The organism is Novosphingobium sp. ST904 (assembly GCF_001298105.1).
Classification (GTDB): domain Bacteria; phylum Pseudomonadota; class Alphaproteobacteria; order Sphingomonadales; family Sphingomonadaceae; genus Novosphingobium.
In genome coordinates this window covers 1-56427 of record NZ_LGJH01000164.1, presented here as the reverse complement: position 1 = coordinate 56427, position 56427 = coordinate 1, and the positions used below count along the sequence as shown (strand labels likewise).

The following is a 56427-nucleotide window of genomic DNA, read 5'->3' as shown; positions in this document are numbered from 1 at the left end:
AGCCGCGCTCGAAGCCGCGCGCATCCGCCTGCGTCCGATCCTGATGACGAGCTTCGCGTTCATCTTCGGCGTGGTTCCGCTGGCCGTCGCAAGCGGTGCCGGCGCCAACAGCCGCATCGCCATCGGCACCGCCGTGGTCGGCGGGATGCTGACCGCCACGCTGCTTGCCATCTTCTTCATCCCGCTGTTCTTCGTCCTCGTGCGCCGCGGCGTGCGCGACGGCATTGCCGCCGTCCGCCAGCACCTCCAGCAGCGCCGCGAACGCAAGGGAGACACTGCATGAACCGCCGACTTCGCGCCCTGAAGCTGGCGGCTTGCGCCCTGCCCGCCATGGCCCTCGGCGCCTGTTCGATGGCGCGAAATACGTGGCGCCAACCCCGCCGGTCCCGGTTTCGTGGCCTGTGGGCGATGCCTATCTCTCGCAGAGCGAGGCCGCGCTGCCGCTGGTTTCCTATTCGGAGATCTTCCGCGACCGCCGCCTGCAGTCGCTCGTCGAACAGGCACTGATCAACAACCGCGACTTGCGCGTCGCCGCCGCGAACGTTGCCGCCGCCCGTGCTCAGGTTCGCGTCACCCGCGCCAACCAGTTCCCGGCGATCGGACTGTCGGGTTCCGCAGCCCGCACCGAGGCAGGCGGCGGTTCCTCGGGCGACGGTTCGAACTATTCCCTGCAAGGCGGCATTTCTAGCTTCGAGCTGGACCTGTTCGGCAAGCTCGCCAATGCCACGCAGGCCCAGCGCGACACGGCCCTGTCCACCGAAGCCGCGGCCCGCACCGTCCGCCTTGGCCTTGTCGCCGACCTCGCACAGGCCTGGGCCAACTATGCCGCCGACCGTGACCTGCTCCAGATCGCGCAGGCCACTGCGGCCAATGCCGAGCGCGGCGTCGCACTCACCGGTGCCCGCCTCAAGGGCGGCGTCGCCCCGCGCACGGACCTGCGGCAAGCGGAACAGGTGCTCGAAACCGCGCGCGGCGATGTCGCCTCGCAGACGACCGCCCTCGCGCAGGACGTGAACGCGATCCGCCTGCTTGTCGGCGCCGATTTCGACGAGAGCCTGCTTCCCGGCAACATCGGCGAAGTGAACCAGTCGCTGGCGGTCCTCCCCGCCGGCACCAGTTCGCAAGTTCTCCTGCGCCGCCCCGACGTGGTGGAAGCCGAATATTCGCTGCGCGCCGCCAATGCCGATATCGGCGTGGCCCGTGCCGAGCTGTTCCCCTCGATCTCGCTGACCGGCCTGCTCGGCTTCGCCAGCGACGCCCTGTCATCGCTGTTCGACAAGGGCGCCTTCGCCGCCACCGGCACGGCATCCGCCACCTGGTCGATCTTCAACGCCGGCGGCCGGACCGCCAACGTCGAAGTCGCCAAGGCGCAGCGCGACGCGGCCCTGGCAACTTACGAGAAGGCCATCCAGACGGCGTTCAGCGAAGTGGCCGATGCGCTGGCCGATCAAGGCACGCTGGCCGAGCGTGTACGCGCGGCCTCCAGCTACACCGAAGCCGCCGCCGATACCGCGCGACTGACCGAGGCCACCTACAGGCAGGGCATCGCCAGTTCGCTCGATAACCTCGATGCGCAGCGCAGTCTCTATACCGCACGGCAGCAGGAAATCGCGGTGCGACTGGCGTTCGCAAGCAACCGGATCACGCTCTACCGCGTGCTCGGCGGAGATCAGGCCACGCCGGTTCAGGACCGATAGGAACGGCAGGCAGGGGTTCGCCCTGCCCGTCGATTCCGTCTAGCTGTAGATCGGCAATATCTGCGGCAGGTCCGCGGTTGTCCGTATCCCCGCAGGGGCCGCGCAAACCGCCGGGATGGCGTTCACCGGCCGGTGTGCGGTCAGCCCCGGCGTATAGGCCGCATAGTCCTCTTCGGAGACCGGGAAGGTGATGTCGACCTTGACCGGCGTGTCGCCCTCGGTCGTGATCCTCCAGCCGGATTCCCGCAAGTCCCACGCATCGTCGATATCGGTGGTCACGTACCAGTTGGCCCGGAACCGCATGACCGGACGCCCCCCGCTCTTGCAGGTGATGGTCGTGCGCATGGCGCCCACCGTCCCCGCCGGTACGGTCCCGGCCGCGATCGTCAGGTCCTGCCGCGTGGGCGAGAGTTCGCCGACCGCCTCGATCTCGTCGACCTCCAACCCGACAGCATCGGCGATCTGCGAGAGCGAACTGCCGAAATCGCCCTTGAGGTGTTCGGCCCGCCGCTGGTCGAAGGGGGCCATCGGGGCGGCGAAACCCATGACCTGGAACAGCATTTCCGGTGAATTGCGGCTCGACACGTCGGCATATTCGTCGATCGTAAGAAGCCCGTGCGAACGCTGGAGCGACATCAGCGGAATGGCCAGCGCCTCCGTCACGAATCCGGGGCTGGAGCCGGTGCTGTAGATCGAGGCATTGCCCGCCCCGCAGGCCGCTTCAACCCGCGCCCGCAGTTCCGGGTCCATCCGGGCGGGATTGTGGAAGTCTCCGCGCGTGGTGACGACGTTCTTTCCCGAAGCCAGCAACGCACAGATATCGTCCCAGTCCGTGCCCTGCTGCATGTAGAGCACGCAGTCCGCATCCAGCGCCACGAGTTCGTCGCGCGAATGCGTCGCCCTGATGCCGGTCGGCGGCATTCCGCACAGTTCGCCCGCATCCTTGCCGACTTTGCCGGGAGAGCTGACCCAGAGGCCGACGAGTTCCATCCGCGGATGTTCGATCACGGTTCGCATCGCGCGGCTGCCCACGTTGCCCGTCGCCCACTGGATCACCCGCCAGGTCTTGTCGTGCTCCACCCCGGCCTGTCCGGCCCCGACCTGCGCCATCGATCTTCTCCCGTTGTCTTGTCCCGCGAGCAGGCCAGCGCCCCGTCCGCTCCGCAATCCCCGGATGGGAACAAGGCATGCTCCCCGTTCAGGGCGCCATCCAGCTCACCGTATCCTGTCGGGGGTCCAGCGAATCCGCCTTCCAGCGCACCGATCCGAACGGCCTTTCAAGACGTCTGCGGACACGGCTGGCATCGTGGGCGCGATGGTAGGAATCCGCTTCGGCCTGGATTTCGGAATCGGCCTGGGTGAAGCGGTCGCGCAGTCGCAGGTAATCGCCCCAGGTCGGGCAATGATAGCGTTCGGTCCAGAGCGCCGGATTCGCGATATCGCGCGCCAGCGACCAGTCGAACCCGCCGTTGCGTTTGCGCATCGACTGCATCTTCATCATGACCGCGTAGAAATCCCGCGCGCGCTCCGGATCGACGTCGTACTCGACCTCGATCACGACCGGCCCGGAACGCATGGTCAGCGCCATGCCCACGGCGGGCTCGTGGCCAAGCGGCACTTCCGAGATGTCCGCTTCCTGGTCCCTGCCGATCGGCAGGATCAGGCCCAGCAGCGCCGTGCGCCCACCGCGATCCCCGAGGCGATCAGGGCGAAGGCCACGTCATGCGCGGCCGCCACCATCCCCCAGGCCCAGGCGCCAAGCCCGATCCCGGCGGTGATCGCGGAGGAAAACAACGAAAGTGCCCGCGCGGTCACCCAGCGCGGTGCGGAAAGCTGCACGGTCACGTTGAGCATGGCGATGGTCAGGATGTTGCACGCCCCCACGATCAGGAACGCCCCGCAGGTCAGCACGATCTCGTTGCTGAACCCGATGGTGACAAGCGCAAGGCCCGTGCCGACTGCAAATATCCGCACCGCCAGTTCGGTGGAGATCGTCTCCCGGATCTTGCTGACGAACAGCGCGCCCGCCACCGCCCCAACGCCTTGCGCGCCGAGCAGGATGCCGAACGTGGAAGCGTCGCCGCGCAGCAGGTCACGCGCGATCAGCGGGGCCAGCGCCGAAGCGGTCGCGGTGCTGAGACCGAACACCAGCACGCGCACCAGCGCCGTGCGGATCGCGGGGGCATGAAGCGCATAGCGCGCGCCGCCGACGATGGCCCGGTCCATCCGCTCAGGCGGCAGACGCGAAGGGACGTGCTTTCGCCGCCACAGGAAGAAGGCGACGAGCAGCGGCAGGTAGAGCAGCGAGGTCATGCCGAACACGGCCTTCGCCCCGTAGAGCACGACGATCAGCCCGCCGAGCGCCGGTCCGAAACTGCGCGCGACGTTATAGCTGATCGTGCCCAGCGCCACCGCCGCCGGGAGATGCTGGCGCGAGACCTGTTCGGGGATCGATGCCTGCCAGGACGGGGAATAGAGCGCCACTCCTCCGCCTATCAGCGCACAGAACGCCAGCAGCAGCCACGGCGTGACAAGGCCTAGGAAGGCGATCACCGCCAGCACCGCGGCGCAGAGGGCACTGAAGGTCAGGCCGGTCATGGCGATGCGGCGACGGTCGAACATGTCGGCGATGGCACCGGCCGGAAGCGTCACCAGCACCAGCGGCAGCATCATCGCCGACTGCACCAGCGCCACCATGCTCGGCGAATTGCTGAGCCGCGTCATCTCCCACGCCGCGCCGACGCCGAGGAACAGCTGCCCGAAATTCGAGAACAGGCTGGCGGTCCAGATCCGCCGGAACGTCGGTTCGCGCAAGGGTGCGAATGCCCGCCGGAATTCTCGTCGCCCTCCATGCCCTCCCTTTCATATTGCCATCTGCTGCGATCTTGTCGCGGCTGCGGCGATCGTCAAGCAGGCGCGCGCAATAGACCTGCGGATTGACCCCGGCCCCGCCGCCGCGATATACTTTCACGTGAAAGCAATCGCCAAGGCGATAGGAAACGGACCTCCAATTGCAATTCCCCGAAGGCACCAGCATGACCGCCGGCAAAAGGCGCCGCGCGCGCCGAGACCGGGAATTCGAGGAGACGAGACCGTGACCGAAGCCTATATCATCGACGCCGTGCGTACGCCCCGAGGCATCGGCAAGATGGGCAAGGGCGCCCTTTCGAAGATGCATCCCGAGCATCTTTCCGCCACGGTCCTCGCCGCGCTCAAGGACCGCAACGGGTTCGATACCGCCGATGTCGACGACGTGATCTGGGGCGTGTCGGCAGCGATCGGCCTTCAGGGCGGCGACATCGGCCGCATGGCCGCGCTCGACGCCGGATACGATTTCCGGGCTGGCGGCGTCACGCTCAACCGCTTCTGCGGCTCCAGCATCACCGCCACCAACCTCGCCTCGGCGATGATCATGTCCGGCATGTCCGACCTGATGGTGGCAGGCGGGATGGACATGCTGTCCTACGCCAACGCACACGGCATGAAGATGCGCGAAGCCGGCGTCGGCAGCGCCGGCATGGGCGCCGGCAATCCCCGCCTCCAGGCCAAGCACCCGCAGACCAACCAGGGCATCGCGGCCGATGCGATCGCCGCCATGGAAGGCATCAGCCGCGCGGAACTCGAAGCCTTCGGCGTCGAAAGCCAGCGCCGCGCCGCCGCCGCGATCGCGGAAGGCCGTTTCGACAAGTCCACGATCGTCGTGAAGGACGACGAGGGCAACATCATCCTCGACCATGAGGAATACCCCCGCCCCGACACGACGGCCGAAGGCCTTGCCCAGCTCAAGCCCGCCTTCGAGATGTTCTACAACATGCCCTCGGCACCCGGCGGCAAGACCTATGTCGAACTGATAAATCAGGTCTATCCCGACCTCGAGGTCAAGCCGATCCACCACGTCGGCATCTCCTCCGGCGTTGTCGACGGTGCTTCGGCGATCCTTCTCGCCTCGAAGGACTATGCGCAAAAGCATGGCCTGAAGCCGCGTGCCCGCATCGTCGCCATGGCGGAAATCGGCGATTGTCCGACCCTGATGCTCAACGGCCCGGTACCGGCTGCGAAAAAGGTTCTCGCCAAGGCAGGTCTCACCAAGGACCAGATCGACGTATGGGAAGTGAACGAGGCTTTCGCCGTCGTCGTCGAGAAACTGATCCGCGACCTTGACCTTGACCGTGCGAAGGTCAATCCGAACGGCGGCTCGATCGCGCTCGGCCATCCCATCGCGGGAACCGGCGCAATCCTCATCGGCACCGCGCTCGACGAGCTCGAACGGACCGGTGGGCGCTACGGCCTCATCACCATGTGTGCGGCCGGCGGCATGGCGCCGGCCATCATCATCGAACGCGTCTGAAAGCGTCAGGCAAGGAGCATTGAGTGGCAACCGAGGCGGAAGAAAAGTTGACCGGCAAACTGGGCGAGGCCCTGAACGACCGCGACATCAGCACCCGGCGGCAGGTGGGGCTGCGCATGACGGTGATCTCCCGCCTCCAGCGCAACAATTTCGATCGCAAGGTGACGACGCTGAACGTCACCCGCTCGCAATGGGCGATGATCGCGGTGGTTTCGCGCTATCCCGGCTCCACCCAGCGGACCATCGCGGAATACCTGGAGATGTCGGAAGCCTCGGCCGGGCGCCTGATCGACCGGCTCTGCGCCGAAGGACTGCTGGAACGCCGGGACCGCGTGGACGACCGCCGCGCGCGCGCGGTGTACCTCACCGATGAAGCCCGCCCCTTGCTCGACCAGCTCGGCGAGATCGCGAACGAAAGCGAGGAACGCATGTTCCACGGCTTTTCCGACGCCGAGGTGGAGCAACTGCGCGACTATATGAACCGCATCTACGACAACGTCAGCCGGGGATGACAACAGGGGCGCTTCCGCCCCTTTCTCTCATCCCGGATACGATACGAAAAAGGGCGGCACCGAGGTGCCGCCCTTTTTCTGTTTGAAGCCCCGAAAGGCCTGCTTCGCGAAGCTTACTTCGCCGAAGCAATATCCTTCTTGGAGAGCGAGGTCGTGAGCTTGCCGTCAACGTTGGCGAGGCTCGAAGCCGGAACGGTCACGAGGCGGCCGTTGAGGATCACCTGCGGATTGCCGTCGGCAGCAACGCGGTAGATCGGGGCCAGGCGATAGCCATTGGCGGCATAGAGCATCTTGCCGGCGGTCAGGTCGACCGGAGCGGCAGCTTCCTCGGTAACGGCGCGGACCGATTGGGTGGTCTCCGCGAAAGCAGCCGGAACGATGGCGAAAGAGGCAACCGAGGCAGCAGCGGCAAGGGCAACGAACTTCTTCATGAGGTATCTCCGGAATTCTGTCGTTCTGTTGAGGTCCTCTCAACTTACTAACCTAGGTTAGGAGTTGCTGTACAAAGAGTCAATTGCGTTTTGCGCATGCAGCAGAGGATTTTTCGCAACCATCGCTCCGGCGCGGAATGCGGGGTGCAGGCATGCTTCGCAGTGCAGCATGGGGTCATCGCACCGGCGTACCGAGGCGGCGGCGCGCGGCATGATCGTGGGCACGATGGCGCGCGGGTTGCCAGTCTCCGGCTTTGCGCTCAAATCGGAACCAGCCTCGGCGGGGCGCGGTTTCCTGCCTTACGAGACCGAAAATACAGATCAGATCACAAGAGAAAAACGGGGACAGGCAGCAGATGTCGACAAAGGTCATGCAGGGGGTTCGCGTCCTCGAAGTAGCGCAGTTCACCTTCACGCCGGCTGCCGGCGCGATCCTCGCCGACTGGGGCGCGGACGTCATCAAGATCGAACATCCGGTGCGCGGCGACACCCAGCGCGGTTTTCTCAACATGGGCGGCGTGCAGCTCGATCCCCTTCGCCACACGCTGTTCGAACACCCCAATCGCGGCAAGCGCAGCGTCGGCATCGACCTTTCCACCACGGAAGGTCAGGAACTGCTCTACGAACTCGCCAAGCAGTGCGACGTGTTCCTCACCAACTACCTGCCGCAAGTGCGCCAGAAGAACCGCTTCGACATCAAGCACATCCGCGCGGCCAACCCGAAGATCATCTACGCCCGCGGCAGCGCCTGGGGCGACAAGGGCCCCGAACGCGAAAAGGGCGGTTTTGACGGCACGGCCTTCTGGTCGCGCAGCGGCATCGCCGACTGCATGACGCCGCCCGAATTGCCCGGCCCGCTTTCGCAAGGCATGCCTGCCTTTGGCGACTCCATCGGCGGCATGTTCATTGCCGGCGGCATTTCCGCCGCGCTGTTCCACCGGGAAAAGACGGGCGAAGCTGCGGAACTGGACGTCTCTCTGATGAGCACCGCGGCATGGGCCTCGGGCGCCAACATCGCGCAGGCCGTCGAAACCGGCGTCATCACCCGGAACTCGATGCCCAGCTCCGGCGGCAGCGCCAAGAACCCCTTCATGGGCAACTTCTGGACCTCCGATGGACGCACGATCAACTTGTGCATGGTCAGCCCGACCGGCCTGATCCGCGATACCTTCGAACACATCGGCCGCCCCGAAGCGGCAGATGACCCCCGCTTCCAGGATGTGCTCAGCCTGATCGAGAATTCGAAGGCCGCCAGCGAGATCCTCATCGAAGCTTTCGCCAGCAAGCCCTTCGCCTACTGGCGTGAACATCTCAAGACGCTGAAGGGCCAGTGGGCGCCGATCCTCAACCTGCTCGAACTCGCAGGCGACGAACAGGCGCTCGCCAATGACCTGCTGGTCGAAGTCGAGGCTGCTGACGGCGGCGAGCCGCTCAAGCTGGTGCGCGGCCCGGTGCAGTGGAACGGCGAGGCGCTGGAGACGACGCGTTCTCCGCAGGCCTCCGAACATACCGAAATCGTGCTCATGGAAATGGGCGTGGAGTGGGACAAGATCGAGGAGCTCAAGGCCAGAGGCGCGATCGCCTGATCGCCCCTCGCCCCGCCTCCAAGCATACAAAGACAAGGAACTGCGACAATGAAGCCTGGAACCCGTCTGAAAAGCGCCGCCTGCGACACCGAGGTCATGGTGATCCGCTGCGCCGACGGTACGATCGAATGCGGCGGCGCCCCGATGGGCGAGGCAAAGCCTGCCGAACCCGCCCCGCTCGCCGCCGATTTCTCCGCCGGCACCCTGATGGGCAAACGCTACGTCGACAGTGACGGCAAGTACGAACTGCTCTGCGTGAAGCCCGGCAAGGGATCGCTCTCGGTCGATGGCGTGGCCCTGGTCGTCAAGGACGCCAAGCCGCTGCCGGCCTCCGACTGACCCCGGCCAGCCTCCCGCAAGCGCTTCAAGGCACGAACGACCAGATGAACATCGCTCTCCTTCTCGAAATGGCGGCAGAAGCCGCGCCCGACCGCGTCGGCCTCGTCTGCGAGGGCAAGCGCTGGACTTATGGCGACCTGCTCGCCGCGGCCCGGGGCGCCTTCGAACTGATCCGGCAAAGCGAGGCCGAATACGTCGCCCTGCTCGACGAAAGCAGCGAAGCGGCGGTGATCGCGGTGTTCGGCGCAGCCCTCGCGGGCGTGCCCTATTGCCCCCTCAACTACCGCCTGCCCGACGCCGACCTCGCCGCCCTGCTCGGCCGCATCTCCCCCGCGCTCGTCATCGGCGATGAAGAGCGCATCACCCGTCTCGGCGGCGACCAGCAGCATATCGTGCTGTCACGCGAAGAGTTCGCGCTCAAGGCGCAGGAAACCGTTCCTGCCGACGATGCACGCGAATACGATCCCGGCGCCGACGAAGCGGGAAGCGGCGTGGCGATCCAGCTCTTCACCAGCGGTACGACTGCGGCGCCCAAGGCGGCGATCCTGCGCCACTCCAACCTGCTGGGCTACATCCTGGGGACCATCGAGTTCGGCTCCGCGGACGAAGCGGATGCCGCACTGGTCGTGGTGCCGCCTTACCATATCGCGGGCATCTCCGCCCTGCTCTCGTCGATCTATGCGCTGCGCACGATCGTCATGCTCCCCGCCTTCTCGCCCGAAGGCTGGCTGGAACTGGTCGCCAGCGAACGCGTATCCAATGCCTTCGTCGTGCCGACCATGCTCTCGCGCATCATCGAAGCCATGGAGCGCGCGGAAAAATCCGACGTATCCAGCCTGCGCGCAGTCGCCTATGGCGGTGGCAAGATGCCCATCGAAGTCATCCGCAAGGCTCTGGACCTGTTCCCCACGGCGGGCTTCACCAATGCCTATGGCCTTACCGAGACCAGTTCGACGGTCGCCCTGCTCGGCCCGGACGACCATCGGGAAGCGCTGGCTTCGCAGGATCCGAAAGTTCGCGCCCGGCTGACCTCGCTCGGCAAGCCGATCCCGACGGTGGAGATCGAGATCCGGGGTGAAAGCGGCGAAGTTCTTCCCGCCGGCGAACCGGGCGAGATCTACGTGCGCGGCGAACAGGTTTCGGGCGAATACAAGGAAAAGAGCGCGCTCGATGCGCAGGGCTGGTTCCCCACCCGCGACGCCGGCTACATGGACGAGGACGGCTACCTGTTCCTCTCCGGCCGCGCGGACGACGTGATCGTGCGCGGCGGCGAGAACATGTCGCCCGGCGAAATCGAGGACGTGCTGCTGACGCATCCCGCCGTTGCGGATGCCTGCGCCTGCGCGATCCCCTCGATCGAATGGGGCGAGACTGTCGGCGTCGCCATCGTCACCCGCGATGGTCATACGGCGCCGGCCGAAGCGGAAATCAAGGACCTCGTCCGGGCCCGCCTGCGATCCTCGCGCGTGCCGGAGAAGATCGTGTTCGTCGCCGAGCTTCCCTATAACGAGATGGGCAAACTCCTGCGCCGCAAGGTGAAGGAAGTCCTTGCCGACTGACGCCGAAGCCGAAGGCCCCGCGATCCCACTGGCGCGATGGGCCGACCGGCAATTGGCGGCGCTTGCCCGCGATCATGGCCTGCCCCGTCTCGACGGCGCTACGCTGCTTGGCGAACGGGGCGCCAACGGCGGCTATCGCATTTCCGGCAAGGTATCGGCGGGTCTGGGCGGCAGCCGCCTGCTGCCCACGCGCGACGGCGGCTGGTTCGCGCTCACCCTGATCCGCGAAATCGACCGTGAACTGCTGCCCGCGCTGTTCGGCAATGCCGACCTGGCAGTAGAGGACAGCGATGCGATCGCCGCAAACGTGGCGCGGCATGATTGCGCGGATCTTGTCGAACGAGGCCGGTTACTGGGCCTGCCTGTCGCCAGCGCGGACGAGATTCCTGCCTCCGCCCCGATCGAGGTTCTCGAACTCGGGCCGCACCGCAGCCGCGCTGCCGGGCATCGTCCGCTGGTGGTCGATCTCTCCGCCATCTGGGCCGGGCCGCTCGCCGGACATCTGCTCTGGCAGGCAGGGATGGAAGTGGTGAAAGTCGAAAGCCGCACCCGCCCCGACCTCATCCGGCGCGACGATCCGGCAACCTTCGATCTCATCAACCAGGGCAAGGCAAGCGTACTCGTCGATTTTGGCTGCAGCGCCGAAAAGGCCCGGCTGATCGACCTGATCCGCCGCGCCGATATCGTGATCGAAAGCGCCCGGCCGCGCGCGCTCCTGCAACTCGGTATCGATGCGAATGCGCTCGTGCGCGAAGTGCCGGGGCTGGTCTGGCTCTCCGTCACCGGCCACGGAGCGCGGGGGGAACCTGCCAACTGGGTCGGCATCGGCAACGACTGCGGGGTGGCCGGCGGCCTCGCGCGCGCCATGGCCGAAGTCACCGGGGAAATCGGGTATGTCGGCGATGCCATTGCCGATCCCCTCACCGGGGTGACTGCCGCGCGTGAAGCCATGCGCGCACTGGAGGAAGGGCAGGCGCGTCGCATCGGCCTGTCGATGAGCGCGATCGTCGCCATGGCCCTTGCGGAAGAACAGGCGCACGATCCCGCGATGCTCGAATCCGAACTCCACGCCTGGGGAACCGGTATCGGACGCCCGTTTCCGGCATGCCCGCGAAGGCCTTTGACCGCCCCGGTCCATTCCCTCGGTGCCGATACCGCAAGGATCCTGCGCGAGACGGTGCGATGCTGATCCGCGATGCCGAAATCCAAGGCGAAGGCCGCGCCGACCTGCGGATCGACGGCCACCTCGTCACCGCCATCGGAACGCTGGAGCCGCGCGCCGGCGAACCTGTCATCAAGGCTCATGGCGGCGCACTGCTGCCGGGCCTCCACGATCACCACATCCACCTTGCGGCATTGGCGGTGCGGGATGCATCGGTGCCTTGCGGCCCGCCCGAAATCACGGATATCGGGGGGCTTTCCGCCGCACTTTCGCAGCCCGGACAAGGCTGGCTGCGCGGTATCAATTTTTGCGAGAGCATAGTCGGCGGCACTCTTCCGGATGCGCGTATGCTTGACCGGATGGTTCCTGACCGTCCCGTCCGGCTGCAACATCGCACCGGACGGATGTGGTTCCTCAACAGCGCCGCGCTTGCCGAACTGCTGGACCGCGCCGCTCCGCCTCCGGGGCTTGAGCGAGAGCATGGCCGCTTTACCGGCCGGCTGTTCGATGAGGACCGCTGGCTACAGGATACCCTGGGAAGCACCCCGCCCGATTTCGCGGCCATCAGCGCCCGGCTTGCAGCATTCGGCGTGACCGGGCTCACCGACATGTCTCCCGGCAACGATCCCGGGATGGCGCGGCATTTCGGCCAAGAGGTCGCCGCCGGGAAACTCAAGCAAAACACCGTGCTTGCCGGAGCGCTCTCGCTGGCGGGCGCTGCGCAGGAAGGGTGGCGGCTGGGACCAGCCAAGCTTCATCTCCACGAATCCGCGCTTCCCGATTTCGACGAAACCTGCCGCTGGATTTCGCAGGCCCATGCCCAGGGACGAGCGGTCGCCGTTCACTGCGTGACGGAAGTGGAACTCGTCTTCACGCTCGCACTTCTGGAGGCGAGCGGCAGTCTTGGCGGCGACCGTGTGGAACATGCCTCGATCGTTTCTCCCGATCTCGCGGCAAGCATGGCGGACCTCGGGCTTCATGCCTGCGTGCAGCCGCAATTCGTCCATGAGCGCGGCGATCGTTATCTTGCGCAAGTCGAGCCGCGGCACCACCCGGACCTCTATCGCCTGCGCAGCCTGCGCGATGCGGGAATTGTCCTCGCCGGAGGAAGCGACGGACCTTACGGCAGCGTCGATCCATGGGCCGCGATGAAGGCCGCCGTGCGCCGCCTCACCCGTTCCGGGACGCCCTTCACCCCTGACGAGGCGCTGACCGCCGAGCAGGCACTGGCGCTCTATCTGGCCGATCCGCTGGATCTTTCCCGCCGCCGCCGCATTGCCGTTGGCGAACCGGCCGATCTCTGCCTGCTCGCACGCCCCTGGCATGAAGCGCGCGAGCGGCTGGACAGCCAGGACGTGCGGATCACCGTGGCTTCAGGACGGGTCATCCACCAGCGCGTCGACCAGCCCCCAGTCGAGCGCTTCGCGCGCACTGAGACGGCGACCGCTTAGCACCATCAGCAAAGTCCGCTGGCGCCCGATACGGCGGCTCATGGAAACGCATCCGCCTGCTCCCGGCAGGATGCCCATCGCCAGTTCCGGCAGCTGAAACCAGGAACGGCGCGTGGCGACGATGCGTGCGGCGAAAGCGGCCAGTTCCAGCCCGGCCCCTACGCAGGCGCCGTCGATATGGACTTCCATCCGATTTCTGCAATGCACCGCCTCCCGCGCCGGCAGCGTCATGCTGCGGATCGCGTGAGCCATGGCGGGATCGGTGGTCGTTCCGAATTCCGAAAGTTCCGCGCCGAGACTGAACGCCTTGCCCACGGCGCGCAGGACCACTTTCGCGATCGTGGAATCGGCATTGGCGAGCGCGAACGCCTCGTGAAGTGCATCCCGCATCGTTCGGTCGATGGCATTGCCGGCCTCGGCACGATCCAGCGTGATCGTCAGCACATCGTCATCGCGCGACAGTTGCACCCCGCCTTCGCGAGGAACAACTTCGGCGCGGGGTCTACGGGATACCCACAGCCGATGCGCGTCGCTTCCCTGCAGCGCCGCGTAAGCGAGCGATTCGGCCGCCAGCGCATCCTCGTCGGGCAAGTGCGGCACAAGGCGCAGCAACTGCGTGACGATTCGGGCGGCAAGCGGCTGCGCGGCGATCGATCGCGCGATCGCGCCGGCATCGAAACGCGGTTCAATCAAAGTGTCGAGTCGCGCAGCCAGGGCATGGTCCCGCGAACCGATGCCGATCACCGGCACGGGCGGGAGTCTCACGTCTGAAACATCATCCGTTTCCGACCCAAGATCGACAAAGACGAACGGACGGTCCCGCACCTCCCCGATCATAGGCAAATCACTGATTGGAATGGATATATCTTGAGACATCATGCGAGAAATTCAGAATTTCCACGGCTCGTTGGGCTTCGGTCATGCATGGACCCGCGCGGGCTATGGCCAGCCCGCCGCACAAAAATTACGCCTGAACGCAGGGTTTCGTCCAAAAATGCGCAGATTTCCAAGGTTCCCGCATTTCCCGTGCGAGTGATCCTCCATCGCGTGTGCGAAGCCTATTGAAGCATCACCAGCTTGATGATAACCAAGCTTAGCAAAAAACGAGTCAGGCTCAGTTTTATAGAGACCGACTCGCGGAGAGAAGTGAGTTCACAGCAACCACACCTGAGGGAGGAGAGACCTCATGCCTGGAAAGACGACGTCATCGAACAAGGCGAAGATCGCCCGCCGCGTCATCGAAGTGCTCGAATATTTCGACGATGCCCACCGCGAAGCTACCGTCATGGATATCGTGCGGCGCTACAACCGCCCGCAATCGAGCACTTCCGAATTGCTTTCTAGCCTTGTCGAACTGGGACTTCTTCACAAGGACCCCTATTCGCGCGCTTACAGCCTCACGCCCCGCGCCGCGCTGATCGGCACTTCGGGACAGCCCGAACTCGTACGTGACGGCCGCATCGTTCGCCTGATGGACCGACTGGTGGCACAGACCGGCCTCTCGGTCGCCCTCACCTCGATGGTCGGCCTTGACGCCCAGATCGTCAACTGGCGCCATGGTCCGCGCGCACTTGCCGCAACCCGCGAACTGGCGGGCGGCCTCAAGGAACCGCTGGCCCGCAACGCCGCCGGCATGCTCATGCTTTCGACGATCACCCGCCAGCGCTGCGAAGGCATGGTGCGCCGCCTCAACGCCGAAGCGGACGAACAGTCCAAGTTCCAGTTCTCCGACATGATGGCCCGCATCGATGCCTGCCGCGATCCGCGCTACCTGTTCGGCGTTGCCGGCTTCGGCAGCGGCGCGGAAGCCCTTTCCGGGCTGGTCCCGCGTCAACCCGAAGGGCACCCGCTGGTCATCAGCCTGATCTACGGCAAGGACGACAGAGTGAACCCGGAGGCCCTGCTGCAATCGCTGAGCGATGCCATGCGCCACTGCCTGCCCGATCCCGCTGTCGCCGCCGAACCGGAACAGCTTCCGCACGCCGCATGATGCGCGCCTGATCGGGTCGCACCATCAGAACCGAAGGCCCCGCAAGTTCGCTTGCGGGGCCTTTTTCTCATGCCGATTGCAATGCCTGCCCTGCGGGCTTCAGGCCTTCTGCATCCTTGCACTGCGGCCCGTATCCTCGTGGCGCGTGAACATCTTCATGATGTCGCCCGAGGTGACGGGGCGGGTCTCGTCCGCATCGACAGGACGCTCGCCCGCGGAAGACTTAGGACGGGTATCGACACCGGCCGCCTTCGCCTTTTCGCGCAGCGCGCCCACGGTCAGTTCCTCACGCGTGAAGTGTTCGAAGGGATCGAAACGGAACCAGCGCATGGCGTTTCCATGCGTGATCTTGTCGATCTGCGTCTCGGTCAGGTGGTTGATCGAGGGCCACAGGTTTTCCGGCACTTCCGGCCAAAGCGTATCGGAATGCGGATAATCGCATTCGTAGGCGATATTGTCCTCGCCGATGAAGCGGATGTTCTGGAGACCGAATGCATCGTCGATAAAGCAGTTCAGGAAGTGACGCCGGAACATCTCGCTCGGCTTCATCTTCTGGAACCGGGAATTGGTCCAGGCCTTGTGCCGCCAGTTCGAGAAATCCGCCCGTTCGGTGAAATAGGGCACCCAGCCGATCGAGCCCTCCGAAAGGGCAATTCGCAAGTCCGGATATTCGTGCAGCGCCTCAAGCTGGAGCCAGTCGGACGCGGCGTAGGCGATCGACATCGGCATGGTGGAAATCCACGCCTCGATCGGCGTTTCCATCGAGGCATGCGGTGCCGGATTTCCGCCGCCGATATGGAGGCAGATCGTCATGTCGAGATCGTTGATCGCCTTGTAGAACGGATCCCAATAGGCATTGTGGATGCTCGGCAAGCCCTGGCAGGTCGGGTTTTCGCTGATCGAGACGGTATGGCAGCCCTTGTCGGACACCCGCTTCATTTCGGCCAGGGTCGCATCCATGTCCCATGTCGGCAGGATCGCACAGGGGATGAAACGCCCCGGATAGGCGCCGCACCACTCGTCGATATGCCAATCGTTGTAGGCGCTCATGTGCACCCTGGCGAGATCGCGGTCCGCCACCCGGTGAAGGCGCCGCCGGCAAAGTCGAACACGCTGCCGAAATTGAGCGATGCGGCAACGCCGTTGACGTCCATGTCCTTCACGCGCTCATGCACGTCATAGCAACCGGCGCGCAGCTGATCGAGCGAGGTCGGCTCCATGCCGTATTCCTCGAACGGGCGGCCGACCACGGCATTGAGCCCCACGGACGGGAATTTCTGCCCCTGATAGACCCAGAGATCCTTGCCATTCTCATCCTGGACCAGCTTCGGAGCGCTTTCCAGCGCAGCACCCGACAGGTGGTTGCGAAACATGTCCGGCGGCTCGCTGATGTGATCGTCAACGCTGATCAGCACCATGTCGTTCATCTGCATTTCAGCACTCCCGTCCTGATTGCCGGACCGGATCGGTTCCGGCGGGCGCATCTTCACGGCGCCTTGAGCATGGAGCGTATGCTTCCCCCTTCCCACCGGCCAGCGTGATCGCAGCGCGTCCGGATGAGGCCGCCAGCTATCGCGCGTGCGATTGCGTAGCCGCACCGATTGAATGCAGCCGCGAGGTATGATGAGGACCGGGAAACACCAAAAACGAAAAGCCCCGGGGAAAGCCTGAAATGAACTTCGACCTCACCGACGAACAGGGCATGATGCGCGAAACCTTCGCGCGCTTCCTCGACGAGAACTCCAGCGCCGCCCATGTGCGCAAGGCACAGGAAACGCACGGCTTCGACGCCGCGATGTGGGCCGGCCTCGCCGAACTCGGCGCGTTCGCCATGCGCGTTCCCGAAGAAGCGGACGGCATGGGCCTTGGCCTGTTCGATGCCGGCCTGCTGATGGAGGAAGCCGGTCGCACGCTCGCCTCCGGCCCGCTCGCGGAAGCCCTGGTGGCAACCCGCCTGCTCGGCCTGCTGGGCGGCCAGGATGACTTGCTTGCAAGCGCAGTCGGCGGCGAAACGGTCGTGACCATCGCCATGCAGGATATCGCGCAGTTCCCCATACAGTGGGTTGCGGGTGGTCTCGTTGCCGGCGCGGTGGTCGCCCGCAAGGGGAACGACGTCGTTCTCGTCACCGTGCCAGACGAAGCACGGATCGCCGAACCCAGTCTCGCTTCCACGGCGATCGCCGAACTCGACCTTTCGGCTCTGCCCGCAGCGGTGCTGGGCAGCGGCGAGGACGCCCTGGCGCTCTTCGCCGCCGGCCTTGAGGAATGGAAACTGCTGATGGCGCTGGCACTGTCAGGCCTCAGCCGCGCCGCGCTGACGATGGCTGCGGAATATGCGGGAGAACGCAAGGCGTTCGGCGTGTTCATCGGCACCTTCCAGGCGCTGTCTCACCCGATGGCCGATCTCATCTGCGAGATCGATTCCGCCAAGTTCCTGGCGTGGAAGGCCATGCGCTCGATCGCCGACGGCGAAGCCGCAGCCGGCGCGCAGATATCGCTGGCCGCATGGTATGCGGCAGGCGCGGCCGGACGCACCGTGCGCCATGCCGTACAGACCTTCGGCGGCATCGGCCTCACCACCGAACACGACGTCCACCTCTACAACTTGCGCGCCAAGGCCTGGCCGCTCGTTGCGGGCGACCCCGAGGAATGGCTGGCCGAAGCCGGGCGCCGTCTCTACGCAGGCGAAGCGGCCAGCCTGCCCGACGTGGGCGATGTGCCGGTCGAATTCGACCTGGGCGAGGATGCCCGCGCAATCCAGCAGGAAATCCGCGAATTCTTCGCCAAGAACGTCACCGATGACCAGCGCGAGAAGTTCCACTTCTCATGGGAAGGCCACAATCCCGTCATCCACAAGCAGTTGGTGGAGGCCAACCTCGCCTACCTGCAACTGCCCAAGGATATCGGCGGGCGCGGCCTCAGCCCTTATGCGGTTACTGCTGCGCGCGATGCCTTCGAGGAAGAGCATTGGAACAATCCGGTCGCCAATGTCGCGCAGATGGTGGCGCTCATCATGTACCGCTTCGGTACCGACGAACTGAAGCGCGACGTGCTGACCAAGGTCATGGCCGGCGAGGCGATCTGCTCGCTCGGCTATTCGGAGCCCGGCTGCGGATCGGACGTGTTCGCCGCGCAGTGCAAGGCGACCCAGCTTGACGACGGTTCCTGGCGGATCGACGGCACCAAGATGTGGACCAGCGGCGCCAACCTCACCGACTATGTCCTGATGCTGTGCCGCACCGATCCCGATGCGCCCAAGCACAAGGGCCTGACGATGTTCATCGTGCCGCTGAAGGCCGAGGGTGTCACCGTTCAGGGTGTCCACACCTTCATGGACGAACGTACCAACATCACCTTCTACGACAACGTCCGCATTCCCGACACCTGGCGCCTGGGCGGCATCAATGCCGGCGGCCGGACCATGGCGGCCAGCCTCGAACTCGAACACGGCGGCGGTTTCGCCAAGGTGCAACGGGCGATGCTCGAAAACGCTGTCGAACTCTGCAAGGAAATTCCCGTGGCCGGCGGCGGCAAGCTGATCGAGACCGCCAAGGCGCAGAGCAGGCTGGCACGCACTTACGCGAATGTGCTGGCCTCGGAACTGATCGCCTACCGCGCGAACTGGACGCAGGTGCACGGCAAGGGCAACGGCGCTTATGGCCCGATGGCGAAGATGTTCTCGTCCGAACTGTTCATCACCGACTCGCGCGACCTGCTCGACCTGACGGCGCCCTATTCGCTGTCCAAGCGCAAGGGGGCCGCCAACGCGCTCAACCTCGCCTATCGCCACGCGCACGGGACGACCATTTACGGCGGCACCAGCCAGGTGCACCGTTCCATGATCGCGGAAAAAAGGCCTCGGCCTGCCGCGCTCGCGTAACTAAGGCGCGGAATCGAAGGACATACGATGACCGAAGAAGCACCGCACCTTCTGACCGAGGAACAGGACGGAATCCTGATCGCCACGCTCAACCGGCCCGACAAGCTCAACGCCATAAGCCGGCAGATGATGGATCTCCTCACCGAGGCGGTCCTGCACTTTCGCGAGACGCCCGAACTCAAGGTGATGCTGATCCGCTCGGCAGGCCGGTATTTCAGTTCCGGCGCGGACCTGCGCGGCGGCAACCAGAACATCGTCTCACCCGTCTCCACCGGCGGCAGCGCGCGCGGCATTCGCGAGAACCACCGGCTCAATCTCAACAACATGCAGCAGTTGTGGGATGAGATCGAGCATATCGAAAAGCCCTTCGTTGTCGCGCATCATGCCATGTGCGTCGGCGGCGGACTGGAGATGAGCCTCTCGTGCGACTTCCGCCTCGCCGCGAAAAGAGCCGCCTATGCCTTCCCCGAAGGCCTGTTCGGCGTACTTCCGGCGTCCGGCGGGGTCTCGCGCCTGACACGCATCTGCGGGCCGCATTGGGCGCGCTGGCTCATCATGGCGAACAAGCCCGCCCCGGCGGACATGGCCCTGACCATGGGCCTCGTGCATCAGGTCTATGAGGACGAGACGTTCGAGGACGACGTCATGGACTTCTGCCGCCATCTTGCCAAACAGAACCCGGAACAGATGGGCGCGGCGAAAGTCGCGATCGAGCTTTGCGCCGAAGTGGGGCGCGATTCTGCCCGCCATGTCGAACGCATGGCCAACAGTGCTCTCATGCTCAACCCGGACTACATCCGCGGGATGGAGCGGTATCTCAAGGGCGTTGGCGGCAAGGGTGCCGGCAGCAGCGGCAAGGGCTGAACTCCAGCCCTGATCCGGAGAATGCAGGCAGGGCGGGAGAGCGATCTCCCGCCCTGCCTGCATTCGCAACCGTAAATCGCGAAAACAGCCTGCTTCTCAGCCTTCGGCCCTCGCCCTCTCCCGCGTATCGCGGATCGCCAGTTCGATGAGCCGCGCATTGATTTCGAGCAGGCTCTCTTCCCGCCTCCCCGGCAAGGTGCCGAGCACGCGGTGGAGTCTTCTGTCCGTGGCCAGCGTGATCGAACGTTCGATACCCGTCATCAGCGTGGTCGCCATCAGAACCGCAGTATCTCCCAGCACGCCGCGAGGGTCCATCTGCGCCACCATCAGCCCGATCAGCGGCCGCGTCGAATTGACGCGCTGGTGCATGATGCGGATGTCGAACTGGTCCGCCATCGAGTTGCGCAAGTGGAGCAGCCCCGTGTGGCGCGACCAGAAATCGTGGTAGGACCGCACGAACGTCATGGACGCCGGTCCCAGTTCGTCGTCTGCCCAATACGGCCGCACCAACGCGAAGTAGTCTTCCTGCGCCGTCCCCATCACCGGTTCGAGCACTGCCAGCAGCAGTTCGGTCAGGTCCGTAAAGTAGTTGTAGAGCGAGGTCATGCCGAGCCCCACCGCGCGCGCCACCGCACCCAGCGTGACCGGCTCATCGGAGTTCTCGACCAGTTCTATCGTCGCTGCGAGAATGCGTTCGCGCGTGATCCGGCCTTTCCGGCCGAGCTTCTGACCGTGAAGATTGTGGCTGACCGCCGCACTGGCATCGGTCACCGCGGCGGCGAGCCGGGGCGGCAGGGCGATGATGCCCTGCTCCTGCCCGCCTTCCGAAACCGGCACTGCCGGCTCCGGTCCGGACTCTTCCAAAAGAGGTCCCACCGAAGCCGGGCCTATGACACCGGGTTTCGCGACGTCAGGCCGTCTGGACCTGGCCGACCGGCCAGGCGAGGATCTTGACGTCGGTGAACTCCTCAATGCCTTCGACACCCCATTCGCGACCCATTCCGCTGGCCTTGTAGCCGCCGAAGGGAATATCGCCGGCAATGCACATGCCGTTGTTGATGCTCATCGAGCCCGTGCGCACGCGCTTGGCGATACCGATCGCCCGATTGAGATCGCCCGAGCTTACACCGCCGGATAGGCCATAGGAGCTCTGGTTGGCAATGCGCACCGCGTCATCGTCGTCCTCATAGGGGATCACCACAAGCACCGGACCGAAGATCTCTTCCTGGGCGATGCGCATGTCATTGGTGACGTCGACGAAGCAAGTGGGCTCCACAAAGTAGCCGCCGCCCTTGTCCTGGCGAATATTGCCTCCTGCGAGCAAGGTTGCGCCTTCCTCCTGGCCGAGATCGATATAGCTCTTCACGCGCTCCATCTGGCGGCGGGAGATGACAGGGCCCATGATGTGCGCCGGATTGGCGATATCGCCCCAGTTGTCGCCGAAGTTGCCGTAGGCTCCCTTGAGGATCGCCTTGGCCTCTTCGTAGCGGCTGCGCGGAACCAGCAGGCGCGACTGCACGGCGCATCCCTGCCCGGCATGGAACACCAGCATCGCCATGCCCACTTCCATCGCGAAGTTCGGAGCATCGTCCAGCACGATCTTGGCCGACTTGCCGCCCAGTTCGAGGAACACGCGCTTCAGCGTGGGCGCGCCCTGCTCCATGATGCGCTTGCCGACGCCGGTGGAGCCGGTGAACGAGATCAGGTCGACGCGCGGATCGGTGACGAGCATTTCACCCGCCAGCGCCGGATCGGCGCCGAACACCACGTTGATGACACCATCGGGGAAGCCGGCTTCCTTCGCGAGTTCCCCGAAGATCGCGCCCATGCCCGGCGTGTCCGGCGCGGGCTTGAGGATCACCGTGCAGCCCGCCAGCAGCGCGGCCACCATCTTGCCGATGTTGACATAGAGCGGAACGTTCCAGGGCGTGATCGCGCCGACCACGCCGATCGCTTCACGCACGCCGACGCGCTTGTGAACCATGCCGAAGGCGGACTTCTCGCCGTAGTCCTTTTCCCATTCGAGATTGTCGAACACGGCCATGTAATCGTCCCAGCCGTCCATCGCCATGCCGACATGGGCGCGGCTGACCGCACCCTGCGCCGCGCCGGCTTCGTTGATCGCCAGTTCGGCAAGACGCGGACGAGCAGCCTCGAACAGGTCGCGGTACTTCTTCACCAGCGCCACGCGCTTCTCGATGTTGGTCGACCAGTCGCTCTCGTCGAAGGCGCGGCGCGCGGCGGCGATCGCGGCATTCACGTCGTCGGCCGTGGCGTCGGCCGCCTTGCCCACCGGTTCACCGGTCCATGGGCTGACGACGTCGAACGTCCCGCCATTGCTGGCGCCGCGCAGTTGGCCGTCGATAAAGAGCTTGGCTTCGGGAAGAATGGTCATCGTCTGATCCTTGGCGGAAATAGGGTCTTGCAGAAGCTGGGCGTCGTTCATGGGTGTCTCGCTCCGACCGACACGTGGGTCACGCGCACGTCGGCCGGCAGGTCGATCACCGAGCGGAACACGCCGGTCACGTTCTCGGTATTCGAGATCGGGCGGGCGCGCAGGTCGATGCCGTTGGCCGCGCATCCCTGGTGGAAGCGCATGGCCGCATCGGGGTTCCATCCGGGCGCGGTCTTGCCGGCCTCGTACATCGGCCCGGCGCGCACGGTGGTCACGCGGATGCCGGCGGGTTCCAGTTCCTCGACCAGGGCCTCGGTAAAGCGTTCGAGCGCCGCCTTCGTGCACTGGTAAAGCGAGAGCATCACGAACGGCACGGCGATGGATTCGCTGCCCACGTTGATGATCTGGCCGCCCTTCTCCAGCATCGGAATAGCCGCGCGGCAGCAATAGATCGGGCCGTTGAGATTGGTGGCGATGATACCGTCGATCTGGGCGTCGGTCGCCTCGGCCACCGTGAACGGTTCATAGATCGCGGCATTGTTGATCAGCACATCGATCCGGGGGTGCTTTTCGGCAATGGCGGCAAAAGCCTTGCGCACGGAATCGGCGGAGGCGACATCGCATTCCACCGCCATGGCAGTGCCCCCGATCTCCTCCGCCAGTTCCTTCACCTTGGACAGCGTGCGGCCCAGCAGGATCACGGTTTCCCCTTCACCGGCGAAACGCCTTGCCAATGCGCGGCCAAGCCCCGCACCGGCGCCAGTGATCACGATCGTCTTACCCACGCATCCTCCCAGATTACGGCTTTCGAGTGCCGGTCCTTGCCGGCACGATTTCCTGAACACTAACCCTTGCGCAAGCCGCCGCCTATCGCGGCCACGATGGTTCGACGGGAGCGTCCCGGCGATGCCTTCGCGCTGCCCGGTTCACCCTTGGCCGGAGGCGTCCGACGCGCGGTTGCGCGTCAGGTTCAAGCGCATCTTTTCCAGCATTTCGAGCATACGCTCCTTGTCCCCTTCGGGCAGTCCCTCCAGCGCCAGATCGGCGGTTTCCTCCGCCAACGGCTGGAGCTGTTCCAGCAGTTCGCAGCCGCGCGCAGTGAGATAGAGCCGCCAGGCCCGCCGGTCCGCCGGATCCGCCCGGCGTTCCACCAGGCCGCCATCCTGCATGCGATCGATCATGCGCCCGGCCGTGATCGGTTCGACTTCGAGAATTTCGGCAAGGCCGCCCTGGTTGATGCCTTCCATGCGGTGCAACACGCTGAGCACCTGCCACTGCGGACGGGTGACTCCTATCGCCCTCGCCCGCTCATCGAAAGAACGGCGCATCAAGCGCGCCACTTGCGAAAGGACGGTGCCGATCCTGCGTTCCATCGGCAGCAAACTAGTAGGCGTGCTTAGTATTGGCGAGCGAATTCATGCAGGCCTGCAATCGACCGCCCCGGCGCTACATCCTGCCGCTACACCCCCGGCGACGCGGCCATGTCCACGATAAGACGCGAAAGCGTTTGCCGGGCAATCTTCCAGCCGTCCGGGGTTCGCACGCAGGTCTCGTGATAATGGCCATAGCCCGTCAGGGCAAAGTCGCCCTTGATGACACGGTCCTGCATGGCCCAGACGACTTGCGCGATATCACCGTCGATCGTGATTTCGGGCGAGTGAATCTGGTGTGCCGTCTTTGCATCGGATAGCGAGTGGCGCACCATACTCACGAAACGGTCCCGCCCTTCCTCGACGGTGCCGCCGGCCGGCCTCGTGTCGATTACGCAGTCCTCTGTGAAAAGGCTTGCCCAGCCGTCCCAGTCCTTGGTGTCGAGCAGGCGGCAGTACAAGGCCTTGAGATTGCAGATTGCCAGCCAGTCGGCGAAATCGGGTGCCTGCATTGCCATCGCGTCTTTCTCCGGTTCAGCCCAGCGCGCCTTCGGCCTCAAGTCGTTCGGCGGCGAGCTTGCGCAAGTCGGCCGTCTTGATTTTCGCGCTGCCGGTTGTCTTGAGATCGCTCTCGGCAACGAACAGGATGCGGCGCGGCACCTTGTAGCTGGCGAGCTTTTCCTTCGCGAAATCGCGGATCGAGGCACCTTCGGGGTTGGTCCCTTCCACCGGAACGATGCAGGTGACGACAAGCTCGCCCAGCAGTTCGTCCGGCACGCCGACCGTCTGCGACACCTTCACTTGCGGATGGGCGCGGATAACCTCGTCGATCTCCAGCGGGGAGACGTTGGCGCCCCCGGTCTTGATGATGTCGTTGAGGCGGCCTTCCCAGAACAGGCGGCCCTGCGCATCGATGTAGCCGCCGTCGGCCGTGCGCAGGAAGCCTTCGCCGTCAAGCGTCTCGTCGAGCGGCACGCCGAGATAGCCCAGCATCAGCGTGGGGCCCTTCACGGCGATCTCGCCGCGCTCGCCAAGCGGCATCGTCACCCCTGTGAGCGGATCGACGACCTTGATCGTGGAGCCCGCAGTCGGCAGTCCATGGGACTTGCCCGCCACGTCTTCCGGTGTACCCGAAGGGAAGACGGAGATCAGGGTGAACGTCTCGGTATTGCCGAAAGCCTGCGCCGGCTCGCGCCACCGGGTGTTGATCGTGGGGTGCTGCGCGCAAGGTGTAGCAGCGTCGATGTAGTGCATCGCCGAAAGATCGACGCTCTCGTAGTTCGGCGCGGCGATGAGCTGGGCCCACTGATGCGGCCAGGCGAGCATCATCGTGGCCCGTTCCGCTTCCATCAGGGTCAACGCTTCCGCCGCATCGAACCAGCGCTGGAGCACCAGCGACCCACCCGATCCGAGCGTTCCGCCGAGCGCCATCGAGAAATTGCCAGACCAGAAGAAGCCGTTGGCCGACCATGTGCGCGGCGGCTCGGTAACGGCGTACCACTGCGGCCAGCGCCAAAGCTGCAGGCAGACCCCGCGATGGGCGGAAAGGATGCCTTTGGCCTTGCCGGTGGACCCGGACGAGAAGAACAGCACTCCGGGATCGCTGGGCTGAACGGAGGCGGCAGCCGCATCGACAAGCGCGGGATCGATTGCATCGCCGCGGGCAAGGAACGTGCTCCAGCCCTCGATCGCACCGAGCCCCTCATCGCTGTCGATCACCGCGAGATGACGCAGGAACGGGAACCTTGTCGAAGCCACTTCGCCGGGCGCGGCCGAGCCGATCTGCGGTTCGAGATCGACGAGGATTTGCGCGAAGTCCTTCTTGAGGACGCGGCGTTCGAGCAGCAGCACCGAGCATCCGCCCATCTGCAGCACGGTTTCGAGTTCGGCCGGGGTGAAGAACGTGCTCACCGTCATGGCGACACCGCCCGCAAGGGCCGTACCGAACACGCCTGAAAGGAATTCCAGCCGGTTCGTTGCCAGTACGCCGACGCGCGTTCCCTTGCCGACGCCGCAAGCCATGAGCGCGCGGGCCACTTCCATCGATCGTGCCCAGAGATCGTCGTAAGTCCAGCGTTCCACCCGGTCTTCCAGATGGATGACCGCCGCTTCCGCCGGACCATGGCGTGCGGTCACTTCGCGAACGAAACCCCCGAGCGTGAGCGGGCCGATGCCCTGTTCGTCCTCGAGCGCGATCCCGCGCGCGATGGACAAGCCTTCCGTGACCTCGACCATGCCGTCCTCGTCGTATCCTGCGGAAAGGCGCATCGTGCCCCCTTCCTTCTCCCATGAAGGTCGGAACGGCGGCCGGTTCCCTCAACCGCGCGTTCCGGGCTGCGTCAGGCGTTCACGTCGACGATGTAACGGCCCTTGACCTCACCGGACATGAACTTCTTCGCAGCCTCGATGGCGTCGCCCAGGGCAATGGTCTGGCCGATGGTTTCGAGCGCGGAAGGGTCGAGATCCTTGGCGAGGCGATCCCATGCCTTGAGGCGCTTGGCCTTGGGCGCCATCACGCTGTCGATCCCCAGCAGCGCAACGCCGCGCAGGATGAAGGGCATGACGGTCGCCGGCAGGTCGAAGCCCTGCGCCAGGCCGCAAGCGGCAACCGCGCCGCCGTACTTCGTCTGCGCGCAGGCATTGGCCAGCGTGTGGCTGCCGGCAGTGTCGATCACACCAGCCCAGCGCTCGCGCTGGAGCGGCTTGCCCTTTTCGGCGAGTTCCGCACGGTCGATGATCGTTTCGGCGCCGAGTGCCTTGAGATAGTCGGCCTCTGCCGCCTTGCCGGTCAGCGCTGCAACCGAGAAGCCGAGCTTCTTGAGGATGGCGATGGCAACCGAGCCCACGCCGCCGGTGGCGCCGGTGACAAGCACTTCGCCCTGATCGGGCGTCACGCCCCAGTCCACCAATGCATCCACGCAAAGCGCAGCGGTATAGCCGGCCGTGCCGATCGCCATGGCCTGCGCCGGCGTGAATGCCGAAGGCAGCGGAACCAGCCAGTCGCCCTTCAGGCGGGCCTTCTGCGCGAGCCCGCCCCAGTGCCCTTCGCCAACGCCCCAGCCGTTGAGCACGACGGTGTCACCGGCCTTCCAATCGGCGTGGCTGCTATCGGATACGGTGCCGACCAGATCGATGCCCGGCACCATCGGGAACTTGCGCACGACAGGCGAAGCGCCGGTGACGGCAAGGCCGTCCTTGAAGTTGAGCGTCGAGAATGCAACGTCGATCGTCACGTCACCTTCGGGCAGCGAAGCTTCGTCGAGCTGCTGCAGAGTGACGGTCTGGCCCTCATCGTTCTTGTCGATCACGATAGCGGAAAACATGGCAAACTCCCTGTCAGTCCGGGCGGCCATGCATGGCGGCCCCTGCGACGTTTCAGGTCCAAGCTGAAAGGGAAAATGCCGCCCTGCGTCAATGCCGCCAGGGCATGGCATCGCCTTGGCGAAGTCACATCACGGGCAGGGTATCATGGTCTCACGAACCGGCCGACACCCCTTGCGCGGCCAGCAGATCGGCAACCTTGGGAAAGGCACGCGAACGCATCGCACCATACATCGAAAGTCGCAGAATTTCGCGGGAATAGCGACGTGAAAGCTCGCGCCGTTCGGCTTCCCCGCCCGCACTCGAGCGCGCCAGGATCGGCCAGAAGAACACGCCTGCCAGATTCACCACCGAGAACACCTCGAAATCGATTCCCGGCTCGGCGAGATCGGTGGCGGCGAAACGGCCCAGCGAGCCGCAATACTCACGCCAGAACGGGTCCTGGCTCGGGTCCGGCGAGGCCAGCACCTGCTGAAGCCAGACGCGGCAGATATCCGGGTTATCCATCGCGAAATCGGCCAGTCGATCCGTAAGCGCCACGGGATCGACTTCCTCCACCCGCCGTTCGCCGATCGTTTCAGGATCACCGAAAACGGCGCGGAACAGCTTGTCAGACACCCATTGAATGGTCGCCTCGACCAGTTTCTCGCGCGTTTCGAAATGCTGGTATGCCGTCCCGCGGTTGACCGCTGCAAGATGGGCCACGGCAGAGAGACTGACGCCCTCGGGCCCATCCTTGGCCAGCAGGTTTGCCGCGGCGTCGAGAATAGCCCCGCGCGTGGCGACCGGGTCGCGCGTCCTTCGTACTCTCGCCTCCATGCTCACCCCTTCTGCTGTTGAACGGGCGAGCATAGCGGCGACACTACTAAACGACAATGTTGATCAGCTTGTCCTCAGAGGAAGTCCTTGACCTTCTCCAGCACCAGCGCCGCGTGTTCCTTGCGGCAGATCAGCAGGTCCGGCATATAGACGTCCTCCTGATTGTAGACCAGCGGGCTGCCGTCGATGCGCGAGACATGCAGGCCCCAGCCCCGTGCAACGGCCGCCGGCGCGCAGCTATCCCATTCGTACTGACCGCCGGAGTGCAGATAGATATCCGCCTCCCCGCGCAGGATCGCCATGGCCTTGGCTCCGGCCGAACCCATCGGCACCAGTTCGGCGCCGATGGGCTTCGGCCACGCCGGTCGCTTCCCTGGCGGGACGCGTGCGGCTGACGACCATGCGGAGCACTTCCGGCGCCGCAGGGATCTCACCCGGCTGATCCGAACGCAGGACCACCCCTGCGCCCGGCAGCGCCACCGCGCCCAGCACCGGCACGCCGTCCACCGCCATGCCGACATGAACCGCCCAGTCGGCGCGCTCCTCGCCATATTCGCGGGTGCCGTCGACCGGATCGACGATCCACACCCGCTCCTTGCTCAGGCGCTCGGCATTGTCCTTCTCCTCTTCGGAGAGCAGCCCGTCCTCGGGCCGCTGCTCGCGAAGGGCGTGGCAGAGGAACTGGTTGGCGGTCTGGTCCCCCGCCTTGCCCAGCGACTTGCCTTCGAACAGGCCGGAAGCCCGCACGTCGAGCAGGATCTTCCCCGCCACTTGCGCCAGATGCGCGGCGAGATCGCCGTCGTTGGCCACCGTCATCAGGCGTCTCCCAGCAGGGTGTCGACGATCAGGTTGGCCGCATCTTCCGGCGAGATCGCCGTGGTGTCGATGCGGATTTCCGGATTGCGCGGCGCCTCGTAGGGGCTGTCGATGCCGGTGAAGTTCTTCAGCTCGCCCGAACGCGCCTTCTTGTAGAGACCCTTGACGTCGCGCGCCTCGGCCACCTTCAGCGGTGTGTCGATGAACACTTCGAAGAACTCGCCTTCGGGCAACATTGCCCGCACCATCTCGCGATCCGCCTGGAACGGCGAGATGAAAGCGGTGATGACGATCAGGCCCGCGTCGGTCATCAGCTTCGAGACTTCGCCCACGCGGCGGATATTCTCGATGCGGTCGGCCTCGGTGAAGCCCAGGTCCTTGTTCAGGCCATGGCGCACGTTATCGCCATCGAGCAGGAAGGTGTGCCGGTTCATCCGGTGCAGCTTCTTCTCGACGAGGTTGGCGATGGTCGACTTGCCGGAGCCCGAAAGGCCGGTGAACCACAGCACTGCCGGGCGCTGGTTCTTCAGGCCCGCATGCTGCTTGCGGTCGATGTCCACGGCCTGCCAGTGCACGTTCTGCGAACGGCGCAGCGAGAAGTGGATCATGCCCGCCGCCACCGTGGCGTTGGTCATCTTGTCGATCAGGATGAAGCCGCCCAGCGTGCGGTTGTCGGCATAGGCCTCGAACACCAGCTGCTTGTCGGTGGTCAGTTCCGCCACGCCGATCGAGTTCAGCTCCAGCGTCTTGGCCGCCAGCTTCTCCATCGTGTTGACGTTGACTTCGTACTTCGGCTCCTGAACCGTTGCCGAGACCATCTGCGTGCCGAGCTTGAGCCAGTAGGCACGCCCCGGAACCATGGCCTCGTCGGCCATCCACACGAAAGTCGCCTCGAACTGGTCGGCGCTCTGCGGGGGATTGTCGGCTATGGAGATCACCGATCCGCGCGAACAGTCGATCTCGTCCGCGAAGCAGACGGTGACGGACTGACCGGCCACCGCTTCGTCGAGATCGCCGTCATAAGTGACGACGCGGGTGACCGAGCTGGTCTTGCCCGAGGGCAGGACGCGGATCTTGTCGCCCGGCTTGACCGAACCCGTGGCGATCAGGCCAGAGAATCCGCGGAAGTCGAGGTTGGGACGGTTCACCCACTGCACCGGCAGGCGCAGCGGCTTGTCGGCATCGACCGAGGACAGCACTTCGACGGTTTCGAGATGCTCGACCAGCGGAATGCCCGCATACTGCGGCGCCTTGTACCACGGGGTCTTGTCCGACAGCGTGGTGATGTTGTCGCCCTTGAAGCCCGAGATCGGCAGCGCGGTGAAGCTCTCGATCCCGATCGACTGCGCGAACTCGGTATAGTCCGCCAGGATCTTGTCGAAGACTTCCTGGCTGTAGTCCACGAGGTCCATCTTGTTGACCGCAAGGACGATGTTCTTGATGCCGATCAGGTGGCACAGGTACGAGTGGCGGCGCGTCTGCACCAGCACGCCCTTGCGCGCATCGATCAGGATCACCGCAAGGTCAGCGGTGGAGGCGCCGGTGACCATGTTGCGGGTGTACTGTTCGTGGCCCGGGCAGTCGGCAACGATGAACTTGCGCTTCTCGGTGTTGAAGAAGCGATAGGCCACGTCGATGGTGATGCCCTGCTCACGCTCTGCGGCAAGACCGTCGACCAGCAGCGCGAAGTCGATCTCCTGCCCCTGCGTGCCGACCTTCTTGGAATCCGACTGGAGCGCGTCCAGCTGATCCTCGAAGATCATCTTCGAATCGTAAAGCAGGCGCCCGATCAAGGTGGACTTGCCGTCATCAACGCTGCCGCACGTGATGAAGCGGAGCATCGTCTTGTGCTCGTGCTGGACGAGGTAAGCGTCGATATCGTCCGCAATCAGCTGGTCGGTGACGTAGACGGCTTCCTTGGTGGCGTTCTGCACCGTTTCAGTGTCGCTCTGTCCCATCAGAAGTACCCCTGCTGCTTCTTGACTTCCATGCCGGCACCGCCGGCGTCCTTGTCGATGGCGCGGCCCTGCCGCTCCGAGGTGGTGGTGAGGAGCGTTTCCTGGATCACTTCGGGAAGCGTCTTCGCCTCGCTCTCCACCGCGCCGGTCAGCGGATAGCAGCCGAGCGTGCGGAAGCGGATCGAGCGTTCGACCGGAACCTCGCCGGGCTGGAGCGGGAAGCGCTCGTCATCGACCATCAGCAGCATCCCGTCACGCTCCACCGTGGGGCGCTTGTCCGCGAAGTAGAGCGGCACGATCGGAATGTCGTTGAGGTGGATGTACTGCCAGATATCCAGCTCGGTCCAGTTGGAGATCGGGAAAACGCGGATCGATTCGCCACGCGCCTTGCGGGCATTGTAGAGGTTCCACAGTTCCGGGCGCTGGTTCTTCGGGTCCCAGCCGTGCGAGGACGTGCGGAACGAGAAGATACGCTCCTTGGCGCGGCTCTTCTCCTCGTCGCGACGGGCGCCGCCGAAGGCCGCGTCGAAGCCGTACTTGTCGAGCGCCTGCTTCAGACCTTCCGTCTTCCACATGTCGGTGTGGAGCGCGCCGTGGTCGAAGGGATTGATGCCCTTCTCGGCCGCTTCGGGGTTCTGGTAGACCAGCAGTTCCATACCGCTTTCACGCGCCATCTTGTCGCGCAGCTCGTACATCGCCTTGAACTTCCAGGTCGTGTCGACGTGGAGCAGCGGGAACGGCGGCGGCGAGGGATAGAAGGCCTTGCGGGCAAGGTGCAGCATCACCGCGCTGTCCTTGCCCACCGAATAAAGCATCACCGGCTTTTCGGCCTCGGCGACGACTTCGCGGATGATGTGGATGCTCTCGGCTTCGAGACGCTCCAGATGCGTGAGTGTTTTCATCAGGTCTTCCTCTGCCCTGGGCATGTGCCCTGTTGGCTGGGTTTCAAACTGTCCCGATTCCGAATCGCAGGGATGACATTCGCGCGAACTCCCATATGGGAGGGCATGGCCCTTACCAGCAACGACGAGACCGATCTCCTGATCCCGCTCTTTCAGGGAAATGCCGAAAATCCGCGCTTTTCGACATTTCTGGAAAGAGTGCGCCGGCGCACCCAAGCCGATTACGTCAGCCTGATCCTTCGCATGGGCGATGGTCCGCACGCCGCAATCGTCGACAGCTACGCCGGAATCGACCTGCGCAAACGCGCCCGCGAATCGCAGTTGCAGGGCCCATTCGATCTCGACCGCTACCTCTATGACAGCCTGAGGCCGGGCCGGGTCTATTCGATAGGCGAAATGATCGATCACGACCCGGCAGCACGGGCCGATCGCAACCGGCGCATGGCCAAACTGGGCATCGGCGACGAACGGGTGGTGCGGATCGCCGGCGGCGAACACTATAGCGCCTGGCTGCTGATGGCCCGCGCGCGCGATTGCTCCGCAGCCGACGGCGCACTGCTTTCCAACCTCGCGCCTTATGTGGCGATCGCCGTGGAGAATCTCGTTTCCATGGACCGTGACCGGCTCGCGGCCCGGATCAACGCCATGGGGCTGGAGCGAACCGGAAAGGGCTGGATGCTGCTCGATGCGGAAGCGCGCGTACTGGCGGCCGATCCGGCGCTTACCGAATTCTGGCAGCGGCATTGCGGCGCCGTGTTGCGCCCCGGCGAGCGTGTGCTCGGGCTCGACCTTGCCGCCGAACGCAGGCTCGCGGCAGCGGCGACCGAGATGGCGCATGATCGCTTGGCGCAGGCGCGGCCACTGCTGCTGCGGGAAAAGCCGCATGTCGAAGCGCTGCTGATGCCGGCCGAAAATACCGAGGCACTCGCGGCTCCCGCGCTGGTGGCGCTCTGCACCCTGCCCCAACCGCATTCGGAGCATGGCCCCGAACGGCTGGCCGAGATTTTCGACCTGCCCCGACGCGAAGCGGAACTGGCCATGGCGCTGGCGGGCGGCCACTCCATCGCCGAAGCGGCGGAGCGGATGAATCTGACGCTTGAAACCGCGCGCAACTATTCCAAGCGGCTCTACGCCAAGCTGGGCGTGCGCGGACAAGCGGAACTGGTGCGGCTGGTCTATGAGAGCAGCGCAGTGATGGGGTGAGGCCTGTCAGGTGTCTTGAGGCGAAGGTCTCAAGTGCCCCACATTCATCGTCATGCGAGTGCAGCGAAGCAATCCAGGGCCGCCTCGCGCCGCTCTGAGGAGAAACAGCGCCCCTGAAACTCCCGCCCGATCAATCGCCTAGCCTGGCCTCCATTGCCGCGATCTCCGAACGCAGCCACATCGTTTCGGACAGGTTCTTGCCGCCAGAAGCCGCCAGCAGCGCCTCATGCGCCGCCTTGCGCACAGTAAGCACCCCCGCATTGTCCGGCTCGGCACTGAGGGCTATGTCGGTCAGGTGCACGGCTTCCAGCGGAGCGCCCGCATCCAGCTTCGCCAGCGCCCGTTCGGCCAGCCTGGCCGCGCCGCCAGCAAGTTCGACCAGATCGGCATCGACGCTGGACCGCGGCACGCCGTAGAGAGCGGTGGTGCCGTCCTCATAGTGCAGCCAGCCCGAATACTCGCGCCAGATCGACTTGACCGCCCAGGCGGCCTTGCCGTGGAATTCGCCGATCTCCAACCCCTCTGGCCAGGCGAATTCGCGCATCAGGGTGTGCACGTCCTTGCCCGCCTTCATGCCTTCCAGCGTGTAGTCGCGCACATGGCTGACTGCGGCGTGCAACTTGTCGAGATCGGCGCGGATGCGCTCGGCCCCGCGAATGGCCTCGCCGTGCCCGGTGACGATGATCTCGGCACCGAGGTCGCGGATCGTCTCCAGCGACTTCAGGTAATTGCGCACCAGACGCGGCTTGTCTCCGCGCAGGGTGTTCAGGAACGGCATAGAGAGCCAGACCGGCCCGAAGACATTGCCGGTGAAGGCGATCTTCTCCTTAGGCATCCAGACCGTCAGCGAGTCGATCGTCTCCCCCTCGGGCGTGGAGATCAGCTCGAACGTCCGCCCGCCCAGGTCGATGGTCAGACGGCGGTCGACCAGGATATCGGGCACCACATCCGGCGCCGGCTTGGGCGAACCGCCGCGCTTGAGCGTCGACCCCCAGAGCTTGCCGCTCCTCGGTCCGAAAAAGGGCTGAAGACGCATCATGTCCGAAAGCGCTTCGTTGAAGCCCGGCCCGCCAACGACTTGCGTACCCTCTTCCAGAAATTCCGGCACGCCGCCGAAGTGATCGGCATGGCTCTGGGTAAGGATGATGAAGGCCAGCGGGCCGGTGCGCGGCGGGGTCAACAGGCGCTTGGTGCGCTCTGCATTGTCCATGAAGCCGGTGTTGATCAGGACATCGCCCTCGGCGGTCGTCACGAGATAGGCGTTCGAGATGTCGTTCGCCTGGAACACGAAATCGGTGATCGCGATGGCTTCGGCCTGCTCGTCGCCCGAGCGGACGAGCCCTGCCAGCTTCGGCCCGGCGTCCTTCACACTGTCAGCACTTGGGCTCATCTCAAGACTCCTCGATGCCGATCATGACTTTGGCGGACTGCGGTGTCGCCGCGATTTCCAGGCCTTTCATGATCTCGCTGAATGGCAGCTTGTGGCTGATCATCGCCGCGATCTTGTTCTTCAGGCGCGGCATGGCAGCGATCACCTCGGGCATTTCCGTGGGATAGCCGACCGCCGTGGTGATCGTCATCTCGCTGGTCAGCATGCGGCCGACCGGGAACTCGATGGGCCGCATATAGGCGGCCGTGATGACCAGCTTGGCATGAAGCTTGGCCATCATGATGACTTCGGTGAGGATGTTGGGCGCGCCCGCCGCGTCGATGAAGGCGTCAGTGCCCACGCCCACCCGGCCATAGCTCGGCACTTCACCGTGAAGCCGTGCCAGTTCCGCGCGCAGATCGACCTTGCTGGGATCGAGCGCCGCCTGCACGCCCAGTGCCCGCGCGCGTTCCAGCCGCTCTTCGGACAAATCGAGCGCCACCACGTCGGTCACGCCGCGATCGATCAGCCAGAGCAACATGCCAAGGCCGATCGGCCCGCAGCCGAACACCACGACCTTGTCGCCGGGCTTCACGTCGGCACGGTTGACCCCGTGCATGGCGACGGCCAGCGGTTCGCACATCGCGGCCACGTCATACGAGATGCCCTCGGGTATCGGCAGGATCGAATCGCCCAGCCGCGCCTCGCGCACCAGCAGTTCCTGCGTGAAGGCGCCTTCCGGGCCGCCCGAGCCGATGTTGCTGGGCGTCATCATCGGATTGACGATCACCGGATCGCCCACCGCAATTCCCGCGACGTCGCGCCGACCTCGATCACGTCACCCGCGCCTTCATGGCCGAGCGCAGTCTCCACGCCGCGGAATTCCGCCCATCTTGATGTAGGACAGGTCCGATCCGCAGATACCGACCGACTTCATCCTGACGACCACGTCCTTCGGCCCGGCGCCGGACGTTCGTAAGCATCGACGCGTACATCGCCGACCCCGTGAATCTTGAGCAGTTCCATCGCCTGTCTCCTCTCCCGGTCGCTCAGGGGCGAACCATGTAGCCGCCGTCGATCGTGACCGTCTCGCCGGTCATGAACGAGCTGGCGTCAGAGCAAAGGTAGGCCCCGATGCCCTCGAAGTCCGCCGGATAACCGGTGCGCTTCATCGGGATCGTCGGGGCGAAGTGCGCGGCAACGGCATCGGCCCGCGCGCCCTCGCCCATCATCGGGGTGATGACGAGCCCCGGAGCGACCACGTTGGCGCGGATGCCGAGCGGCGCCAGTTCGATGGCAAGGCACCGCACCGCAGCGGCGATCGCCGCCTTGGAGGAGGCGTATTCCATTTTGCCCGGCAGCCCCTGGAACAGCGACAGCGAACCGCAGGCGACAAGGCTGCCGCCGCTCTGATCACCCGCTTCCACTCGCTCCTTCATCAGCCGCGCGCCTTCGCGCAGGGTGAAAAAGGCACCGTGCAGCGCGGTCTTCTGGAATTCGTGCCAATGCTCCGTCGGCATCTCGAACGCGGAATTGTAACGCGGCGAAGCGCCCGAATTGGCGAAGACGCAGTCGACCCGGCCGAAATCCGCCATGACCTGCTGGTAGCCGGCGATAATGTTCGCCTCTTCCGAAACGTCCACCTGATAGGCGATCACCCTGCCCGCGCCCGCCGCTTCCAGTTCAGCCTTGGCCTTGGCGCTCTTTTCCGCATTGCGCGCCCAGATCGCGAGATCGCCGCCCATTTTCGCGACGCCCATGGCAAAGCCGAAACCGATGCCGCCGTTGCCGCCGGTCACCACCGTCACTTTACCCGTGCAGTCGAAAAGGCCCTTGGCCATCATTCTCTCCTCGATCCCGTTGTCATTACGCGGGCTTTGTCCGCCCGCGCTTTCGTTGGCGCGATGTTTCCCGTGCACGGCTTGTCCCGCAACCCCGCCAGGAATAGAATTCGGGCCTTATCTTGGCATCAGGGACATAATTCAGGCCCGCCTTTCACAAGAGGCCCGAAGCCCCTGGGGAGAACGATGCGATGCAAGCGAGCGAGGCAGCCCACCTGCCTACCATGATCGTCGACGCCGAACTGTCGGCACCGGGCATCTGCGCACAGATCGTGCGTTTCGACATTCCCGAGCCGACCGACACACGCCACGCCCTGGGCGAAGGCTATCACGTCAACATGTGCCTCACCCCGCGCCCCCTCGAATCGCGTGGCGGATACCGCGAACGCTGGGGCCCGCACCGTTTCGAGCGACTGGGTGACATCTTCGCGATCCCACCGGGCGAATCGCTCTACATTCGCGGCGGACGCGGCAGGCAGGCCTCGCTGGTCTGCACGATAGACGCCGCCATGGTCCACGAGTTCATCGGACAGATGCTGAACTGGGACGATGCGCATCTCGCCGCCGCGCTCGACATCGCCAGTGCGCAAGTGCGGGCGCTGCTGTTCCGCATCACCGCCGAAGTGCGCCACCCCGGCCTCGCTTCACGCCGGATGCTCGAACTGCTGGGCGGAGAACTGTCCATCGAACTCGGTCGCTACGGCCTCGAAGTCTCGGAGCGCCCGATGACCGGGGGGCTTTCCGGCTGGCGGCTGAGGCTGATCGAGGAACGGCTGGCCGGAGACCTCGCCGCCCCTTCGCTTCAGGAGTTGGCAGACCTCTGTTCGCTGTCGGTGCGCCAACTCACGCGCGGCTTCCGGGTGAGCCGTGCCTGTTCGATCGGCGACTATATCGAGCAGCGCCGGATGGAAGCCGCCAAGCGCATGTTGATGGACGGCGACAGCGTGAAGACAGTCGCTTTCGCCATGGGTTTCTCCTCTCCTTCGAGCTTCACTTTCGCCTTCCGGCGCGCCGTCGGCGCCAGTCCCAGCACCTTCCGCCAGCGGCAAGGCCGTGCGCTGGGATCGATGCACTCCGTTGCCGCATAACGCTCCTGTCCCCATGGACGGGTCTTGACCGGGATTCGATATAACGGCTCGATCTGACGCGTCTGCCGCATTGCCAATGGGCCCTGCGCGCAGGCTAACTCGTGCCCATGAGGTCGCCGCAGCGGCCCACTCAAAGACACGGGAAAGAGGATCACGAAATGACCGAGCAACTCACGGCGGACAAGCTCGTCGGCGACGCTCTCGTCGAACAGGCGATGAAGGACACCGGCATCCGGGACTTCGACAACGACACCTGGCGCGAAGGCTTCGACGTCTTCGTGAACGACTTCAACGCCGGGATCGCGCGCGGCAGTACACAGAGGGCGGCATCGCGCGCGGGACCGCCGACACGCTCCACTATCTGCGCGGCCGTCTGAAGATTTCGGACTACCTGCGTCAGAACCCCGAACTTCTCGACCGCCCGGTCGAGCGGCCGGTCTTCGTAATGGGCGTGCCCCGCACCGGCACCACGCTGCTTTCGAACCTGCTGGCTGCCGATCCTGCGCGCCGTTCGCCGCTGACCTGGGAAATCGACGATCCGGTGCCGCCGGTCGCCTCGGCCGACCTGCTGACCACCGACCCACGCGCACAGGCGCGTCTGGCGCAGGAAAAGGCTATGCTCGAAGCCAATCCGGCCATGGGCAAGTACTATCGCGGCTCGGCCGTCTATCCGAACGAGTGCGTGTTCTTCATGGCGCACGACTTCAAGACGCTGATGATCGATTCCAAGGGCAAGCTGCCGGAATACAAGGAGTTCATCTTCTCCTGCGACATGACCAGCGCCTACGAATACCACAAGAAGTTCCTGCAAGTGCTTCAGCAGAACGCGGGCGGCGTGTGGAACGTGAAGAAGCCCAGCCACGCGCTGTGGCTGGAGACGATCTTCAAGGTCTATCCCGATGCCCGGGTCCTTTGGGCGCATCGCGATCCCTTCACCGCAACGGGCTCGCTCTGCTCGGTCATCTCGCTCAGCCACATGGCGCACATGGGCAAGCCGGACACCGCGTGGCTCAAGGAAAACTACACCTGGCAGGCCGCCGAGCACGCCAACCGCATCATGGATTTCCGCGACAAGCACGGCGAGGACAAGGTGATCGACGTCCACTACGCCGACATGACCGCCGATCCGATCGGCACGATGAAGAAGGTCTACCAGCAGCTTGGCGACGAATGGACCGCCGAGGCGGAGGCCGGTATCCAGCAGTGGGTGAACGACAACCCGCAGGACAAGTTCGGCAAGCACGAATACAAGCTCGCACAGTACGGCATAGAGAAGGCGGAGCTTGAGCCGCTCTTCGAACGCTACCTTTCCCGCTATGACGTTGCGCGCGAAGGCTGAGAAAGCACACGCCGCTCCTGTCGCCCGTCACCCCCGCTAACGCGCATCCAGCGCCCGCGGGGATGACGGGCAAATTACCGCTTCGCCGGCGGCAAGCCGGCAGGGAGAGATCGATGTTCGAAGGCCGTCATTATCAAAACGCCTATGTCTGCGACAATCTGGAAGCCGCGATCGACCTGTTCCGTGGCCGGGGGCTTACCCGCGAGCCGATGATCATCCCGGTCGACCAGCAAGTGCTGACCCCGCACGGACTCAAGCGCCAGAAGGGGCGCATCTGCTTCGTCTGGGTCGACGAACTCCAGATCGAACTCATCGAAAATGAGATCGACGAGGCAGGCATCTACGCCAATTGCCTGTCGAACGGCGGCCCCTTGCGCTTTCACCACATCTGCTTTGGCGTGGACAACTGGGCGGACTTCCGCACGCGCGTGGATGCGCAGGCGCTTCCGCTGGCGATGGAACGCCAACCGAACGACGATCCCAATGGGTTGAAGTTCCTGTACCTCGATGCGCGCAAGGTGGTTGGGCACTACATCGAATATACCTGGATGCCCGATGCCATGTGGCAGCAGATCAAGGCCATGTGAAACGCGGTCGGGGGGCGCCGGCCGGCCGCTCTCCCCGATCCTCCCGTCTTCAGGCCAATTCCAGCGGAACCTCGCCGTAGAGCGTCGTGCGCTGTCTCAACCGCCGGCCCACGCTTTCGGCAGCCTGGCGCAATTCCTCTATCGTCACGCCCTGTCCGTGCGCTGCGCCTGCCGCGCGGCTGATGCTTTCGTCCATGAGCACCCCGCCGAGGTCGTTGGCCCCCGCTGCAAGCACGGCGGCGGCACCGTCCATCCCGAGCTTCACCCAAGAGCACTGGATCGAGTTGATCGCACCGTTGAGCGCAAGCCGCGCCACGGCATGCATCATCACCGCCTCGCGCCAGGTCGGCCCTTTACGACATTGTCCGCGTCGATAGAACGGCGCCTCCATATGCACGAGCGGCAGCGGCACGAACTCGGTAATTCCGCCCGTATCGAGCTGGAGATTGCGCAAGGCCAGCAAGTGGCGAGCCCAGTGCCCGGTGCCTTCAAGGTGGCCGAACATCACCGTCGAGGTCGTGGGCAGACCCACGCGGTGAGCACTGCCGACCACGTCTAGCCATTCCTGCGTCGTAAGCTTGCCGGGGCAGATCTGCTCGCGAATATCGTCGCACAGGATTTCCGCCGCCGTGCCGGGCAGAGAGCCCAGCCCCGCATCCTTGAGCATGGCGAGGTAATCCCCGACCGGCATGCCCAGCGTCCGTGCGCCCTGGCTCACCTCAAGCGGTGAAAAGGCGTGAACGTGCAGATCGGGGCAAGCCTCCTTCACGGCGCGCACGATCGAAAGGTAGGTATCTCCGGTATAGCTGGGGTGGATGCCGCCCTGGAGGCACACCTCGGTCGCCCCGCGTGCAACGGCTTCGCGGGCACGCCCGGCGATCTCGCCGAGATCGAGGTTATAGGGCTTGTCGCGGAACCCGGCCTTGCTGCTGGTTTTCGAAAACGCGCAGAACGAACAGGTGTGCGTGCAGATATTCGTATAGTTGATGTTGCGGTTGACGACATAGGTTACCGTCTCGCCGCTGACTTCGGCCCGCAAGGCATCCGCGGCGTCGACCACGGCCTGCGCCGCAGCGCCCCGCGTTGCGAAGAGTGCCACGATATCGTCCTCGCCCAGCGTCGCCCCGCTGGCCGCCCGCTCAAGGATACGATGGAGGGAAGCGGCCACCGGACCTTCGTGCTGGCGCCCCAGCGGCGCGTGGACGTTGCCCGGCGCATGCTGGCCTGCAAGGCCTGGGCTCCAGACGCTGTCACGCGTCAGCCCTTCGGCATCGGCATGACGCAGAACGGCTGGACGGATCGCCGGGTCGATCCATGAACTTTCTTCGGTCGTGATGAAACGCGGATAGATCGTCAGCCGCTCGACCAGCGGCAGCCCCTTGCCCGCGCAGATCGCGCGCAGCCGCTCGACTTCGGGCCAAGGCGCTTCCGGGTTCACATGATCGAGCGTGACAGGGGAGATACCGCCCCAGTCGTCGATACCTGCATCGATGAGTTCTACCAGTCGATCATCGTTGAGATTGGGCGGCGCCTGAACCGATACCTCGTCAGGCAGGATAAGGCGCGCGGCGGCGACTACGCGCAGGAAATCGTTTTCGGTGGCTTCGGGCGCCTCCGCCATCTTCGTACCGGGTTTCGGGCAGAAGTTCTGGACGATCACTTCCTGCAGATGCCCATGCTCGCGGTGCAGGTCTCGCAGTGCGAAAAGGCTGTCGAGCCGCTCTTCGGCGGTCTCGCCAATCCCGATCAAGACGCCGCTGGTCATCGGCACCCTCGCCTCCCCGGCGGCCGCCAGCGAGGCGAGGCGAAGCGCCGGCACCTTGTCCGGCGAGCCGTGGTGACACATGCCCTTTTCCAGCAACCGCTCCGAGATGCTTTCCAGCATAAGCCCTGCCGACGCAGCGACCGGGCGCAGCATCGCGTAATCCTGCTGCTCCAACACCCCCGCATTGACGTGCGGCAGAAGCCCGGTTTCCCCAAGCACCAGTTCGGCGCAGTGCCGCACATAGTCGACGGTGCGGGCAAACCCGCGTTCGGCCAGCCATTCGCGCGCGGCGGCGTAGCGGCGTTCGGGGGCATCACCCAGCGTGAACAAAGCCTCACGGCAACCCGAAGCGGCACCGGCGCGGGCGATCGCCAGCACTTCGTCAGGCGTCAGGTAAGGCGCTTCAAGCCGCGAGGGCGTGGTCGCGAAAGTGCAGTAGTGGCAGACGTCCGCGCAGAGGCGCGTCAGGGGGATGAACACCTTGGGCGAATACGTCATCCGTGCCGGCCCGCGCGCATCGCGCCGCGCTCTTGCCCGCGCGGTGACCTCTTCCAGCGGTGCGGCCAGCAGCCACGCCTTCAGTTCATCCGCTGACGATTGGGCGGTTTCATCCTGCATCTGCTCACCCTTCAGGCACCTGCGAGGGCAAGCACCTCCTGCGCGAGCCTTGTCCTGTCGGCGGCTTCGCGCATCATTGTCTTCGTCACGGTGACCTGAAGCCCCCGCGCCTGCAAACCAGAGACATCGGCCTCATCGGCATGGTCGATCAAGAGGTGGTCGAGAAGATCGCCGTAGTGATCAGCGATGGCCGCATTGCCAACTGCCCGCCCCATCCCGGCCAGCAACTTCGCCAGCGGCCCTTTCACGGCAGCACCGCCTACCAGCGGCGAGACTGCGATCAGCGGCACGCGCCGCGCCGCAACCGCTTCGCGAATACCGTCAACGGCAAGGATCGGATCGACGCTGAGGTACGGATTCGAGGGACAAATCACGATTGCCGCCAGGTCCTCACGGCCCAGCGCCGCGGCCAGACCGGGCGAAGGCAACGCGCCCGGCACACCCTCGAAACGGATCGCGGAGACAGCCGGGCCACATTGCTCGCCGACGAACCACCGCTGGAAGTCCGTCCATCCCGCCACCGTGCGAACCTGGGTGCGCACCGGCCCGTCGCTCATCGGAACGATCGCGTGGGCGATGCCCAGTTCGCCGGCAAGCCGCGCAGTCACGTCTGAAAGGCTTTCACCCGCGCGCAAACGCCAGCTCCGCGCCAGATGCATCGCGACGTCGCGATCGCCGAGATTGAACCAGTCCTCCTCACCCATGGCGCGCAGCATGGCCATGGCCTGCCATGTCTCATCCTTGACGCCCCATCCGCGCTGGATGTCGTTGAGACCGGCAAGCGCATAGATGACGGAATCGATGTCGGGGCAGATGGTCAGGCCCAGGTGTTCGAAATCGTCGCCCGTGTTCACGGCGATGGTGAGCTCGGATGGATCCATGACCGCAGCCAGGCCGGCCGCCAGCTTGGCCCCGCCGACACCGCCGGAAAGCGCAAGGACATGACGCCCGCTCATCGGAACATGTCCTGCTCCATGGGTCTCAGCCCGCTCGCCGCGCCCGGCCCGTCCTCGTCCGTCACCCAGCGCGCGCCGCCGCGCACAAGGGCGACAGGCGTGCCTTCGTCACCCTCGCCCATGGCCAGCCCAGCCATCGCGGCGAGCGAATCCGCAATACCGATCACCGTTGCCTGCAAGGTTCGTCCATAAAGGTCCGTGGCCCGCCCCCGCCGGTCTTCCAGCACGGCTATCCCGGCGCAGCCGATCGCCGTGCCCAGCGTTCCGATCCGCCAGGCGCGGCCCATCGAATCCGCGATCACGACGCCGATCCTGACGCCATTCTCTGCCTGCAATGCGCTGCGCAAGGCTCGTGCGGAGCCATCGGGGTCCAGCGGCCAGAGCAGAACCCGGCCGGCGTCTCCCCCTTCCACGTTCGATGCGTCGATGCCTGCATTGGCAAGGACATGCCCGGTGCGATGGCAAGCGATCACGGCCGCGGGGTTGCTTCGCAGGATGTGCGAACTCTCGTCCAGAATGGCCTGCATCATCGGCGCATCGCGGCCGGTATCGCGCGCAAGGCGCTCGGCCTCGGCACCGGGTGCAATGCGCGACAGATCGCGCGTGCGGCCCTCCGCCTTGGAGACGATCTTCTGGGCCACCACGCAGATATCGCCGTCACGGAACCCGTCGCCGGAAGCGGCCATGGCAGAGCAAATCGCTTGCGCTACCGACATTCCGGCGGCGAACATGGGCATTCCGGCCAGCGGTCGCACGGTCAGTTCTGGAATTCTGTTCATTGGCCCTCCCGAACGCCTGTCTACGTCCGCAGCGCCGCAAACCACAATCATGACGAACAAGAATTCGCGGGAGAGATAATCAATGGCAGCGATCGCAGTGATCGGCGGAACCGGCGCTCTCGGCAAGGGCATTGCCCGCAGGCTGGTCCAGGCCGGTCACGAAGTGACCATCGGTTCACGCACGGCAGACAAGGCACAGGTGACGGCCGGGGAACTGGGTGCCGCCGGCCACGCCGAAAATGTCGAGGCCGCGCGCGGCAAGGACGTGGTGATCGTGGCCGTTCCCCATGCCTCGCAGGGCGACACCCTGCGCCAGATCCGCGACGCGGTCGGCAATGCCGTGGTTGTCGACACGACCGTGCCGCTGGTCCCACCCAAGGTCATGCGCGTACAGCTTCCCGCAGAAGGCAGCGCCGCCATGCAGGCGCGCGAACACCTAGGGCCAGATGCAAGGCTGGTCACGGCGTTCCACAATGTCTCGGCCCACCATCTCGACAGCGACCACGCTATCGATTGTGATGTGCTGGTCTTCAGCGATGACGTGGAGGCGCGCAACACCGTGGTCGGCCTGTGCCCCGGAATGGGCATTCGGGGCCTCTCCGGCGGGGCGCTGGCCAACTCGGCGGCGGCAGAGGCTCTGACCTCGATCCTCATTTACATGAACAAGACCTACAAGGCAGACGGGGCGGGCATACGCTTCACGAACCTTGCCCAGGCTCCGCTGGTCCCGTGAGCTGCTGGGCGCTCATCCCGGTCAAGGCGCCGGGCCTCGGCAAGACGAGGCTGGCCCGGGCACTTGCTCCGGATGAGCGCGAAGCCCTCGTCTGCGCGATGTTCCGCCATGTCCTGGCAACCGCACGCGCCTGCGCGGCAATCGACCGGATCTGCATATTGGGGCCGTCCCGTCCCGGTCTTTGCAAGGGCCTTGTAAGGTTGCCTGACTCCGGCTCGGACCTGAACCGGGCGCTGGGATCGGCGCTTGGTGCGATCGCCACGACCGGCCCGGACCGCGTCGTGGTGCTTCCCGCAGATCTCCCTTGCCTGACAACCGGTGACATAGACCGCTCGCGAGCCTGCCCGCAGGTGTGGTCGGCGTGGCGCCCGATCGGCATGGTACGGGGACCAACGCTCTCTCGCTGACGTTGCCCGAAACCATATGGTTTCCTTTCTCCTTCGGCGAAGAAAGCTACTCAAGACACTGCGATGAAACGAAAAAACTTGGACTGACCGTGGAGACGATCCTCTCCGGCGGGCTGGAAAAAGATATAGACGAGCCCGCCGATCTGCCAGATGCTGAACATCTGTTGAGCGCCGTATCCTTATTGCGGCAGCCCATCGCCAAAGGCCGAAGACGGCTGGCATAAGCGGGAGAACGGGTGTGGACGCCGGCATCATCGACCTTACGGGACAAGTTGTGTTTGTTACCGGCGGCGGAGGCGGGATCGGCAGGTCGATCGCACTGAACATGGCGGACATGGGCGCCGATGTCGCCTTGATCGAGGCGGTGCCTGAACGCTGCGAACAACTCACCAAAATGATCGAGGCGCGCAGCCGCAAGGCGCTGTGCATCCCCGGAAACGTGATGGACGTGGAGGCCCTGCAACACGCCATTGCCGCCGCTGCCGAGAAGTTCGGGCGCCTCGATGTGCTGGTGAACAACGCAGGCGGCGTAACGCGCCGGGGCTTTCTCGATCTCGCCGAGAAGAACTGGCGGCGCCACATCGATCTCAACCTTGTTTCCAACCTCGCCGCCACGCAGGCTGCACTGCCAGTCATGATTGCGGGCGAGCGGGGTGGTTCCATCATCAACGTCACCAGTATCGAGGCGGCCCGCGCAGCACCGGGATACGCGGTCTATGCCGCCTGCAAGGCCGGCGTGAACAACCTGACGCGCACGCTGGCACTGGAATTCGCCGAACACGGCATCCGGGTGAACGCCATAGCGCCCGATTACACGGTAACACCCGGTACGCGCGGACAGTTCACCGGCCCCGTAGATGAAGCCAGCTGGCCCAAGCCCAGCGCGGAACAGGAGGACGTGATCCGCCGCCGCATCCCGCTCGGCCGTGCCGGGATCGACGAAGAGTGCGGCCGCGTGGCGGTGTTCCTCGCCTCACAGATGGCAAGCTACGTCACCGGCACGATCATTCCGGTGGACGGCGGAACCTGGGCCTCGGGAGGCTGGGTGCGCAACCGCGACGATACCTGGGTTCTCCCCCCCGAAGCAGATACCTGAAACTCATCGCCTGAAATTCGCCGCTAGAAATCCAACGATTGAAAGAACTTCCGGCATGACCTTCACATTAAGCACCAGCCTTCCGTTCGACCATATCGATCGCCCGGAGGAATTCGGCACCCTTGACGCGCTCCAGGAAATCGCCCGCACCGTCGAAGCGGCGGGCTTCTACGCCGGCACCGTCACCGATCACCCGGCGCCCTCAGCGCGCTGGCTAGATGCCGGAGGGCACTATGCGCAGGACCCGTTCGTCCTGCTCTCGATGCTGGGCGCCTCGACGACGAAACTGCGCCTCCAGACCAACATCCTGGTCCTGCCCTATCGCAATCCGTTCCTCACAGCCCGGGCCGTGTCATCGCTTGACCACTTCACGAATGGGCGCGTGATCCTGGGCCTCGGCGCGGGCTACATGAAGGCTGAATACAAGGCGCTCGGTGTCGATTTCGATGCCCGCAACGACCTCATGGACGAATATATCAATGCGATGAAATTGGCCTGGACCGGCGAGGATTTCACGTTCGAGGGAACCGGCTATACCGCGCTCGGCAACCGCATGTTGCCCACGCCTGCACAGACACCGCACCCGCCCTTGCTGGTCGGCGGCAACTCGAAGCGGGCCCTGCGCCGCGCGGTCGAACTGGGTGACGCCTGGCACCCGTTCTTCGTACCCAAGAGCGTTACCGACACTGCGCGCACCGCCAATCTCGAAGGAGACGACGATATCCTCGCCGCGATCGGATACATGGCGGATCACTGCGGAAAAGTCGGCCGTGCCGAGCCCCCCAAAGTCATCGCCTCATCGACTTACGCTGTGAAGGATGGCTGGAGCGCACAGGAAGCGCTCGATCACTATGCCAACCTCAAGTCGCTCGGAGTCCATGGCTCCGGTGCGACGATCCACGCCGAAACACGCGCCCAATATTGCGACATCGCACTGAAGTTCGGCGAGGAAGTTATTGCGAAGATTGATTTTTAATCAAATCGCCGCCAGCACGCTTCCACCGGCACTGTTAAGGGCAGGGAACCGGCCCCTGCCCTGGTCCCTCAGCCTTCGGCTTTCATCGCCGCAGACATGGCTTCGTGAAAAGCCTTTACTGCTGCCACTTCATCTCCGTTCCAGACCGCGCCCGAAACCGCGAGGAAGTCAGCGCCTGCCTTCACCAGCGGTCCGCAGTTCTCCGGCGTGATCCCGCCGATCGCCACACAGGGAATTTCGAAGATTCCCTGCCACCATTCGAGCAGATCGAGCCCAGCAGTATGCTTCACCTGCTTGGTAGTGGTCGGGAAGAATGCTCCGAACGCCACGTAATCCGCGCCTTCTTCGCCAGCATCCATCGCGAGGTGGCGGCTGTCATGGCAGGTCACGCCGATCTGCGCATCGCGGCCAAGCGCATTGCGCGCCTCTTCCACTGTCCCGTCTTCCTGACCGATATGCACGCCGTCGGCTCCAAGCCGCTTGGCGAGGCTGATCGAATCGTTGACGATGAAGGCGACCTCCCGCTCTGCGCAAATCTTCTGCAGGGGCTCTGCAAGACGGGCAGCCTCGTGCTGGTCCACGTCCTTGACCCGGAACTGGAACGCCGCGACAGGCGCGGCATCGAGTGCGCGGGCAAGCCGTTCGGGGAACGTGCCGCCCACGTCCAGCGGCGAGATCAGGTAAAGCTGTGTCGGTTCGCGTTCGATGTCTTCCATATGCGCGCACCTAGCCTTTCATGGGGCCGAGGAAAAGAGTTCCTCTTCAAAGCGCGCGTCGTCGCGTTCGCGGTTCACCCTACCCAGCGCTCCTGCCGCGAACAGGAGGATAGTCAACCTCATCACCGCGTGCAGGGCGTCGGCCGCAGTATCGGTATTCCAGCCCGGCGCGGTCGAGGCCAGGTACATCGCCTTGGCAGCCGCGACGCTGACGCCCCCGGCCATGATCGCCACCAGAACCCGCGAGGGCCGCCAGACGAGAAGCAACGGCAGCAGGAAACCGGCGAGAACATCGACCAGCATGGCCGCAGGCAGCGCATCCGCCTCCATCAGGAGCCAGGCCGTTTCGCCCAGGAGCAGCGCCATTGCCCGTCGCAACATGGGATCGTATCGGGGACGCAGCCACGCGATCAGCAAGGTCGCCACCAACGCACAGAAGATGGGCGGCACCACCAGCCTGATAACGGCAGGCGGCAACAGGGATGGTGCGACGAACACCACCACTATGCAGGCGAGCCAGATCTTGATCGGCCCGTTGATAGCAGACCAATATTGGGAGAATTTCATTGCCTTTCCGTCTATCGGCATAAACACTAACGCTCCCGCGTCTCCGCGAAAAGCGCATTCGTTCGGGAGAGGTTCAGCCCGTGCCGATAGTCTCACCTGCGGCAATTTCTGAACCGGACACCCGTTCACGCCAAGGGGAGGAACATGAAACGACCCGCCCGGACACTCGCCCTTGTGCTGCTCCTGACGGCCACCGGGATCGCCGGATGCCGCATCATTCCGGAAGGTTCGGCGCCGCCATCCGTTACGCCTGCGCCAGCTTCGCCTTATGCACCCCCTGCCGAAAGCCCGGATCAACCGTTTTTCTATACGCCGCAGGACACGGCGCCGGGCGACCTTGTCCCAAGCGGGCCTGCCCCGAACGGCCCGCTATCCCCCTCTAGGGAACCCTCACCTCCACCGGCTTCCTATAGCGGCCCTCCGCTTGCCTACACACGCATCGGCGAGACGATTCATGTCGATGGGCCCAGGGTGACGCCGCTGGCCTTGCTGGAAGACAGTCGCTGCGCGGTAGGCACCCAGTGCGTCTGGGCCGGCCGTCTGCGCGTTCGTGTTCGCATCGATCTTGGCTCCCGTCCTCGCGAAGTGGAGATGACCCTTGGGCAGCCGATCCAGATCGCGGATGGACAACTGGAGCTTCTCGACGCGCTCCCCGCCCCTGTCGCCGGAACCCGGCCAGCGCCCTTCGCCTACCAGTTCGGCTTCCGTTTCATGGGCGGATTTTGAAAGAAGAACGCGCCAACGAGAAAGGGCGGCACCTTTCGGCACCGCCCTTCCCTTCAAGCGAAATCCGCGACGGGATCAGGCAGCCGCTGCTGCGTCCACCTTCTGGGTCGAGCCCTTGAAGATCTCGTCGATGGCATCGGCCAGCGCGGCATCGAACTCTGCATCGCTCATCTGCGAGCGCAGGTCTTCAAGCAGCGCACGGCTGAAGCTGGCGATGATGCCCTTGTTCTTCGCCAGTTCGGCACAGGCTTCGGGACGCTTGTAGCCACCCGACAGGGCAACGACGCGCAGCACCTTGGGGTGCGAGACGAGCGGATCGAAAGTACCCGGAACGATCGGCAGCGAGAGCTTGAGCATGACGCGCACGCCATCCGGCAGCGCATCGAGGTTCTTCAGAATCTCGGCAAGGAGCAGCGTGTCACACTCGGCGCGCGTCTCGCTCTTGATGTTCACTTCGGGCTCGATGATCGGCATCATGCCGTGCGAGAGCACCTGCTGACCGATCTCGAACTGCTGCTTCACTACGGCAGCGATACCCTCGGCATTGGCCGACTGGATCACCGAACGTTCCTTGGTGCCGTAGACGCCCAGTGCCTTTGAACGCGCGAGCAGCGCGTCCAGCGTCGGCATCGGCTTCATCAGCTGCACGCCGTTGGCTTCGTCTTCAAGGCCCTTGTCGATCTTGATGAAAGGCACCACGCCCTTGGCGATCAGGGCCTGCGGAGTGGGCACGCCGGTGACTTCACCATCCATGGTCCGCTCGAAAAGGATCGCGCCGATCACCTTGTCTCCGGTGAATGCAGGCGAAGCGATGATGCGCGCGCGCATCTGGTGGATCAGGCCGAACATCTCTTCCTCGGAAGACCATGCGCCTTCCTCGATGCCGTATCCCGCAAGGGCCTTCGGGGTTGAACCGCCGCTCTGGTCGAGCGCGGCGATAAAACCGTTCCCGCCGGCCATTTTGGCCGTCATCTCTGAAAATTCCATGGTTTCTCCTCCTAAGTTGTATCAGCAACCTGAAACGGGCTTATTCTTCGAAGCTCCGTTTCGCAACTGCGGCAAAAGGCTATCCATCGGCCGGATGATCCGTTCCAACGAAGACGCGCGCTTGCCGGCGGCGGCGCAATATATCGGACAGCAGAGTGCGTGCCGGCACGTCGATCCAGCGAACGCAGAACCAGGCGACGGCCAGGCAGGCACCGAGAAACACGAAGGCCATCAGCACTTCGTTGTAGTGCAGATCATCCTTGAAATAGCGCATCGGCTCGATCAACGCCCAGTGCACGGCATAGAGCGCGAAGGATACCTCCCCCACGAACCAGGCCGCCGGAGCCAGCTTTCGCGAGGGTTCCACGCGCGATCCAAACCAGACAAGCAGCGGTGAGACCAACAGCGTGCAGGCCAGATCGTAATGGGTTACGGCGATCCACCGGGGGTCGGCCAGCAGCATGACCGCAATTGCGGCGAGGCAGGCGATGCCCCCCAATGTCGCCGGGCGGTGTGCAGGTTGGCGCAGCCTGGCGATGAGCATGCCGGCACAGAACGAGTAGAGCGTCCGCGCCAGCGCGACCGACCATTCGCTCCAGATCGCGCCGATATTGCCCGAGCCGTTCTCAAGAACCGCCGGGGCGAACCACCATGCCGAGGCCAGGCAGACGACCAGCAGCAGAAGCCGCGGAAGGCGGAAGAGCACTACGATCATCACCAGATTGGCGATGAGCTCATAGAACAGTGACCATGCCGGGACATTGAGCGGAAACAGCGTGCCTGTCAGCGGCGATGGCAGCATCAGAGCGTTCAACGCCGTGCTGATGGCGATCGTCGGCAGGCTCAGCGAGGTATCGCCGCCGGTATGGTGCCGTACGAGGCCGACCGTGGTCGTCAGCAGCACACCGACGAGGAACAGCGGATAGAGACGCACGAGGCGCTTCGCCATGAAAGCGCCGGTACCCATGCCTCCCTGCCAACGAGACAGGTAGCTCGTGCAGAGCACGAAGCCGGACAGTGCGAAGAAGAAATCCACCGCAACATACCCGTGCGGCGCCTGGGAAATGTTGAAATGAAACAGCGCGACGGCAAGCGCGGCGATCCCGCGCATGCCGTCAAGCGTTACATATCTGCCGTGCCAGGGCAGTTGCCGTTCGGGACGAGCGGCAGGCATCGATCTGTTCATGCTTGCCGCCCCTCCCCCAGCAGATCGGCGGCTCAGGCCGAAAGTGCGGCCACGCCGGGAAGTTCCTTGCCTTCCATCCATTCGAGGAAGGCACCGCCTGCCGTCGAAATGTACGAAAAATCGTCCGCCACGCCTGCATGATGCAGTGCCGCGACAGTATCGCCGCCGCCCGCGACCGAAACCAGCGAACCTTCGCGGGTCAGCGCAGCCGCGGTTCTGGCCAGAGCCACGGTAGCGGCATCGAACGGAACCGTCTCGAATGCGCCGAGCGGGCCGTTCCATACGAGCGTGCGGCAGGTCTTGAGCACGTCACCCAGGGCCTCCACGGCAAGCGGGCCGACGTCGAGGATCATCTCGTCAGCAGCCACTTCGTGGACATTGCAGGTGCGCAGGCTGGGCGGATTGGCGGCGAATTCCTTCGAGACCACCACTTCGTAAGGCAGATGGACAGTGCAGCCCGACTTGTCGGCCACGTCGAGGATCTCGGTCGCAGTGCCGGTCAGGTCATGTTCGCAAAGCGACTTGCCCACGTCCACGCCCTTGGCGGCGAGGAAGGTATTGGCCATGCCGCCGCCGATGATCAGGTGATCGACCTGCGTGACGAGGTGCTTGAGCACGTCGAGCTTCGAGGAAACCTTGGCGCCGCCGACCACGGCCGCAACCGGCTTTTCCGGGCTGCCCAGCGCCTTGTCGAGCGCTTCCAGTTCGACCTGCATCGAGCGGCCCGCATAGGCAGGAAGGACGTGGGCAAGGCCCTCCGTCGTCGCATGGGCGCGGTGCGCCGCGGAAAAGGCATCGTTCACGTAGAAGTCCGCGTTCTCGGCAATCGCCTTGACGAGTTCAGGGTCGTTCTTCTCCTCGCCCTTCCAGAAACGGGTATTCTCGAGAATGGCAATGTCGCCGGCGCGCAGGATGCCGACGGTCTGCTTGACCACGTCACCGGCGATCTCTGGGACGAACATCACTTCCTTGCCGAGCACCTTCTCGACCGCGCCGACCACCATCGACAGCGACATGCTGGGCACGCGGTCGCCCTTGGGGCGGCCGAAGTGAGCGAGCAGGAGAACCTTGGCGCCCTTTTCGGCAAGTTCCAGCACGGTCGGCACAGCGGCGCGAATGCGGGTATCATCGGTGACGACGCCGTCGTTCATCGGCAGGTTGAGGTCGACGCGCACGAGCGCAACTTTCCCCGTCACGTCACCAAGGTCATCAAGGGTCTTGAAAGCGCTCATTGCTCGATCCTTATCTCGACGGCGGCGATAGCGCCGTCCTGCGGGCCCGCGCCGGGCCCGCCGCTCGAAGGCACGGCGTACAGGTCCGCGCCGGTTCAGTTTCCCGGTTCAGGACCGGGAGCATTCCTCGATGTTCCGGCCCGCGAGACGGGCTCCGGACGCACCGCGCCGCGAAAGTCCGGTATGGACTCCCGCGGCGACAGTCGGGCGACGGACCGCCGTTTCACCGGCGCATACAGGCTCCTCCTCCCGCACGCTGCCGACGAGACGGCCCGTCTCCATCAGGTCCTCAGAGCAGGCCCGCCATCACGCCGGCCGTGTCGACCATGCGGTTGGAGAAGCCCCACTCGTTATCGTACCACGACAGGACGCGGACCAGCTTGCCTTCGAGAACCGAAGTCTCAAGGCTGTCGATGGTCGACGAATGCGCATCGTGGTTGAAGTCGATCGAAACCAGCGGTTCCTCGGTGTAACCAAGCACGCCCTTGAGCTCGCCCTCGGCCGCTTCCTTGAGCAGCGCGTTGACTTCCTCGGTGGTCGTGTCGCGCTTCGGCACGAAGGTCAGGTCGACGACCGAGACGTTCGGGGTCGGCACGCGGATCGACGAACCGTCGAGCTTGCCCTTGAGGTCCGGAAGAACGAGGCCCACGGCAACGGCAGCGCCGGTGCTGGTCGGGATCATGTTCATCGCGGCGGCGCGGGCGCGGCGCGGGTCGCTGTGGATCTGGTCGAGGATCTTCTGGTCGTTGGTGTACGAGTGGATCGTGGTCATCAGACCGCGCTCGATACCGATCTTCTCATGCAGAACCTTGGCGAAAGGTGCCAGGCAGTTGGTGGTGCACGATGCGTTCGAGACGACGACGTGCTCGGCGGTCAGTTCCTTGTGGTTCACGCCGTAAACGACGGTGAGGTCCACGCCCTTGGCGGGGGCCGAAACCAGAACGCGCTTGGCGCCGGCGTCGATGTGCTTGGAGGCCGATTCCTTGTTGGTGAAGAAACCGGTGCATTCCAGGACGATCTCGATGCCCTGCGCGGCGTGCGGCAGGTTGGCCGGATCGCGCTCGGCAGTGACGTGGATACGCTTGCCGTTGACGATCAGGTCAGTGCCGTCGACTTCCACAGTGCCTTCGAAAGTACCGTGGACGCTGTCACGCTTGAACAGGAGGGCATTGGCCTTAGCGTCGGCAAGGTCGTTGATCGAAACCAGTTCGAGGTCGTGGTCCGTGCGCTCGAGAATGGCGCGCGCGACGTTGCGCCCGATACGTCCGAAACCGTTGATCGCAACCTTGGTCGCCATGTGCAATTCTCCTGTTTACACGCTGAGTTTATTGAGAATCTTCGGAACGATCGCATCAACGGTGAAGCCGAAGCGAGCGAAGAGGTCCTTGGCCGGAGCCGAGGCGCCGAAGCGGTCCAGACCGATATTCAGGCCGCCGTTGCGGCTCTGCGCGGTATAGCGCTCCCAGCCCATGGTAACGCCGGCCTCGATCGAGACCTTCAGGATCGACGGATCGTTCGGCAGAACCTCGTGCTGGTACGCTTCGTCCTGAGCGGCGAAGAGCTCCATGCACGGCATCGAGACCACGTCGGCGCCGATTCCCTGCGATTCCAGCTCGGCCTTCACCTTCACCGCCAGTTCGACTTCCGAACCGGTGGCGATGAGGATGACCTTGCGGTCGCCCTCGGCATGGCGGAGCGTGTAGGCGCCGCGCGCCGAGAGCATGTCGCCCGTCTTGCGCAGCTGCGGCAGGTTCTGGCGGGTAAGCGCCAGCACCGAAGGGGTGTCCTGCGATTCCAGCGCGATATTCCAGCATTCCGCCGTCTCGATGACGTCGGCGGGACGGAACACGTAAAGGTTCGGGATCATGCGCATGGACATGACATGCTCGACCGGCTGGTGAGTCGGGCCGTCTTCGCCAAGGCCGATCGAATCGTGAGTCAGCACATAGATCGCGCGGGTCTGCTGCAGCGCCGAGAGACGGATCGCATTGCGGCAGTAGTCCGAGAAGATCAGGAAGGTGCCGCCATAGGGGATCACGCCGCCATGCAGCGCCATGCCGTTCAAGGCCGCGGCCATGCCGAATTCACGGATGCCGTAGTAGACGTAGCGGCCGCCGTAGTTGTCCGGCGTGAACGGTTCCTGGCACTTGGCCTTGGTGTTGTTCGAACCGGTAAGGTCGGCAGAACCGCCGATCATCTCGGGGATCGCCGGGGCCAGCACGTTCAGCCAGTTTTCCGAGGCCTTGCGGGTGGCGACGGTGGAATCGCCTTCCAGCCATTCGGCCAGCTTGGCACGGATCGCGTCGGTCTCCGGCAGTTCGCCAGCCATGCGGCGCGTGAACTCGTCAGCCTTGTCGGAAGCGGCAAGGCGGCCGAACCAGTCGGCATGAGCAGTGGCACCGGCCTGACCCAGCGAGCGCCAGTCGGCCAGGATTTCCGCCGGAACCTCGAAGGGAGCTGAGGTCCAGCCCAGGTATTCGCGGGCAGCGGCCACTTCGGCCTCGCCCAGCGCAGCGCCGTGAACGTCGTGGCCGCCCTGCTTGTTGGGGGCACCCTTGCCGATCACGGTCTTGCAGGCGACCAGCGTCGGCTTGTCCGAAGCGGCAGCCTCGGCCAGCGCGCGCTCGATGTCGGCGAAGTCATGACCGTCGCACTCGAACACGTCCCAGCCCGAAGCGCGGTAGCGCGCCGGGATGTCCTCGCTGGTCGACAGCGAGGTGTCGCCGTCGATGGTGATCTTGTTGTCGTCCCACAGCACCTTCAGGCGGCCCAGCTTGAGCGTGCCGGCAAGACCGATGGCTTCGTGGTTGATGCCTTCCATGAGGCAGCCGTCACCGGCGATGACCCAGGTCTTGTGATCAACCAGATCGTCGCCGAAGGTGGCGTTGAGCTGACGCTCCGCCATCGCCATGCCGACCGCCATGGCCAGACCCTGGCCGAGCGGGCCGGTGGTGCATTCGACGCCTTCGATCAGAAAGTTTTCCGGGTGACCGGCGCAGACCGAGCCCAGCTGACGGAAGCCACGGATGTCGTCCATCGTCGGGCTGGCATAGCCGGTCAGGTGGAGCAGCGAGTAGATCAGCATCGATCCGTGACCGGCCGACAGCACGAAGCGGTCGCGGTCAGCCCACTTGGGCGCGGCGGGATCGAACTTAAGGAACTTGGCGAAAAGGACGGTCGCGACATCGGCCATGCCCATGGGCATGCCGGGGTGGCCACTGTTGGCCGCCTGGACCGCGTCCATCGACAGCGCGCGGATGGCATTGGCCATCGGCGCGAGACGGTCAGCAGCAAGGGTCATCGTGAGGCTCCGGAAACGGAAAATGGGACGATTCGAACTTGCCGACCCCCTTTAGGGCGAGGCCGTCTCCCGTCAAGTTCGCCTAACGTCCATTTAGGCCTCCCGTACATGGGGGCTTGTACATATGTGTGCCAATCACATGGTGGCACAATCGCCTCGGTTGATCGAAAGGATTGTGAACAAGGGCCGCCAATTGATTGCGTTTTGGCTTTTTCACTGTAGCCACTCGCCCATGAACGAAGCGACCAGCAAGGCGACGAACGAAGCAGCGGCCCAGACGGCGATCGATCGGATCGAAGCCGCACTTTCGCGGCTGGAAAGTGCGGTATCGCAAACCCGCGCCCTGCAGGACCGTCATGGCAGGCTTCGCGGCACCGTGGAGGAAGCGCTCGGCGAGATCGACGCGCTCCTCGCGCAGCGCCGGTCCTGATAGCAGCCATGGCAAACATCACCCTTACGATCGGCGGGCGCGAATTCATGCTCGCCTGCGCAGACGGCGAGGAAGCTCACGTCACGAAGCTTGCGGCGATGATCGACGAGAAGCTCGGTCATGCCGGCGTCGTGGGACAGACCGAACCCCGCATGCTGCTGTTTGCCTCACTGATGCTGGCAGACGAACTGCACGAACTTCGCCAGCGCCCCCCGCTCCAGCCCCCCCCTCCCCCGGCTCCCGCCGAGCCCGCGTTTCCGCCCGCCTTCGTGGAAAAACTCGCAAAGATTGCCGATCATGTCGAAAATCTCGCGCAGCGCCTTGAGGATGGCTCGCCGAACGCCTAACTAAGGGGTGACGGGATCTGCCCGGCACGTGCCGTTCGAACATCCCTGAGGCTATAAGCAATCCATTGGGGGCTGTCCCTGCCCGGACCGTGGTCCGACGCATATGGTCCCCACCTGACGTCGAGGCGTCAGAGGATTTCTAGGAAACGACCCATGGTGGACCCGTCACCGTTTTTCAAAGACTTAGCCTCATAATTCCAACATTTCCAATGTTGGAATTCCAACATGGGCCCGGGGCTAACCGCCTTCGGGCCCTGTTTTGTTGGCGCGGCAGCTTCGATATTTCAGAACATATTAAGAACAAATCTCTTGACCCGACTCGGAGCGAGAGCGCTTTGTTCGTGAATGGCCGACATACTTTTCCACCGCATTCGATCTACCTGGCTGGCGCTGAACCCAGAGCCTGAACGGGGAAGCAGCCCGTGGTACAGCTGGCGCGCCGAGCTAAACGGCTTGGAACGCATGCTAGACTGCCAGCAACCCCACAGCTTTCATTGCGGGATATGCATAAATACCTATCGAATGCGCAACCCTTTGCGGCCTTTGCACGAAAAGTCGATCACAACGACGGTTCAAGCGCCCGCCTTGGTTCGAAATCTCGAGCGTCCAGCCTCACCTATTGATACACAGCCGGTCATAGACCTGGTTGTGGCCGACGATTTCCGCAAATGTTTCGTCCGTGTCGAACCTGTTGCCGGGATCATCCTGCCCGGCCGCCGGCGCAGGCTCAGCGGTCAGTCGCTTGCTCACGAGGCAGAAATCGCTCGCAGTTCGCGGG

General features: G+C 64.6%; 55 protein-coding genes and 3 pseudogenes (1 of these 58 only partly in view). 26 read left to right on the top strand and 32 right to left on the bottom strand.

Annotated features, from left to right (window positions below; all coding sequences use genetic code 11):
* Positions 1 to 283: pseudogene (locus ADT71_RS25630) on the top strand (multidrug efflux RND transporter permease subunit); it begins 2915 nt to the left of the window's first position.
* Positions 280 to 1697 (top strand): annotated as a pseudogene (locus ADT71_RS25625) (efflux transporter outer membrane subunit). Before ADT71_RS25630 ends, ADT71_RS25625 begins: the two co-directional pseudogenes overlap by 4 nt.
* A gap of 39 nt (positions 1698 to 1736) precedes the next feature.
* Here ADT71_RS25625 and ADT71_RS25620 read toward each other — a convergent pair.
* The 3 genes from ADT71_RS25620 to ADT71_RS25615 form a co-directional block, all read right to left on the bottom strand.
* Positions 1737 to 2807, bottom strand: a complete 1071-nt coding sequence (locus ADT71_RS25620; protein ID WP_054441485.1) for a dihydrodipicolinate reductase — start codon at positions 2805 to 2807, stop codon at positions 1737 to 1739.
* Positions 2808 to 2895: 88 nt separating this feature from the next.
* Positions 2896 to 3315 carry an MFS transporter gene (locus tag ADT71_RS35200; RefSeq protein WP_255351696.1) on the bottom strand — a complete coding sequence of 140 codons (420 nt, stop codon included), beginning with the start codon at positions 3313 to 3315 and terminating at the stop codon, positions 2896 to 2898.
* A gap of 41 nt (positions 3316 to 3356) precedes the next feature.
* Entirely contained in the window at positions 3357 to 4511 is a 1155-nt protein-coding gene (locus ADT71_RS25615) for an MFS transporter (RefSeq protein WP_255351695.1), read from the bottom strand.
* A gap of 280 nt (positions 4512 to 4791) precedes the next feature.
* Here ADT71_RS25615 and ADT71_RS25610 point away from each other — a divergent pair, with 280 nt between their 5' ends.
* Complete coding sequence (locus ADT71_RS25610; protein WP_054441483.1) at positions 4792 to 6045, top strand: acetyl-CoA C-acetyltransferase; 1254 nt, start codon at positions 4792 to 4794, stop codon at positions 6043 to 6045.
* A 23-nt stretch (positions 6046 to 6068) separates the two neighbouring features.
* Positions 6069 to 6557 carry a MarR family winged helix-turn-helix transcriptional regulator gene (locus tag ADT71_RS25605; protein ID WP_054441481.1) on the top strand — a complete coding sequence of 163 codons (489 nt, stop codon included), beginning with the start codon at positions 6069 to 6071 and terminating at the stop codon, positions 6555 to 6557.
* Between the two features lie 113 nt (positions 6558 to 6670).
* On the opposite strand, the gene ADT71_RS25600 is transcribed toward ADT71_RS25605, so the two are convergent.
* A complete protein-coding gene (locus ADT71_RS25600; protein WP_054441479.1) occupies positions 6671 to 6988 on the bottom strand; it encodes a hypothetical protein in 318 nt (105 codons plus the stop codon).
* Between the two features lie 356 nt (positions 6989 to 7344).
* On the opposite strand from ADT71_RS25600, the gene ADT71_RS25595 reads away from it, so the two are divergent.
* From ADT71_RS25595 to ADT71_RS25575, 5 genes are read left to right on the top strand one after another with little or no spacing between them, the layout of a single operon-like run.
* Positions 7345 to 8574, top strand: a complete 1230-nt coding sequence (locus ADT71_RS25595; RefSeq protein WP_132468737.1) for a CaiB/BaiF CoA-transferase family protein — start codon at positions 7345 to 7347, stop codon at positions 8572 to 8574.
* 48 nt (positions 8575 to 8622) lie between these two features.
* Positions 8623 to 8913 (top strand): hypothetical protein, encoded by a 291-nt coding sequence (locus tag ADT71_RS25590; RefSeq protein WP_054441477.1) that lies wholly within the window; start codon positions 8623 to 8625, stop codon positions 8911 to 8913.
* Between the two features lie 44 nt (positions 8914 to 8957).
* The gene (locus ADT71_RS25585) at positions 8958 to 10472 is read left to right on the top strand and encodes a class I adenylate-forming enzyme family protein (protein ID WP_054441475.1); all 1515 of its coding nucleotides are present in this window, start codon (positions 8958 to 8960) and stop codon (positions 10470 to 10472) included.
* A complete protein-coding gene (locus tag ADT71_RS25580) occupies positions 10462 to 11661 on the top strand; it encodes a CoA transferase (RefSeq protein WP_054441473.1) in 1200 nt (399 codons plus the stop codon). The genes ADT71_RS25585 and ADT71_RS25580 overlap by 11 nt, the downstream gene beginning before the upstream one ends.
* Entirely contained in the window at positions 11655 to 13085 is a 1431-nt protein-coding gene (locus tag ADT71_RS25575) for an amidohydrolase family protein (protein ID WP_054441471.1), read from the top strand. The genes ADT71_RS25580 and ADT71_RS25575 overlap by 7 nt, the downstream gene beginning before the upstream one ends.
* On the opposite strand, the gene ADT71_RS25570 is transcribed toward ADT71_RS25575, so the two are convergent.
* Positions 13008 to 13850, bottom strand: coding sequence for an enoyl-CoA hydratase/isomerase family protein (locus ADT71_RS25570; RefSeq protein ID WP_231636195.1), 843 nt, complete (start codon positions 13848 to 13850; stop codon positions 13008 to 13010). The genes ADT71_RS25575 and ADT71_RS25570 overlap by 78 nt on opposite strands.
* A 421-nt stretch (positions 13851 to 14271) precedes the next feature.
* Between ADT71_RS25570 and ADT71_RS25565 the strand changes: the two genes are divergently transcribed.
* Complete coding sequence (locus ADT71_RS25565) at positions 14272 to 15075, top strand: helix-turn-helix domain-containing protein (protein WP_054441468.1); 804 nt, start codon at positions 14272 to 14274, stop codon at positions 15073 to 15075.
* Positions 15076 to 15174: 99 nt separating this feature from the next.
* Here the strand turns inward: ADT71_RS25565 and ADT71_RS25560 are convergent, their stop codons facing one another.
* Both ADT71_RS25560 and ADT71_RS34505 read right to left on the bottom strand, forming a co-directional pair.
* Positions 15175 to 16125 carry an amidohydrolase family protein gene (locus ADT71_RS25560; protein ID WP_231636194.1) on the bottom strand — a complete coding sequence of 317 codons (951 nt, stop codon included), beginning with the start codon at positions 16123 to 16125 and terminating at the stop codon, positions 15175 to 15177.
* Positions 16122 to 16508 carry a hypothetical protein gene (locus ADT71_RS34505; RefSeq protein WP_231636193.1) on the bottom strand — a complete coding sequence of 129 codons (387 nt, stop codon included), beginning with the start codon at positions 16506 to 16508 and terminating at the stop codon, positions 16122 to 16124. Before ADT71_RS34505 ends, ADT71_RS25560 begins: the two co-directional genes overlap by 4 nt.
* Positions 16509 to 16747: 239 nt before the next feature.
* Between ADT71_RS34505 and ADT71_RS25555 the strand changes: the two genes are divergently transcribed.
* Positions 16748 to 18955, top strand: a complete 2208-nt coding sequence (locus ADT71_RS25555) for an acyl-CoA dehydrogenase family protein (protein WP_054441466.1) — start codon at positions 16748 to 16750, stop codon at positions 18953 to 18955.
* A gap of 27 nt (positions 18956 to 18982) precedes the next feature.
* Entirely contained in the window at positions 18983 to 19819 is an 837-nt protein-coding gene (locus tag ADT71_RS25550; RefSeq protein ID WP_054441464.1) for an enoyl-CoA hydratase/isomerase family protein, read from the top strand.
* Positions 19820 to 19915: 96 nt separating this feature from the next.
* Here ADT71_RS25550 and ADT71_RS25545 read toward each other — a convergent pair whose 3' ends face one another.
* The 11 genes and pseudogenes from ADT71_RS25545 to cysD all read right to left on the bottom strand — a co-directional run bounded on the left by ADT71_RS25545 (position 19916) and on the right by cysD (position 31424).
* The gene (locus tag ADT71_RS25545) at positions 19916 to 20656 is read right to left on the bottom strand and encodes a TetR/AcrR family transcriptional regulator (protein ID WP_231636192.1); all 741 of its coding nucleotides are present in this window, start codon (positions 20654 to 20656) and stop codon (positions 19916 to 19918) included.
* A gap of 73 nt (positions 20657 to 20729) precedes the next feature.
* Positions 20730 to 22214 (bottom strand): aldehyde dehydrogenase family protein, encoded by a 1485-nt coding sequence (locus ADT71_RS25540; RefSeq protein ID WP_054441724.1) that lies wholly within the window; start codon positions 22212 to 22214, stop codon positions 20730 to 20732.
* 47 nt (positions 22215 to 22261) lie between these two features.
* A complete protein-coding gene (locus ADT71_RS25535) occupies positions 22262 to 22999 on the bottom strand; it encodes an SDR family oxidoreductase (RefSeq protein ID WP_054441461.1) in 738 nt (245 codons plus the stop codon).
* Between the two features lie 141 nt (positions 23000 to 23140).
* A complete protein-coding gene (locus ADT71_RS25530) occupies positions 23141 to 23542 on the bottom strand; it encodes a MarR family winged helix-turn-helix transcriptional regulator (protein ID WP_231636190.1) in 402 nt (133 codons plus the stop codon).
* A gap of 131 nt (positions 23543 to 23673) precedes the next feature.
* Positions 23674 to 24096 (bottom strand): nuclear transport factor 2 family protein, encoded by a 423-nt coding sequence (locus tag ADT71_RS25525; protein WP_054441722.1) that lies wholly within the window; start codon positions 24094 to 24096, stop codon positions 23674 to 23676.
* A gap of 22 nt (positions 24097 to 24118) precedes the next feature.
* Positions 24119 to 25852: a class I adenylate-forming enzyme family protein gene (locus tag ADT71_RS25520; RefSeq protein ID WP_231636189.1), complete on the bottom strand. Its 1734-nt coding sequence runs from the start codon at positions 25850 to 25852 to the stop codon at positions 24119 to 24121.
* A gap of 71 nt (positions 25853 to 25923) precedes the next feature.
* On the bottom strand, positions 25924 to 26907 hold the full coding sequence (locus ADT71_RS25515) for an MDR family oxidoreductase (RefSeq protein WP_054441459.1): 984 nt from the start codon (positions 26905 to 26907) through the stop codon (positions 25924 to 25926).
* A gap of 151 nt (positions 26908 to 27058) precedes the next feature.
* Positions 27059 to 27724 carry a TetR/AcrR family transcriptional regulator gene (locus ADT71_RS25510; RefSeq protein WP_054441457.1) on the bottom strand — a complete coding sequence of 222 codons (666 nt, stop codon included), beginning with the start codon at positions 27722 to 27724 and terminating at the stop codon, positions 27059 to 27061.
* Positions 27725 to 27798: 74 nt separating this feature from the next.
* Positions 27799 to 28540: pseudogene (locus ADT71_RS25505) on the bottom strand (3'(2'),5'-bisphosphate nucleotidase CysQ).
* A complete protein-coding gene (gene cysN / locus ADT71_RS25500; protein ID WP_054441454.1) occupies positions 28540 to 30498 on the bottom strand; it encodes a sulfate adenylyltransferase subunit CysN in 1959 nt (652 codons plus the stop codon). The pseudogene ADT71_RS25505 and the gene cysN overlap by 1 nt, the downstream one beginning before the upstream one ends.
* Positions 30498 to 31424 (bottom strand): sulfate adenylyltransferase subunit CysD, encoded by a 927-nt coding sequence (cysD, locus tag ADT71_RS25495; RefSeq protein WP_082370553.1) that lies wholly within the window; start codon positions 31422 to 31424, stop codon positions 30498 to 30500. The genes cysN and cysD overlap by 1 nt, the downstream gene beginning before the upstream one ends.
* 81 nt (positions 31425 to 31505) lie before the next feature.
* Here cysD and ADT71_RS25490 point away from each other — a divergent pair, with 81 nt between their 5' ends.
* On the top strand, positions 31506 to 32603 hold the full coding sequence (locus ADT71_RS25490; protein WP_054441453.1) for a helix-turn-helix transcriptional regulator: 1098 nt from the start codon (positions 31506 to 31508) through the stop codon (positions 32601 to 32603).
* 130 nt (positions 32604 to 32733) lie between these two features.
* Here ADT71_RS25490 and ADT71_RS25485 read toward each other — a convergent pair whose 3' ends face one another.
* The 4 genes from ADT71_RS25485 to ADT71_RS25475 form a co-directional block, all read right to left on the bottom strand.
* Complete coding sequence (locus ADT71_RS25485; RefSeq protein ID WP_054441451.1) at positions 32734 to 33993, bottom strand: MBL fold metallo-hydrolase; 1260 nt, start codon at positions 33991 to 33993, stop codon at positions 32734 to 32736.
* 1 nt (position 33994) lies between these two features.
* Positions 33995 to 34774 carry a zinc-binding dehydrogenase gene (locus ADT71_RS25480; RefSeq protein ID WP_231636188.1) on the bottom strand — a complete coding sequence of 260 codons (780 nt, stop codon included), beginning with the start codon at positions 34772 to 34774 and terminating at the stop codon, positions 33995 to 33997.
* A 48-nt stretch (positions 34775 to 34822) separates the two neighbouring features.
* Positions 34823 to 34909: a hypothetical protein gene (locus tag ADT71_RS36025; protein WP_369818343.1), complete on the bottom strand. Its 87-nt coding sequence runs from the start codon at positions 34907 to 34909 to the stop codon at positions 34823 to 34825.
* 112 nt (positions 34910 to 35021) lie between these two features.
* Positions 35022 to 35813 carry an SDR family NAD(P)-dependent oxidoreductase gene (locus tag ADT71_RS25475; protein WP_054441719.1) on the bottom strand — a complete coding sequence of 264 codons (792 nt, stop codon included), beginning with the start codon at positions 35811 to 35813 and terminating at the stop codon, positions 35022 to 35024.
* A 191-nt stretch (positions 35814 to 36004) separates the two neighbouring features.
* Between ADT71_RS25475 and ADT71_RS25470 the strand changes: the two genes are divergently transcribed.
* The 4 genes from ADT71_RS25470 to ADT71_RS25460 all read left to right on the top strand — a co-directional run bounded on the left by ADT71_RS25470 (position 36005) and on the right by ADT71_RS25460 (position 38827).
* The gene (locus ADT71_RS25470; RefSeq protein ID WP_082370552.1) at positions 36005 to 36901 is read left to right on the top strand and encodes a helix-turn-helix transcriptional regulator; all 897 of its coding nucleotides are present in this window, start codon (positions 36005 to 36007) and stop codon (positions 36899 to 36901) included.
* A gap of 158 nt (positions 36902 to 37059) precedes the next feature.
* A complete protein-coding gene (locus tag ADT71_RS34500; protein ID WP_231636187.1) occupies positions 37060 to 37278 on the top strand; it encodes a hypothetical protein in 219 nt (72 codons plus the stop codon).
* A 68-nt stretch (positions 37279 to 37346) separates the two neighbouring features.
* The gene (locus ADT71_RS25465) at positions 37347 to 38240 is read left to right on the top strand and encodes a sulfotransferase (RefSeq protein WP_231636186.1); all 894 of its coding nucleotides are present in this window, start codon (positions 37347 to 37349) and stop codon (positions 38238 to 38240) included.
* A gap of 113 nt (positions 38241 to 38353) precedes the next feature.
* Entirely contained in the window at positions 38354 to 38827 is a 474-nt protein-coding gene (locus ADT71_RS25460; RefSeq protein WP_054441447.1) for a VOC family protein, read from the top strand.
* A gap of 49 nt (positions 38828 to 38876) precedes the next feature.
* On the opposite strand, the gene cofH is transcribed toward ADT71_RS25460, so the two are convergent.
* The 3 genes from cofH to cofE are packed head-to-tail and all read right to left on the bottom strand — an operon-like array spanning position 38877 to position 42945.
* Positions 38877 to 41210: a 5-amino-6-(D-ribitylamino)uracil--L-tyrosine 4-hydroxyphenyl transferase CofH gene (cofH, locus tag ADT71_RS25455; RefSeq protein WP_054441445.1), complete on the bottom strand. Its 2334-nt coding sequence runs from the start codon at positions 41208 to 41210 to the stop codon at positions 38877 to 38879.
* An 11-nt stretch (positions 41211 to 41221) separates the two neighbouring features.
* Positions 41222 to 42166, bottom strand: a complete 945-nt coding sequence (cofD, locus tag ADT71_RS25450; RefSeq protein ID WP_054441443.1) for a 2-phospho-L-lactate transferase — start codon at positions 42164 to 42166, stop codon at positions 41222 to 41224.
* On the bottom strand, positions 42163 to 42945 hold the full coding sequence (gene cofE, locus ADT71_RS25445; RefSeq protein ID WP_054441441.1) for a coenzyme F420-0:L-glutamate ligase: 783 nt from the start codon (positions 42943 to 42945) through the stop codon (positions 42163 to 42165). Before cofE ends, cofD begins: the two co-directional genes overlap by 4 nt.
* A gap of 82 nt (positions 42946 to 43027) precedes the next feature.
* Between cofE and npdG the strand changes: the two genes are divergently transcribed.
* Genes npdG through ADT71_RS25425 form a run of 5 tightly spaced genes read left to right on the top strand, consistent with a single transcriptional unit; the run spans position 43028 to position 46157 of the window.
* Positions 43028 to 43678 carry an NADPH-dependent F420 reductase gene (npdG, locus tag ADT71_RS25440; RefSeq protein WP_054441438.1) on the top strand — a complete coding sequence of 217 codons (651 nt, stop codon included), beginning with the start codon at positions 43028 to 43030 and terminating at the stop codon, positions 43676 to 43678.
* Positions 43675 to 44085 carry an NTP transferase domain-containing protein gene (locus ADT71_RS35195; RefSeq protein WP_054441435.1) on the top strand — a complete coding sequence of 137 codons (411 nt, stop codon included), beginning with the start codon at positions 43675 to 43677 and terminating at the stop codon, positions 44083 to 44085. Before npdG ends, ADT71_RS35195 begins: the two co-directional genes overlap by 4 nt.
* A gap of 2 nt (positions 44086 to 44087) precedes the next feature.
* Positions 44088 to 44309, top strand: a complete 222-nt coding sequence (locus tag ADT71_RS35190) for a hypothetical protein (protein ID WP_255351693.1) — start codon at positions 44088 to 44090, stop codon at positions 44307 to 44309.
* A gap of 14 nt (positions 44310 to 44323) precedes the next feature.
* On the top strand, positions 44324 to 45181 hold the full coding sequence (locus ADT71_RS25430) for an SDR family NAD(P)-dependent oxidoreductase (protein ID WP_054441433.1): 858 nt from the start codon (positions 44324 to 44326) through the stop codon (positions 45179 to 45181).
* A gap of 55 nt (positions 45182 to 45236) precedes the next feature.
* The gene (locus ADT71_RS25425) at positions 45237 to 46157 is read left to right on the top strand and encodes a TIGR03619 family F420-dependent LLM class oxidoreductase (RefSeq protein ID WP_054441430.1); all 921 of its coding nucleotides are present in this window, start codon (positions 45237 to 45239) and stop codon (positions 46155 to 46157) included.
* A 68-nt stretch (positions 46158 to 46225) separates the two neighbouring features.
* Here ADT71_RS25425 and thiE read toward each other — a convergent pair whose 3' ends face one another.
* Positions 46226 to 46873: a thiamine phosphate synthase gene (gene thiE / locus ADT71_RS25420; RefSeq protein ID WP_054441428.1), complete on the bottom strand. Its 648-nt coding sequence runs from the start codon at positions 46871 to 46873 to the stop codon at positions 46226 to 46228.
* A gap of 18 nt (positions 46874 to 46891) precedes the next feature.
* A complete protein-coding gene (locus ADT71_RS25415) occupies positions 46892 to 47461 on the bottom strand; it encodes a hypothetical protein (RefSeq protein WP_054441426.1) in 570 nt (189 codons plus the stop codon).
* A 123-nt stretch (positions 47462 to 47584) separates the two neighbouring features.
* Between ADT71_RS25415 and ADT71_RS32430 the strand changes: the two genes are divergently transcribed.
* Positions 47585 to 48166: a hypothetical protein gene (locus ADT71_RS32430; RefSeq protein WP_197283122.1), complete on the top strand. Its 582-nt coding sequence runs from the start codon at positions 47585 to 47587 to the stop codon at positions 48164 to 48166.
* A gap of 75 nt (positions 48167 to 48241) precedes the next feature.
* Here the strand turns inward: ADT71_RS32430 and ADT71_RS25405 are convergent, their stop codons facing one another.
* From ADT71_RS25405 to tkt, 5 genes are all read right to left on the bottom strand, one after another.
* Positions 48242 to 49153 (bottom strand): fructose bisphosphate aldolase, encoded by a 912-nt coding sequence (locus tag ADT71_RS25405; RefSeq protein WP_054441424.1) that lies wholly within the window; start codon positions 49151 to 49153, stop codon positions 48242 to 48244.
* 79 nt (positions 49154 to 49232) lie between these two features.
* Positions 49233 to 50339: an acyltransferase gene (locus ADT71_RS25400; protein WP_054441422.1), complete on the bottom strand. Its 1107-nt coding sequence runs from the start codon at positions 50337 to 50339 to the stop codon at positions 49233 to 49235.
* Positions 50340 to 50371: 32 nt separating this feature from the next.
* The gene (pgk, locus tag ADT71_RS25395; RefSeq protein WP_054441420.1) at positions 50372 to 51571 is read right to left on the bottom strand and encodes a phosphoglycerate kinase; all 1200 of its coding nucleotides are present in this window, start codon (positions 51569 to 51571) and stop codon (positions 50372 to 50374) included.
* 289 nt (positions 51572 to 51860) lie between these two features.
* On the bottom strand, positions 51861 to 52868 hold the full coding sequence (gene gap, locus ADT71_RS25390) for a type I glyceraldehyde-3-phosphate dehydrogenase (protein WP_054441418.1): 1008 nt from the start codon (positions 52866 to 52868) through the stop codon (positions 51861 to 51863).
* Between the two features lie 15 nt (positions 52869 to 52883).
* Positions 52884 to 54872, bottom strand: a complete 1989-nt coding sequence (gene tkt / locus ADT71_RS25385; protein ID WP_054441415.1) for a transketolase — start codon at positions 54870 to 54872, stop codon at positions 52884 to 52886.
* Positions 54873 to 55104: 232 nt separating this feature from the next.
* On the opposite strand from tkt, the gene ADT71_RS25380 reads away from it, so the two are divergent.
* The 3 genes from ADT71_RS25380 to ADT71_RS34495 all read left to right on the top strand — a co-directional run.
* Entirely contained in the window at positions 55105 to 55302 is a 198-nt protein-coding gene (locus ADT71_RS25380; protein WP_054441412.1) for a hypothetical protein, read from the top strand.
* A gap of 8 nt (positions 55303 to 55310) precedes the next feature.
* Positions 55311 to 55649, top strand: coding sequence for a cell division protein ZapA (locus tag ADT71_RS25375; RefSeq protein ID WP_054441409.1), 339 nt, complete (start codon positions 55311 to 55313; stop codon positions 55647 to 55649).
* Positions 55650 to 55994: 345 nt separating this feature from the next.
* Positions 55995 to 56427: hypothetical protein (locus ADT71_RS34495; protein WP_231636185.1), on the top strand; the 433-nt coding region annotated here is incomplete at its 3' end.

Bases quoted from the DNA above. Each gene is read 5' to 3' on its own strand.
- ADT71_RS25620 (WP_054441485.1), bottom strand. From the start codon at position 2,807: ATGGCGCAGGTCGGGGCCGGACAGGCCGGGGTGGAGCACGACAAGACC.
- ADT71_RS25600 (WP_054441479.1), bottom strand. From the start codon at position 6,988: ATGAAGAAGTTCGTTGCCCTTGCCGCTGCTGCCTCGGTTGCCTCTTTC.
- ADT71_RS25595 (WP_132468737.1), top strand. From the start codon at position 7,345: ATGTCGACAAAGGTCATGCAGGGGGTTCGCGTCCTCGAAGTAGCGCAG.
- ADT71_RS25590 (WP_054441477.1), top strand. From the start codon at position 8,623: ATGAAGCCTGGAACCCGTCTGAAAAGCGCCGCCTGCGACACCGAGGTC.
- ADT71_RS25585 (WP_054441475.1), top strand. From the start codon at position 8,958: ATGAACATCGCTCTCCTTCTCGAAATGGCGGCAGAAGCCGCGCCCGAC.
- ADT71_RS25575 (WP_054441471.1), top strand. From the start codon at position 11,655: ATGCTGATCCGCGATGCCGAAATCCAAGGCGAAGGCCGCGCCGACCTG.
- ADT71_RS25565 (WP_054441468.1), top strand. From the start codon at position 14,272: ATGCCTGGAAAGACGACGTCATCGAACAAGGCGAAGATCGCCCGCCGC.
- ADT71_RS25560 (WP_231636194.1), bottom strand. From the start codon at position 16,125: ATGAGCGCCTACAACGATTGGCATATCGACGAGTGGTGCGGCGCCTAT.
- ADT71_RS34505 (WP_231636193.1), bottom strand. From the start codon at position 16,508: ATGCAGATGAACGACATGGTGCTGATCAGCGTTGACGATCACATCAGC.
- ADT71_RS25555 (WP_054441466.1), top strand. From the start codon at position 16,748: ATGAACTTCGACCTCACCGACGAACAGGGCATGATGCGCGAAACCTTC.
- ADT71_RS25550 (WP_054441464.1), top strand. From the start codon at position 18,983: ATGACCGAAGAAGCACCGCACCTTCTGACCGAGGAACAGGACGGAATC.
- ADT71_RS25540 (WP_054441724.1), bottom strand. From the start codon at position 22,214: ATGACCATTCTTCCCGAAGCCAAGCTCTTTATCGACGGCCAACTGCGC.
- ADT71_RS25530 (WP_231636190.1), bottom strand. From the start codon at position 23,542: ATGCGCCGTTCTTTCGATGAGCGGGCGAGGGCGATAGGAGTCACCCGT.
- ADT71_RS25525 (WP_054441722.1), bottom strand. From the start codon at position 24,096: ATGCAGGCACCCGATTTCGCCGACTGGCTGGCAATCTGCAATCTCAAG.
- ADT71_RS25520 (WP_231636189.1), bottom strand. From the start codon at position 25,852: ATGCGCCTTTCCGCAGGATACGACGAGGACGGCATGGTCGAGGTCACG.
- ADT71_RS25515 (WP_054441459.1), bottom strand. From the start codon at position 26,907: ATGTTTTCCGCTATCGTGATCGACAAGAACGATGAGGGCCAGACCGTC.
- ADT71_RS25510 (WP_054441457.1), bottom strand. From the start codon at position 27,724: ATGGAGGCGAGAGTACGAAGGACGCGCGACCCGGTCGCCACGCGCGGG.
- cysN (WP_054441454.1), bottom strand. From the start codon at position 30,498: ATGGGACAGAGCGACACTGAAACGGTGCAGAACGCCACCAAGGAAGCC.
- cysD (WP_082370553.1), bottom strand. From the start codon at position 31,424: ATGCCCAGGGCAGAGGAAGACCTGATGAAAACACTCACGCATCTGGAG.
- ADT71_RS25490 (WP_054441453.1), top strand. From the start codon at position 31,506: ATGGCCCTTACCAGCAACGACGAGACCGATCTCCTGATCCCGCTCTTT.
- ADT71_RS25485 (WP_054441451.1), bottom strand. From the start codon at position 33,993: ATGAGCCCAAGTGCTGACAGTGTGAAGGACGCCGGGCCGAAGCTGGCA.
- ADT71_RS36025 (WP_369818343.1), bottom strand. From the start codon at position 34,909: ATGAAGTCGGTCGGTATCTGCGGATCGGACCTGTCCTACATCAAGATG.
- ADT71_RS25475 (WP_054441719.1), bottom strand. From the start codon at position 35,813: ATGGCCAAGGGCCTTTTCGACTGCACGGGTAAAGTGACGGTGGTGACC.
- ADT71_RS25470 (WP_082370552.1), top strand. From the start codon at position 36,005: ATGCAAGCGAGCGAGGCAGCCCACCTGCCTACCATGATCGTCGACGCC.
- ADT71_RS34500 (WP_231636187.1), top strand. From the start codon at position 37,060: ATGACCGAGCAACTCACGGCGGACAAGCTCGTCGGCGACGCTCTCGTC.
- ADT71_RS25465 (WP_231636186.1), top strand. From the start codon at position 37,347: ATGGGCGTGCCCCGCACCGGCACCACGCTGCTTTCGAACCTGCTGGCT.
- ADT71_RS25460 (WP_054441447.1), top strand. From the start codon at position 38,354: ATGTTCGAAGGCCGTCATTATCAAAACGCCTATGTCTGCGACAATCTG.
- cofH (WP_054441445.1), bottom strand. From the start codon at position 41,210: ATGCAGGATGAAACCGCCCAATCGTCAGCGGATGAACTGAAGGCGTGG.
- cofD (WP_054441443.1), bottom strand. From the start codon at position 42,166: ATGAGCGGGCGTCATGTCCTTGCGCTTTCCGGCGGTGTCGGCGGGGCC.
- cofE (WP_054441441.1), bottom strand. From the start codon at position 42,945: ATGAACAGAATTCCAGAACTGACCGTGCGACCGCTGGCCGGAATGCCC.
- npdG (WP_054441438.1), top strand. From the start codon at position 43,028: ATGGCAGCGATCGCAGTGATCGGCGGAACCGGCGCTCTCGGCAAGGGC.
- ADT71_RS25425 (WP_054441430.1), top strand. From the start codon at position 45,237: ATGACCTTCACATTAAGCACCAGCCTTCCGTTCGACCATATCGATCGC.
- thiE (WP_054441428.1), bottom strand. From the start codon at position 46,873: ATGGAAGACATCGAACGCGAACCGACACAGCTTTACCTGATCTCGCCG.
- ADT71_RS25415 (WP_054441426.1), bottom strand. From the start codon at position 47,461: ATGCCGATAGACGGAAAGGCAATGAAATTCTCCCAATATTGGTCTGCT.
- ADT71_RS32430 (WP_197283122.1), top strand. From the start codon at position 47,585: ATGAAACGACCCGCCCGGACACTCGCCCTTGTGCTGCTCCTGACGGCC.
- ADT71_RS25405 (WP_054441424.1), bottom strand. From the start codon at position 49,153: ATGGAATTTTCAGAGATGACGGCCAAAATGGCCGGCGGGAACGGTTTT.
- ADT71_RS25400 (WP_054441422.1), bottom strand. From the start codon at position 50,339: ATGAACAGATCGATGCCTGCCGCTCGTCCCGAACGGCAACTGCCCTGG.
- pgk (WP_054441420.1), bottom strand. From the start codon at position 51,571: ATGAGCGCTTTCAAGACCCTTGATGACCTTGGTGACGTGACGGGGAAA.
- gap (WP_054441418.1), bottom strand. From the start codon at position 52,868: ATGGCGACCAAGGTTGCGATCAACGGTTTCGGACGTATCGGGCGCAAC.
- tkt (WP_054441415.1), bottom strand. From the start codon at position 54,872: ATGACCCTTGCTGCTGACCGTCTCGCGCCGATGGCCAATGCCATCCGC.
- ADT71_RS25380 (WP_054441412.1), top strand. From the start codon at position 55,105: ATGAACGAAGCGACCAGCAAGGCGACGAACGAAGCAGCGGCCCAGACG.
- ADT71_RS25375 (WP_054441409.1), top strand. From the start codon at position 55,311: ATGGCAAACATCACCCTTACGATCGGCGGGCGCGAATTCATGCTCGCC.